The organism is Listeria sp. MAN/IMW/UF555 (genome assembly GCF_058684075.1).
Window position 1 is genome coordinate 114,649 of the sequence record NZ_JBZWZS010000004.1, and the last position, 57,671, is coordinate 172,319.

57 protein-coding genes (2 of these 57 only partly in view) are annotated in these 57,671 nt (G+C 37.0%); 3 read left to right on the top strand and 54 right to left on the bottom strand.

The genetic code is table 11. The features are described from left to right. From AC4PG8_RS12725 to degU, 29 genes are all read right to left on the bottom strand, one after another. A protein-coding gene (locus AC4PG8_RS12725) for a DUF4097 family beta strand repeat-containing protein (protein WP_033533637.1) crosses the window boundary here: on the bottom strand, nucleotides 1-1,170 show its 5' portion. The gene continues 84 nt to the left of window position 1, outside the view; only the first 1,170 of its 1,254 coding nucleotides appear in the window; its start codon is at nucleotides 1,168-1,170; its stop codon lies beyond the left edge, outside the window. Nucleotides 1,171-1,378: 208 nt separating this feature from the next. Beyond that, nucleotides 1,379-4,249, bottom strand: a complete 2,871-nt coding sequence (gene uvrA, locus AC4PG8_RS12730; RefSeq protein WP_070752449.1) for an excinuclease ABC subunit UvrA — start codon at nucleotides 4,247-4,249, stop codon at nucleotides 1,379-1,381. Nucleotides 4,250-4,256: 7 nt separating this feature from the next. Further along, nucleotides 4,257-6,233: an excinuclease ABC subunit UvrB gene (gene uvrB / locus AC4PG8_RS12735; RefSeq protein ID WP_031649589.1), complete on the bottom strand. Its 1,977-nt coding sequence runs from the start codon at nucleotides 6,231-6,233 to the stop codon at nucleotides 4,257-4,259. A 247-nt stretch (nucleotides 6,234-6,480) separates the two neighbouring features. Then, nucleotides 6,481-6,720: a CsbA family protein gene (locus AC4PG8_RS12740; protein WP_003763924.1), complete on the bottom strand. Its 240-nt coding sequence runs from the start codon at nucleotides 6,718-6,720 to the stop codon at nucleotides 6,481-6,483. 21 nt (nucleotides 6,721-6,741) lie between these two features. Further along, nucleotides 6,742-7,389 (bottom strand): HD domain-containing protein, encoded by a 648-nt coding sequence (locus AC4PG8_RS12745; protein WP_070752447.1) that lies wholly within the window; start codon nucleotides 7,387-7,389, stop codon nucleotides 6,742-6,744. A 21-nt stretch (nucleotides 7,390-7,410) separates the two neighbouring features. Further along, nucleotides 7,411-7,797: a hypothetical protein gene (locus AC4PG8_RS12750; RefSeq protein WP_003763927.1), complete on the bottom strand. Its 387-nt coding sequence runs from the start codon at nucleotides 7,795-7,797 to the stop codon at nucleotides 7,411-7,413. A gap of 106 nt (nucleotides 7,798-7,903) precedes the next feature. Further along, nucleotides 7,904-8,209 (bottom strand): ArsR/SmtB family transcription factor, encoded by a 306-nt coding sequence (locus AC4PG8_RS12755; protein WP_010991311.1) that lies wholly within the window; start codon nucleotides 8,207-8,209, stop codon nucleotides 7,904-7,906. Nucleotides 8,210-8,479: 270 nt separating this feature from the next. Continuing rightward, nucleotides 8,480-9,139 carry a phosphate signaling complex protein PhoU gene (phoU, locus tag AC4PG8_RS12760; RefSeq protein ID WP_003772348.1) on the bottom strand — a complete coding sequence of 220 codons (660 nt, stop codon included), beginning with the start codon at nucleotides 9,137-9,139 and terminating at the stop codon, nucleotides 8,480-8,482. 12 nt (nucleotides 9,140-9,151) lie between these two features. Beyond that, nucleotides 9,152-9,931, bottom strand: coding sequence for a phosphate ABC transporter ATP-binding protein PstB (gene pstB, locus AC4PG8_RS12765; protein ID WP_003722628.1), 780 nt, complete (start codon nucleotides 9,929-9,931; stop codon nucleotides 9,152-9,154). 14 nt (nucleotides 9,932-9,945) lie between these two features. Then, the gene (gene pstB / locus AC4PG8_RS12770; protein WP_003763935.1) at nucleotides 9,946-10,761 is read right to left on the bottom strand and encodes a phosphate ABC transporter ATP-binding protein PstB; all 816 of its coding nucleotides are present in this window, start codon (nucleotides 10,759-10,761) and stop codon (nucleotides 9,946-9,948) included. Nucleotides 10,762-10,788: 27 nt separating this feature from the next. Further along, a complete protein-coding gene (pstA, locus tag AC4PG8_RS12775; protein ID WP_003722630.1) occupies nucleotides 10,789-11,673 on the bottom strand; it encodes a phosphate ABC transporter permease PstA in 885 nt (294 codons plus the stop codon). After that, nucleotides 11,670-12,593: a phosphate ABC transporter permease subunit PstC gene (gene pstC, locus AC4PG8_RS12780; RefSeq protein ID WP_003741167.1), complete on the bottom strand. Its 924-nt coding sequence runs from the start codon at nucleotides 12,591-12,593 to the stop codon at nucleotides 11,670-11,672. The genes pstA and pstC overlap by 4 nt, the downstream gene beginning before the upstream one ends. Nucleotides 12,594-12,686: 93 nt before the next feature. Then, nucleotides 12,687-13,595 carry a phosphate ABC transporter substrate-binding protein gene (locus AC4PG8_RS12785; protein ID WP_003763937.1) on the bottom strand — a complete coding sequence of 303 codons (909 nt, stop codon included), beginning with the start codon at nucleotides 13,593-13,595 and terminating at the stop codon, nucleotides 12,687-12,689. 255 nt (nucleotides 13,596-13,850) lie between these two features. Then, nucleotides 13,851-15,626, bottom strand: a complete 1,776-nt coding sequence (gene pnpS / locus AC4PG8_RS12790; protein WP_160466567.1) for a two-component system histidine kinase PnpS — start codon at nucleotides 15,624-15,626, stop codon at nucleotides 13,851-13,853. Next, nucleotides 15,626-16,336, bottom strand: a complete 711-nt coding sequence (locus AC4PG8_RS12795; protein ID WP_185541151.1) for a response regulator transcription factor — start codon at nucleotides 16,334-16,336, stop codon at nucleotides 15,626-15,628. The genes pnpS and AC4PG8_RS12795 overlap by 1 nt, the downstream gene beginning before the upstream one ends. 140 nt (nucleotides 16,337-16,476) lie before the next feature. Next, entirely contained in the window at nucleotides 16,477-17,652 is a 1,176-nt protein-coding gene (locus tag AC4PG8_RS12800; RefSeq protein ID WP_045554280.1) for a PDZ domain-containing protein, read from the bottom strand. Between the two features lie 30 nt (nucleotides 17,653-17,682). Further along, a complete protein-coding gene (gene cls / locus AC4PG8_RS12805; RefSeq protein ID WP_003768327.1) occupies nucleotides 17,683-19,131 on the bottom strand; it encodes a cardiolipin synthase in 1,449 nt (482 codons plus the stop codon). A gap of 121 nt (nucleotides 19,132-19,252) precedes the next feature. Continuing rightward, nucleotides 19,253-20,566 carry a murein hydrolase activator EnvC family protein gene (locus AC4PG8_RS12810; RefSeq protein WP_160464800.1) on the bottom strand — a complete coding sequence of 438 codons (1,314 nt, stop codon included), beginning with the start codon at nucleotides 20,564-20,566 and terminating at the stop codon, nucleotides 19,253-19,255. A gap of 120 nt (nucleotides 20,567-20,686) precedes the next feature. After that, complete coding sequence (locus AC4PG8_RS12815; RefSeq protein ID WP_033533643.1) at nucleotides 20,687-21,883, bottom strand: NlpC/P60 family protein; 1,197 nt, start codon at nucleotides 21,881-21,883, stop codon at nucleotides 20,687-20,689. Nucleotides 21,884-21,958: 75 nt separating this feature from the next. Next, complete coding sequence (gene ftsX, locus AC4PG8_RS12820) at nucleotides 21,959-22,843, bottom strand: permease-like cell division protein FtsX (RefSeq protein WP_010991316.1); 885 nt, start codon at nucleotides 22,841-22,843, stop codon at nucleotides 21,959-21,961. Next, entirely contained in the window at nucleotides 22,833-23,519 is a 687-nt protein-coding gene (ftsE, locus tag AC4PG8_RS12825; protein WP_003772335.1) for a cell division ATP-binding protein FtsE, read from the bottom strand. Before ftsE ends, ftsX begins: the two co-directional genes overlap by 11 nt. A gap of 504 nt (nucleotides 23,520-24,023) precedes the next feature. Further along, a complete protein-coding gene (locus tag AC4PG8_RS12830; protein WP_070752443.1) occupies nucleotides 24,024-24,887 on the bottom strand; it encodes a YitT family protein in 864 nt (287 codons plus the stop codon). A gap of 5 nt (nucleotides 24,888-24,892) precedes the next feature. Then, nucleotides 24,893-25,994, bottom strand: a protein-coding gene (prfB, locus tag AC4PG8_RS12835; RefSeq protein ID WP_115848561.1) for a peptide chain release factor 2 whose coding sequence is annotated in 2 segments (ribosomal slippage) — nucleotides 24,893-25,921 and nucleotides 25,923-25,994 — 1,101 coding nt in all. Because the reading frame shifts where the segments join, the coding sequence is not laid out codon by codon here. A gap of 85 nt (nucleotides 25,995-26,079) precedes the next feature. After that, nucleotides 26,080-28,593: a preprotein translocase subunit SecA gene (gene secA, locus AC4PG8_RS12840; RefSeq protein ID WP_003772328.1), complete on the bottom strand. Its 2,514-nt coding sequence runs from the start codon at nucleotides 28,591-28,593 to the stop codon at nucleotides 26,080-26,082. Nucleotides 28,594-28,822: 229 nt separating this feature from the next. Continuing rightward, on the bottom strand, nucleotides 28,823-29,386 hold the full coding sequence (gene hpf / locus AC4PG8_RS12845) for a ribosome hibernation-promoting factor, HPF/YfiA family (protein ID WP_003722643.1): 564 nt from the start codon (nucleotides 29,384-29,386) through the stop codon (nucleotides 28,823-28,825). 193 nt (nucleotides 29,387-29,579) lie between these two features. Continuing rightward, nucleotides 29,580-30,236, bottom strand: coding sequence for a ComF family protein (locus tag AC4PG8_RS12850; protein ID WP_492170421.1), 657 nt, complete (start codon nucleotides 30,234-30,236; stop codon nucleotides 29,580-29,582). Beyond that, the gene (locus AC4PG8_RS12855) at nucleotides 30,229-31,548 is read right to left on the bottom strand and encodes an ATP-dependent helicase ComFA (RefSeq protein ID WP_492170438.1); all 1,320 of its coding nucleotides are present in this window, start codon (nucleotides 31,546-31,548) and stop codon (nucleotides 30,229-30,231) included. The genes AC4PG8_RS12850 and AC4PG8_RS12855 overlap by 8 nt, the downstream gene beginning before the upstream one ends. 196 nt (nucleotides 31,549-31,744) lie before the next feature. Then, nucleotides 31,745-32,596: a DegV family protein gene (locus tag AC4PG8_RS12860; protein ID WP_003763963.1), complete on the bottom strand. Its 852-nt coding sequence runs from the start codon at nucleotides 32,594-32,596 to the stop codon at nucleotides 31,745-31,747. Nucleotides 32,597-32,616: 20 nt separating this feature from the next. Beyond that, nucleotides 32,617-33,303, bottom strand: a complete 687-nt coding sequence (gene degU, locus AC4PG8_RS12865) for a two-component system response regulator DegU (protein ID WP_003722647.1) — start codon at nucleotides 33,301-33,303, stop codon at nucleotides 32,617-32,619. Nucleotides 33,304-33,686: 383 nt separating this feature from the next. Here degU and AC4PG8_RS12870 point away from each other — a divergent pair, with 383 nt between their 5' ends. From AC4PG8_RS12870 to AC4PG8_RS12880, 3 genes are all read left to right on the top strand, one after another. Then, nucleotides 33,687-34,322 carry a YigZ family protein gene (locus tag AC4PG8_RS12870; protein ID WP_003772318.1) on the top strand — a complete coding sequence of 212 codons (636 nt, stop codon included), beginning with the start codon at nucleotides 33,687-33,689 and terminating at the stop codon, nucleotides 34,320-34,322. A 1-nt stretch (nucleotide 34,323) separates the two neighbouring features. Further along, entirely contained in the window at nucleotides 34,324-34,869 is a 546-nt protein-coding gene (locus AC4PG8_RS12875; RefSeq protein WP_181469979.1) for a GNAT family N-acetyltransferase, read from the top strand. A 174-nt stretch (nucleotides 34,870-35,043) separates the two neighbouring features. Further along, entirely contained in the window at nucleotides 35,044-36,093 is a 1,050-nt protein-coding gene (locus AC4PG8_RS12880) for an LCP family protein (RefSeq protein WP_010991322.1), read from the top strand. Between the two features lie 37 nt (nucleotides 36,094-36,130). Here the strand turns inward: AC4PG8_RS12880 and AC4PG8_RS12885 are convergent, their stop codons facing one another. The 25 genes from AC4PG8_RS12885 to prmC form a co-directional block, all read right to left on the bottom strand. Beyond that, the gene (locus tag AC4PG8_RS12885; RefSeq protein ID WP_492170422.1) at nucleotides 36,131-37,183 is read right to left on the bottom strand and encodes a glycosyltransferase family 4 protein; all 1,053 of its coding nucleotides are present in this window, start codon (nucleotides 37,181-37,183) and stop codon (nucleotides 36,131-36,133) included. A 7-nt stretch (nucleotides 37,184-37,190) separates the two neighbouring features. After that, the gene (gene menC / locus AC4PG8_RS12890) at nucleotides 37,191-38,315 is read right to left on the bottom strand and encodes an o-succinylbenzoate synthase (protein ID WP_492170423.1); all 1,125 of its coding nucleotides are present in this window, start codon (nucleotides 38,313-38,315) and stop codon (nucleotides 37,191-37,193) included. Nucleotide 38,316: 1 nt separating this feature from the next. Next, nucleotides 38,317-39,051, bottom strand: coding sequence for a WecB/TagA/CpsF family glycosyltransferase (locus AC4PG8_RS12895; protein WP_003772308.1), 735 nt, complete (start codon nucleotides 39,049-39,051; stop codon nucleotides 38,317-38,319). Between the two features lie 122 nt (nucleotides 39,052-39,173). Further along, entirely contained in the window at nucleotides 39,174-40,004 is an 831-nt protein-coding gene (locus AC4PG8_RS12900) for a LysM peptidoglycan-binding and 3D domain-containing protein (RefSeq protein WP_045552591.1), read from the bottom strand. A gap of 389 nt (nucleotides 40,005-40,393) precedes the next feature. Beyond that, nucleotides 40,394-40,759 (bottom strand): single-stranded DNA-binding protein, encoded by a 366-nt coding sequence (locus AC4PG8_RS12905; RefSeq protein WP_003763975.1) that lies wholly within the window; start codon nucleotides 40,757-40,759, stop codon nucleotides 40,394-40,396. A 254-nt stretch (nucleotides 40,760-41,013) separates the two neighbouring features. After that, nucleotides 41,014-41,448 carry a 3-hydroxyacyl-ACP dehydratase FabZ gene (fabZ, locus tag AC4PG8_RS12910; RefSeq protein ID WP_003763977.1) on the bottom strand — a complete coding sequence of 145 codons (435 nt, stop codon included), beginning with the start codon at nucleotides 41,446-41,448 and terminating at the stop codon, nucleotides 41,014-41,016. A gap of 21 nt (nucleotides 41,449-41,469) precedes the next feature. Next, complete coding sequence (gene mreB, locus AC4PG8_RS12915; protein WP_185541142.1) at nucleotides 41,470-42,465, bottom strand: rod shape-determining protein MreB; 996 nt, start codon at nucleotides 42,463-42,465, stop codon at nucleotides 41,470-41,472. A gap of 162 nt (nucleotides 42,466-42,627) precedes the next feature. Then, complete coding sequence (gene murA / locus AC4PG8_RS12920; RefSeq protein WP_003772302.1) at nucleotides 42,628-43,920, bottom strand: UDP-N-acetylglucosamine 1-carboxyvinyltransferase; 1,293 nt, start codon at nucleotides 43,918-43,920, stop codon at nucleotides 42,628-42,630. 180 nt (nucleotides 43,921-44,100) lie between these two features. Beyond that, nucleotides 44,101-44,337: a DUF1146 family protein gene (locus AC4PG8_RS12925; RefSeq protein WP_185541140.1), complete on the bottom strand. Its 237-nt coding sequence runs from the start codon at nucleotides 44,335-44,337 to the stop codon at nucleotides 44,101-44,103. Nucleotides 44,338-44,459: 122 nt separating this feature from the next. Next, nucleotides 44,460-44,864: a F0F1 ATP synthase subunit epsilon gene (locus tag AC4PG8_RS12930; protein WP_003723461.1), complete on the bottom strand. Its 405-nt coding sequence runs from the start codon at nucleotides 44,862-44,864 to the stop codon at nucleotides 44,460-44,462. 21 nt (nucleotides 44,865-44,885) lie between these two features. Next, on the bottom strand, nucleotides 44,886-46,307 hold the full coding sequence (gene atpD, locus AC4PG8_RS12935) for a F0F1 ATP synthase subunit beta (RefSeq protein WP_003772293.1): 1,422 nt from the start codon (nucleotides 46,305-46,307) through the stop codon (nucleotides 44,886-44,888). Nucleotides 46,308-46,367: 60 nt separating this feature from the next. Then, nucleotides 46,368-47,240: a F0F1 ATP synthase subunit gamma gene (locus tag AC4PG8_RS12940; protein WP_003723463.1), complete on the bottom strand. Its 873-nt coding sequence runs from the start codon at nucleotides 47,238-47,240 to the stop codon at nucleotides 46,368-46,370. Nucleotides 47,241-47,277: 37 nt separating this feature from the next. After that, nucleotides 47,278-48,792 (bottom strand): F0F1 ATP synthase subunit alpha, encoded by a 1,515-nt coding sequence (gene atpA / locus AC4PG8_RS12945; protein ID WP_003739782.1) that lies wholly within the window; start codon nucleotides 48,790-48,792, stop codon nucleotides 47,278-47,280. Nucleotides 48,793-48,818: 26 nt separating this feature from the next. Further along, a complete protein-coding gene (locus tag AC4PG8_RS12950) occupies nucleotides 48,819-49,358 on the bottom strand; it encodes a F0F1 ATP synthase subunit delta (RefSeq protein WP_160464806.1) in 540 nt (179 codons plus the stop codon). Next, on the bottom strand, nucleotides 49,355-49,867 hold the full coding sequence (atpF, locus tag AC4PG8_RS12955; protein WP_003739784.1) for a F0F1 ATP synthase subunit B: 513 nt from the start codon (nucleotides 49,865-49,867) through the stop codon (nucleotides 49,355-49,357). Before atpF ends, AC4PG8_RS12950 begins: the two co-directional genes overlap by 4 nt. A gap of 87 nt (nucleotides 49,868-49,954) precedes the next feature. Beyond that, nucleotides 49,955-50,173, bottom strand: a complete 219-nt coding sequence (gene atpE, locus AC4PG8_RS12960) for a F0F1 ATP synthase subunit C (RefSeq protein ID WP_003723467.1) — start codon at nucleotides 50,171-50,173, stop codon at nucleotides 49,955-49,957. Between the two features lie 71 nt (nucleotides 50,174-50,244). After that, entirely contained in the window at nucleotides 50,245-50,961 is a 717-nt protein-coding gene (gene atpB, locus AC4PG8_RS12965) for a F0F1 ATP synthase subunit A (RefSeq protein ID WP_003723468.1), read from the bottom strand. Nucleotides 50,962-50,967: 6 nt separating this feature from the next. After that, on the bottom strand, nucleotides 50,968-51,366 hold the full coding sequence (locus AC4PG8_RS12970) for an ATP synthase subunit I (protein WP_003729250.1): 399 nt from the start codon (nucleotides 51,364-51,366) through the stop codon (nucleotides 50,968-50,970). 193 nt (nucleotides 51,367-51,559) lie between these two features. Continuing rightward, nucleotides 51,560-51,727, bottom strand: a complete 168-nt coding sequence (locus tag AC4PG8_RS12975) for a hypothetical protein (protein WP_077904850.1) — start codon at nucleotides 51,725-51,727, stop codon at nucleotides 51,560-51,562. A gap of 470 nt (nucleotides 51,728-52,197) precedes the next feature. Beyond that, nucleotides 52,198-53,337, bottom strand: coding sequence for a non-hydrolyzing UDP-N-acetylglucosamine 2-epimerase (gene wecB / locus AC4PG8_RS12980; protein WP_185501437.1), 1,140 nt, complete (start codon nucleotides 53,335-53,337; stop codon nucleotides 52,198-52,200). A 117-nt stretch (nucleotides 53,338-53,454) separates the two neighbouring features. Beyond that, nucleotides 53,455-54,084 carry a uracil phosphoribosyltransferase gene (upp, locus tag AC4PG8_RS12985; protein WP_003764001.1) on the bottom strand — a complete coding sequence of 210 codons (630 nt, stop codon included), beginning with the start codon at nucleotides 54,082-54,084 and terminating at the stop codon, nucleotides 53,455-53,457. Nucleotides 54,085-54,221: 137 nt separating this feature from the next. Further along, on the bottom strand, nucleotides 54,222-55,463 hold the full coding sequence (gene glyA / locus AC4PG8_RS12990; RefSeq protein ID WP_003772282.1) for a serine hydroxymethyltransferase: 1,242 nt from the start codon (nucleotides 55,461-55,463) through the stop codon (nucleotides 54,222-54,224). Between the two features lie 135 nt (nucleotides 55,464-55,598). Continuing rightward, nucleotides 55,599-56,006 carry a low molecular weight protein arginine phosphatase gene (locus tag AC4PG8_RS12995; RefSeq protein ID WP_045552592.1) on the bottom strand — a complete coding sequence of 136 codons (408 nt, stop codon included), beginning with the start codon at nucleotides 56,004-56,006 and terminating at the stop codon, nucleotides 55,599-55,601. Next, nucleotides 56,003-57,040 (bottom strand): L-threonylcarbamoyladenylate synthase, encoded by a 1,038-nt coding sequence (locus AC4PG8_RS13000; protein WP_492170424.1) that lies wholly within the window; start codon nucleotides 57,038-57,040, stop codon nucleotides 56,003-56,005. The genes AC4PG8_RS12995 and AC4PG8_RS13000 overlap by 4 nt, the downstream gene beginning before the upstream one ends. Before the next feature lie 299 nt (nucleotides 57,041-57,339). After that, a protein-coding gene (gene prmC / locus AC4PG8_RS13005) for a peptide chain release factor N(5)-glutamine methyltransferase (RefSeq protein WP_492170425.1) crosses the window boundary here: on the bottom strand, nucleotides 57,340-57,671 show its 3' end. The gene runs 520 nt beyond the window's last position; 332 of the gene's 852 nt are visible here — the last part of the coding sequence; its start codon lies beyond the right edge, outside the window; the stop codon is at nucleotides 57,340-57,342.

A 57,671-nucleotide genomic window follows, 5' to 3' on the forward strand; every position in this document is an offset into this window, starting at 1 on the left:
AGTAAATACAATTGATTTACTTACTGATTCAGTTTTTGATTGAAGTACTTCGGCATCTTTTAAGTCTAAATATAGTTTTCCAAGGTTTGTATGGAAGCGACCATCTACACCAATAGTTGTTGGTACGATTACTTCGATATTACCGGCACCCGTTTTAGCTTTTAAGAAAGTAGCTTCATTACCAGTTAGCTGATAATTAACGTTACCATTTTTAGTTTGCAAGTTTGTTGAGTAATAATTACCTTTTACTGCTACATTACCGTTAAATGTTTTAAGTGCTACATCACGGATTTCACCATTTTGGATACGAACATTCCCATTAATCGATTCAATTTCAGCTAAAGTAGCGTTTAGTGTACCAATGCTAACATTACCGTTTGTTGTTTTTACAAATAAATCACGGCCTGATAATTCATCCATATGGAAATTACCATTCAGCATTTTTACAGAAACATAATCATACTCACGACGAGGCAAGTACACAGTTAAATTCGTAACGATTTGTTTCGATGTTGATTCAAAACGCAATGTTTCTTCATCTACACGTAAAGTCGTTTTATCAAAAAAGATTTTAAGTGCTTCATCTTCTGGATATTCTTTGAAAAGTTTAATCATCGCGTGAACTTTAATATCATTTGAGTCGGATGGTTTAAATTCAACATTACCATTAGCAATTTCAAATTCTAAAATTGAAAGCGTTGTGTCGTGGTAAATGAAATCACGTTCAATCTTAGTAGATGTAAGAAATGGAAACGGCATATCTTTTACTTGTTTAAATGCGCTGTTTAGGAAAGAACCGATTTTCTCACCAGCTTGTGATAAGTCATTGACCATATTGCGCATGGAGTCTTCACGGTCTTTAGAAGAATTTTCATTTCCTTCTTCTTGGTGCTCATGGTTTTCTGGAGTTGGTTCTGGGCGTCTCTTACGGCTTTTCGGAGCAGTGTAAGGATTTCCTTCATTGTTCCAACCTTTACTATAATCATAAGTTGGTTCTTCTTCCGGTTCTTCAACACGTTCTTCTCTTGGTGCTGTAGAACGACGGATATTTTCTTTTGCTGCGGATTTACCTTCTTTTTTAGAAATATTTTCAAGTAGGGTAAGGGCCTCTTCAGTAGAAATGATACCTTGTTTCACTAATTCGAGAATACGTTTACGTTCATTTTCCATTTTCATTTCCTCCTAATTTTTCGGTTTAGCTATTTTAGGCTTGCTTCATGTGCAAGTAATCTATCTGTTTTATCTATGACTCTATTATGAAGGAAAAAATAATTTCTGTCATACAACCAGAGGATGATTATTTGTTTAGACTTTGGGTGGTTTGGTCTTCGGCACAAGAAAAAAATCCCGCTTATTAAAATATAAGCGGGATTTAGATTTATTTTTTCTTAGCTGTTGCAATACGTTCTTCTGTGCGTTCTTTGTCACGTTCTAAAATTGGTTTTAAGTATTTGCCTGTGTATGATTTTTTAGAACGAGCAATTTTTTCTGGTGTGCCAGTTGCGATAATTTGACCGCCGCCATCGCCACCTTCTGGACCTAAGTCAATCAAGTAGTCAGCTTGTTTAATAACATCTAAATTATGTTCAATAACAAGAACTGTATCGCCGTTTTCTTCTACAAGTCTTTGTAATACTTTTAGTAAACGGCCGATGTCATCTGCATGGAGTCCAGTGGTTGGTTCATCAAGGATATAGAATGATTTACCGTTGCTGCGTTTATGAAGTTCGGACGCTAGTTTCACACGTTGCGCCTCACCGCCAGAAAGAGTTGTTGCAGGTTGACCGAGACGAATATAGCCAAGTCCCACATCGACAATAGTTTGCAGTTTGCGAGCAATTCGCGGTTGGTTAGTGAAATATTCTAACCCTTCTTCCACAGTCATTTCTAGCACTTCGGCAATGTTTTTCCCTTTGTAGCGAATATCCAAAGTTTCGCCATTATAGCGTTTACCATGACAAACTTCACAAGGTACATAAACATCTGGTAAAAAGTGCATTTCGATTTTTATGATACCATCGCCCTTACATGCCTCACAACGACCGCCTTTTACGTTGAAGCTGAAACGGCCTTTTTTGTAACCACGGACTTTGGCTTCATTGGTACTCGCAAATAAATCACGAATATCATCAAACGCTCCAGTATAAGTTGCTGGATTAGACCTTGGTGTTCTACCGATTGGAGATTGATCGATATTGATGATTTTTTCTAGGTTTTCGATTCCTTTTATTTCTTTATGTTCACCTGGTTTGGCGTGATTTCGATTAAGTTTTCTCGCTAGCGCTTTTCTTAGTACTTCATTGACTAGTGAGCTTTTTCCGGAACCGGATACCCCAGTCACACATGAAAAAGTAGCTAGTGGTATTTTGGCATTTACATTTTTTAAGTTGTTTGCTTTAGCTCCGACGATTTCTAATTCAAGTCCGTTTCCTTTTCTTCTTTTGGCAGGAACAGGAATGAATTTTTTGCCGGAAAGATAATCCCCGGTGATAGAGTTTTTGTTCTTCGCCACTTCTTCTGGCGTTCCGGCTGCAACAATTCGCCCGCCATGTTCTCCAGCACCTGGACCAATATCAATCAGATAATCTGCCGCCATCATTGTGTCTTCATCATGTTCCACGACAATAAGCGTATTTCCAATATCTCGCATACTTTGAAGTGTGTTGATCAATCGATCGTTATCACGCTGATGAAGTCCAATGGAAGGCTCATCAAGAATGTAAAGTACGCCAGTCAATCTCGAACCAATTTGGGTTGCTAGTCGAATTCGCTGTGCCTCTCCTCCTGATAAAGTTCCAGCAGCACGGCTCATTGTTAAATAATCAAGCCCAACATTTTTTAAGAACCCTAGTCTAGCTCGCACTTCTTTGAAAATTGGCGCCGCGATTTGCGTTTCTTTTTCTGAAAGCTCTAGGCTATCAAAGAAATCAAGAGCTTCATTGATGGAAAACTCGCTAATTTGCCCTATGTGATGATTGTTCACTTTGACAGAAAGTGTTTCTTCTTTAAGACGATATCCTTTACAAGATGGGCAAGGCAAATCTGTCATATACTGCGCCATTTGATCGCGAGTGAAATCTGAATTAGTTTCACGGTAACGACGTTCGATGTTTGGCAGAATTCCTTCAAACGGAATCCAAGTTTCTCGTGTCATACCAAAATCATTTTTGTATTCAAAGTAAAATTCTTTATCTTTTGAACCATTTAGAATAATATCTAATGCTTCTTTTGATAGTTTTTCTATTGGCGTATCCATATCAATTCCAAATTCTTTACAAGCAGAAGCTAACATTTGTGGATAATACTGGGAACTAATTGGTCTCCACGGAACAATCGCGCCTTCATTTAATGTTAAACTTCTGTCTGGAATAACCGTGTCCACATCTACTTCTAATTTTGTTCCAAGACCATCACAAGTAGGGCAAGCGCCAAATGGACTATTAAAAGAAAACATTCTTGGCTCTAATTCACCAACTGAAAAACCACAATAAGGACATGCATAATGTTCGCTAAATAGTAATTCTTTATCGCCCATAATGTCCACTACTGCGTATCCATCAGCCAGGCGAAGAGCAGCTTCAATAGAATCATATAGTCGGGTATTTATGCCTTCTTTAATGACAATACGATCGATGATAATTTCGATGGAATGTTTTTTGTTTTTTTCGATTTCGATTTCGTCGTTAATATCGTATATTTCTCCATCAACACGAATACGTACGTAGCCTTCTTTTTTTATTTCTTCAATCGTTTTCTTATGTGTTCCTTTTTTACCAGAAACAATAGGCGCCATAATTTGAATACGTGTTTTTTCTGGATATTCGAGCACACGGTCTACCATTTGTTCAATTGTTTGGGAAGTGATTTCAATGCCGTGATTTGGACACACTGGATGCCCCACTCGCGCATAAAGTAAGCGCAGGTAATCATGTATTTCTGTAACTGTCCCAACGGTAGATCGCGGATTACGGCTAGTAGTTTTCTGATCTATGGAAATAGCCGGGCTTAACCCTTCAATTAAATCCACATCCGGTTTATCCATTTGACCTAAAAATTGGCGAGCATAAGCAGACAAAGACTCTACATAACGTCTTTGTCCTTCTGCATAAATTGTATCAAAAGCTAGCGAAGATTTTCCTGAACCAGAAAGTCCGGTCATCACTACTAATTTATCTCTTGGAATCTCTACATCAATGTTTTTTAAATTATGGGCTCTTGCACCTTGAATGACTATTTTTTCTTTATCCAATTCCGCTTCATCCTTCCGCTTTTATTTCCAGTAAAGCATCACGAAGTTCAGCTGCACGTTCGAAATCGAGTGCTTTGGCTGCTTCTTTCATCTCGTGTTCCATACCTTCAATGAAAATATCTCGTTCTTTCTTAGACATTTTACTTAAATCATGTTGTTTTACTGCTTCTCGTTCATCTGCGGCAGAAGTTGCTGCGATAATGCCACGAATTTCTTTTCTAATTGTTTTTGGTGTGATGCCATGTTTTTCGTTATATTCAATTTGGATTTTACGACGACGTTCAGTTTCACTAATCGAATTGCGCATGGAATCTGTCATTTTATCTGCGTACATAATTACTCGTCCATTTTCGTTACGGGCAGCTCGTCCCATCGTTTGGATTAAGGAACGTTCTGAACGTAAGAAACCTTCTTTGTCGGCATCTAAAATTGCTACCAAGGACACCTCTGGTAAATCGATTCCTTCACGAAGTAAGTTAATCCCAACAATAACATCGTATACCCCTAATCGAAGGTCACGAATAATTTCAATTCGCTCTAATGTTTTTACCTCAGAGTGTAAATATTGAACTTTTACGCCGGCTTCTTTTAGGTAATTCGTCAAATCCTCCGACATTTTTTTCGTTAAGGTAGTGATTAGAACTCGTTCGTTCTTCTCAACTCGATCATTGATTTCATCCATTAAATCATCTATCTGACCTTGGATAGGACGTATTTCGACAATTGGATCTAGTAGTCCGGTAGGTCGAATAATTTGTTCAATTACATCTGGATTCTTTTCTAATTCGTATGGGCCTGGGGTTGCAGAGATAAACATAATTTGATTAATATGCTTTTCAAATTCTTCTAATCGAAGTGGGCGGTTATCAAGTGCGCTTGGCAACCTAAAACCATGATCGACTAGCATTTGCTTTCTGGCTTGGTCCCCGTTGAACATGCCACGGATTTGAGGCATCGTTACATGTGATTCATCAATAACTATTTGGAAATCATCTGGGAAATAATCTAGCAATGTATATGGAGTTACTCCCGCTGGACGTAGTGATAAATGTCTTGAATAGTTTTCAATGCCTGAACAATAACCCATTTCTTCCATCATTTCTAAATCGTAATTGGTTCTCTGTTCAAGACGCTGTGCTTCCAGTAGTTTATTTTCTGCTCTTAAGACTTTAAGGCGGTCTTCAAGTTCTGCTTTTATATTAACAATTGCTTTTTTCATAATATCTGGTCTAGTAACAAAGTGAGATGCTGGGAAAATAGAAACGTGCTCTCTGTCGCCTATGATTTCTCCAGTAAGGGCATCTACTTCTCTAATACGTTCAATTTCGTCGCCAAAAAATTCAATTCTCATACAGTGTTCATCTCTAGATGCCGGGAAAATTTCGACCACATCTCCGCGGACACGAAAACGACCGCGCTGGAAATCAATATCATTTCGGTCATATTGAATATCAACCAGCTTGCGTAACAATTGGTCTCGGCTAATCTCCATGCCTACCCGAAGCGAAACTAGCATTTCTCCGTATTCGACCGGCGAACCTAAACCATAAATACAAGATACACTGGCGATAATAATTACATCTCTACGTTCAAAAAGTGCTGCTGTAGCGGAGTGACGAAGCTTATCTATTTCGTCATTGATACTAGCGTCTTTTTCAATGTAGGTATCACTCTGCGGTACATAAGCTTCTGGCTGGTAATAATCATAGTAACTAACAAAGTATTCCACTGCATTATTCGGGAAAAACTCTTTGAATTCACTATATAATTGTCCCGCTAGCGTCTTATTATGTGCCATAACAAGAGTTGGTTTATTTACTTCTTGAATTACATTAGATACAGTAAAAGTTTTCCCTGTACCGGTTGCCCCAAGTAAGGTTTGGTGTTTTAAGCCTTTTTTTAATCCCGCAACTAATTGTTCTATTGCTCTAGGTTGGTCTCCTTGTGGGCTATACTTAGAAACTAACTCAAATTTATCCTTCAACTCGGATTCCCCCATTCCTTATCGGTCCGATTCTGGCATCTAAAAGCTTTAACTGTAAAATATCCAGCAAAGCAAAAAGCGGATTTTTCAGATCCGTTAATGTTTCTATTTTATCATAAATATTTTAATTAGCCTAGCAAAAACCGAACATATTTTCGTATTCATTTGAAAATAAAAAACGCAACCTGTTGATTACGCTTTTCTTTATTTTATCACTTTTAGAGTATTCTACCTATCTATTTGCTCTTTAAAAGTCACTGCCGCTTTTCTTTAAACGTCGTAACATGTATGTGGCTACGACAAAACCAATTGTCATCGAAAAGGCGTCTATCGTGATTAGCCAAAACGAACTTGTGTAACCCAATTTAGCAGAAGCGGCTATCAAAACCACCATAAGCACTAAGGCGACATAACGGTTATACGTGATGCGCGCAAATAGAATGACAAGCAGACAAGGGAAAATAAGTGCAGATATAATTTGATCCATCTTACTTCCCTCCCCAATTTTTTACTCTTCACGCAATGCTTTTGTTGTTATTTCTGTAGTAAGTTGTGGTAATTCCGTCTTTTCAATACCTTTTTCAGCAAGCATATCTGGTAAAATTTCTTTTAAAAAGTATTTTACACTGGCCATTTCTCGGTATTCATAAATAGTCGCAAGTGCTTCACTATAAATTTCAACAAAAATGTTTTCTGGATTACCTTTTTGAATCTCGCCAAAGGACTCATATAACAAGTCTACTTTATCAGATATAGCGAGAATTTTCCCTTCTAACGTACTGTCTTTCCCTTCTTTTAACAAGTGTCGATAAATCGGTTGGAAAGTTGCTGGTATCTCGCGGCTAATAAAATTTTTAGTCATGCTTTCTTCCACTTCAGAGAGCATTTCTCTTAGTTCTGTCGTTGCGTATTTTACAGGTGTTTTAATGTCACCAATAAAAAGCTCTGAATAGTCATGATTTAATGCTTTTTCATATAAAGCACGCCAATTAACCTCATTGCCCGCATCTTCTTCTACAGCTCCAAAAAATTGTGCAATAGAAGTAACCTTGTAAGAGTGTTCTGCAACTGAATGCTCCTGATACTTAAATTTTCCCGGGCAACGATAAATGTTCTCTAAATCCGATAAACTTTGGAAATATTGATGAATTCCCATACTATCACTCCATTCTTCGTTTTATTCCTCTCTTTTTTGTTTTTTATTGGCAGGATTAGTATTTTCGATTTCGCGCATCATCAAGGCTGCACAGTAACCAATTAGAGCGATCATTGCTGCGGAATAAGTTCTAAAATTATCTGTAGCAAAAATAAAAATAATTGCTGAAAACAGAAGTGTCGTTAATATTCCCCAACTAAAAAGTTTCGTACCTCGTGCTGTTCCTACTTTCATATGCGAATATATTCCTACATAACATACCAACTGAATAATAATAAATTGTGCAACCGACAAACCAATAACTGCCGCAAGATTGCTATTCCAAATAACTGCTAAAATGGAAATAATAACCATGACAACTATTCCCGCAATGACGATAAATTTTTGCACTGGCGATAATTTGCTCAAAATGTTTCCTCCAAATTTTTATTTGTTAACTACTTTATCATAATCTCTCATTATTTGGCATAAAAAACACCCATCATTCCTAAAAAGGTTTTCTGAGCGCTTGTTGTTAGTGATGGTGCACGTGGCGAATTGCTTGGGTCAGTAATTCTAATACGTGATTATCATCTTGCATATAATAAATTGTAGTGCCTTCACGTCTTGATTTCACAAGCCTTAAGTTTTTTAAAAAACGGAGCTGGTGTGAAACCGTTGTTTGATTAAAAGTCAGCGTTCGCGCAATTTCGTTCACAGAGTATTCTCGCTCTTGAAGCAGATTTAAAATTTGAACACGTGTCGGATCAGAAAGCGCCTTGAAAATTTGCGTTACACTAAAAAGCGTCTCTTCATCTAAAGTTTGTTTTGCGTTTTCCATCAGAATCACCCCATTCTTCATATATGGTCATATATTCATATGATACTTAAATAGGAATGATTCCGCAAGTTTAACTACCTCTTCATTCAAAAATGATTAAATATGAGCAAAAAAGTAATATTCTCTCTTAAAATGATACAATTTCTTTATAACAACGAAAGGAGTATTGGAGGATAGCTAAGGTTTTAAATATTTGAGAAGTTATTTAAACCGCCTAACACACACCAAAAAGAGCCCGATTAACCTGTGGAAAGGAAAATCGGGCTTTTTTTATCTATTTAAATCTTCAATTTCGCCGCTCTTCAAGTAAACAATCCATTCACAAACATTCGTCACATAATCACCAATTCGTTCAATGTATTGAGAAACTAAAAGTAATTGCGATACGTCTTCAATATGCTCTGGTTCTTCTTGCATAAAATTAATACATTTTTGATAAACGATTTTATGCAGTTTATCTACTTCATTATCGCGTGCTGCTATTTCACGAGCAGCCTCATCATCTTCCGAAAGATATGCTTTTAAGACATCTTGCAGCATTGATTTTACAATTTCACCCATTTCTGGAATTTCAGGAATCGGCTTTAAAACTTTACTTTCGCCAATTAAAATAGCTGTTTTGGCAATACTTACTGCGTGATCACCAATACGTTCTAAATCTGAACTTGTTTTGAGCACGGTAACAATTTTCCGTAAATCCATACCAACTGGTTGTTGCAAAGCGATTAACTCAAAAGAGCGTTGTTCCAGTGAGAGCTCCATATTATTAATTGCCTTATCTTCTGCGACTACTTGTTTAGCAAGCTCCGTGTCACGATGTACGAGTGATTTTACTGCTTTAAAAATCGCTTCATTCGCAAGCATTCCCATTTCCATTAGATGTTGATGCAAGTCGTTTAACTGTTCTGTGAAAATTTTTCTGACTACCATAATAACACTCCTTTATCCAAATCTTCCTGAAATATAGTCTTCAGTTTCTTTTTCTGCTGGGTTGGTAAAAATACTTGTCGTATCCGCGAATTCCACGATGCGGCCATTAAGGAAAAAGGCTGTTTCATCCGAAATCCGGGATGCCTGTTGCATATTGTGCGTCACAATTACAATCGTATAGTCTTTCTTTAATTCTAAAATCAAATCTTCTACTTTCGCTGTCGAAATCGGATCTAGTGCAGAAGTCGGCTCATCCATCAAGATAACATCCGGTTTAACTGCAAGCACACGTGCGATACAAAGTCGTTGCTGCTGCCCACCTGACATGCCAATTGCCGAACGATCTAATCTATCATGAACTTCTTCCCAAAGAGCCGCCTGACGCAAACTTCTCTCAACAATCTCATCTAACACTTTTTTATCTTTTATACCGTGCATCCGTGGACCATAAGCTACATTATCATAAATTGAAAATGGAAATGGATTGGCTTGTTGAAAGACCATACCCACTTTTTTTCGTAAATTAACCATATCAATTTTCGGATCTTGGACATTTTCTCCGCCAATATGGATTTCGCCAGTTGTTTTTACATTTGGAATTAAATCATTCATCCGATTAAGCGTCCTTAGAAAAGTAGATTTTCCGCATCCCGACGGCCCAATTAATGCGGTAACTTGATTCTTTTTAATATTTAAAGCGATTTTTTGTAGTGCTTGTTTGGAACCATAAAATAAATCTACGTCTTTTGTTTCAATAATGTACTCTACTTTTTCAGCAGTTTCGGTTGTCATAAAAAAGCTCCTTTCTAGCCAAAGTTACCAGAAATATAGTCTTCGGTTTGTTTTTCTTGTGGATTCGTAAATAGTTCGGATGTTCCTGAGAATTCCACGACTTCTCCTAGATAAAAGAAAGAAGTGTAGTCTGAAACCCGTGCTGCCTGTTGCATATTGTGCGTTACGATAATAATGGTATATTTATTTTTCAATTCATTGATTAAATCTTCAATTTTACTTGTGGAAATTGGGTCTAGGGCTGAAGCAGGTTCATCAAGTAGCAATACTTTAGGCTGCATTGCTACAGCTCTAGCGATACAAAGGCGTTGTTGCTGTCCACCGGAAAGTGATAGTGCACTTTTTCCTAAATCGTCTTTTACTTCGTCCCAAAGAGCGGCACGGCGCAAGCTTTTTTCAACACGCTCCATAATTTCTTTTTTGTTCTTCATACCATGGCGTTTAAGGCCAAAAGCAACATTTTCATAGATGGATTTCGTGAATGGATTTGGTTTTTGGAATACCATGCCTATTTCTTTACGAACATTGTATAAATCGACTTCTTTGCGGTTAATATTAATGCCGTCGTATAAAATTTGTCCTTCCATACGGCAACCGTCAATTTCATCATTCATTCGGTTTAATGCTCTTAAATAAGTTGATTTCCCGCAACCAGATGGTCCGATTAAAGCTGTAACTTTATTTTCGGGGAACGTTAAATCGACGCCTTTAATTGCGTGATTATCTCCATAATATACGTGTAAATCCTCTGTCGCCATCGCAGCAGGAAGTGAGTGAGGATCTGGTGTAGTTTGTAAAATAGTATTAATTTCAGGTTTCTTCGTTAACATCATTTAAAATCTCCTTTTCCTGGCTTTTTACGACGAGGTCATGCGTTTATAAACAAATTTTCCAAGCAAACGAGCTAGGACATTGAAAAGTAATACGGAAAGAATTAATACAGCAGAAGCTCCGTCAGAAACAGCTTGCGCATCTGGCATAATTCCCTCACCATTAATTTTCCAAATATGAACAGCTAACGTTTCTGCTGGGCGGAAAATATTTAGTGGTGAAGCTGGATTGACCGGGTTCCAGTCAGTGAAATCAAGAATTGGTGTACTTTGTCCTGCTGTGAAAATTAACGCTGCTGCTTCACCAAATACCCGTCCTGCTGCTAAAATAACCCCGGTAATAATTGCTGGTAATGCCGCTGGAACAAGCACCCGAGTAATTGTTTCCCATCTGGATAAACCGAGAGCAAGTCCTGCCTCACGTTGCGTGTTTGGAATAGCATTAAGCGCCTCTTCGACAACACGAATTAATAGTGGTAAATTGAAAATCGTTAGTGTAAGCGCCCCGGAAATAACGGAGAAGCTCCACCCCATTTGAATAACAAAAACAAGGAAACCGAATAGCCCTACGACAATAGATGGAAGTGAGGAAAGCACTTCAATCGTTGTACGAATTAAATCTGTAATCCAATTTTTACGCGCATATTCTGCCATATAAATTCCCGCACCGAGCGAGATAGGAACAGAAATAATCATCGTTATAACGAGCATATAAAATGAGTTCCAGATTTCAGGACCGATTCCGCCGCCAGCTTGGAACGACTGTGGTGGGGTCGTCAAAAACTTCCAGCTAAGTTGCGGAACACCTTTTACTAAAATATAGCCTAGTAAGCCAGCTAAAATAATGACAATTAATACAGCAATGGCATAGAAAACGCCTGTCGCGATTTTATCTTTTGTTTTTACATTCATTTGACTTTCCTCCTACGTCCGATGAAGCGGATCACAATGATGAAGAATAGTGACATTGCGAGTAGCACCATTGCAAGTGACCAAAGGATATTATTATCAAGCGTACCCATAACCGTATTTCCCATTCCCATTGTTAAAATACTAGTTAACGTGGAAGCTGGTTCAAATAAGGATGTTGGAATAACAGCAGAGTTCCCAATAACCATTTGTACAGCAAGGGCTTCACCGAATGCACGAGCCATCCCAAATACAATCGCCGTCAAAATCCCTGAACGCGAACTACGAAGCACTACTTTCCAAATCGTTTGGAAGCGTGTTGCTCCAAGCGCCAAAGAAGCTTCTCGGTAATGACGCGGAACTGATTTAATCGCATCTACGCTGAGTGAAGTAACAGTAGGCAAAATCATAACTGTTAAAACAACGGTCGCAGCTGCGATACCAAACCCACTTCCCGAAATATGGTCGCGAATAAATGGAACGACAACGCTTAGTCCAATGAATCCATAAACAACAGATGGAATACCAACTAAAAGTTCCATAACTGGTTGCAAAATCTTCTTCCCAAACTTAGGTGAAATTTCTACCATAAAAATGGCTGCACCGATTGCAAGTGGTCCTGCAATACAAGCGGCAAAAAGCGTTACTGCAAAAGAGCCAATAATCATTGGCAAAGCGCCAACTAATGGATTTCCATTTGCATCTTTTTGCGAAGGGTTCCAGTCTGTTCCAGTTATAAAATCAACAAAAGACACTTTATTGACAGTAAATGTTGCTAAACCTTTCGATATAACAAAAAACAAAATAGACGCTGCGGCAATAACCATGATAGAAATACAGATGAATGTAATAATTTTGCCTCTAGTTTCTAGATGCGCCTTTTTAGAAGTTTGTGTAAGCTTCTTTTCTTTTATCGCTTCCAAGTCACGTAAGCTCCTTTCTCCTCCCATGTTTACTCCTAACATGGGTATACGTCTATCCTGATTTTACTAGGATAGACGCCCATTTCATTCTTTTTATTTTACGTCAGTTAGTTTACCAGATGCATCGCGTTCCACTTTCATGGATTTGATTGATTGGTAACCAAGTTGTGGTACGATATTGTTTTGTACTTCATCAGAAGTCATATATTTTAAGAAAGTTTTTGTTAGGCCTTTTGGTTCGCCATTTGTATACATATGTTCATAAGACCAGATTTTCCAATCGTTAGTTGCAACTTTTTCTTCTGTTGGTTCAACGCCGTCTAATGAAAGACCAACTACGGAAGCGTCAATGTAAGAGAATGCTAGGTAGCTGATTGCTCCTGGAGTTTCACTTACGATTTTACGAACTGTACCGGATGAATCTTGTTCTTGTGCTTTAACTGGTGTTTTACCATCAAGTCCCCATTTTTCGAAAGTAGCACGTGTTCCGCTTCCTTCCGCACGGTTGATGATTGTAATTTTTTCGTCTTTACCGCCAACGTCTTTCCAGTTAGTTGTTTTACCAGTGAAAATGTCGATTAATTGTTGTTTAGTAATATTTTTAACGCCTACATCTTTGTTTACTACAGGTGCCATTCCAACAACTGCTACACGATGATCAACAAGTTTTGAAGCATCTACGCCGTCTTTTTCTTCAGCGAATACGTCCGAGTTACCAATTTCAACTGCACCTTGTTGTACTTGTGTTAAACCAGTTCCAGAACCGCCGCCTTGAACATTGATTTGAGCTTTAGGGTTAGTGTTTGTAAATTCTTTGGAAGCTGCTTCAACGAGTGGTTGAAGTGCAGTGGATCCGACTGCTGTTAATGAGCCAGAAACTTCTTTATCCCCTTTTGTTGATCCGTTTGCTTTATCTTTTGAACTGCTGTCACTTCCACATGCTGCGAAGACAAGCATTACTGCTGCTAACATTGCTACTATTCCCAAATACTTCTTTTTCATTATCTTATTCCCACCTTGTTTTTTTAATAGTTATTCCTTACAAGTATTACTATAACGTCTGAGATTTAAGGTGGTGTGTAGCTAATGTTAAGTAATTGTAAATTACCTCATTTTTTGTCGAAAATGTAAACTTTTTTATGAATATCTTTCAAATAAAAGGCAAACTGGTAAATTATTACACCAAATTTGTGTCTTTCGTAAATAAAATAAAAATATCCTGTCCGAAAGATTACATTCTTTCAAACAGGATATTTATTAGGCTTTTTTTGGTAAAGTGACGCGGAAGGTCGAGCCAACTTCTTCTTGGCTTTCTACTTCGATTCGTCCACCACAGTTTTCAACTAAATGTTTGACGATAGAAAGTCCAAGTCCAGTGCCTCCTGAGTGTCTGCTACGTGCTTTGTCCACTCGGTAGAATCGTTCAAACACGCGGTCAATATCTTTAGCAGGTATTCCAATTCCGTTATCGGTTACTTCTATTATAACCTCTGCTTCTTGATTAATTAATTTAACTTCAACTTTCCCATCTACTGGGGTGTAGTTTATCGCGTTAGAAAGTAAATTAATTAAAATCTGTTGCAATTTATCACGATCAGTTTCAATAATGATTGGCGGAATTGTTTTTTCTGGAACAGATACTTGGATATTTTTTTCGGTCGCCATTTCAAAAATAGTCCGGGAAGATTGTTCGATCACTTCATCTACATCTACTGGCTCAATATTTTCTGTCACAGGATTTTGTTCGATTCTAGAAAGTGCGAGAATATCCATTATCAACCGATGAAGTCGATCACTTTCTTCTTTAATAATCGTTAAGAATTTTTTGAGTAGTATTTCATCATACATTGCGCCGTCTAGTAGTGTTTCCGCGAATCCTTTTAGTGCAGTTACTGGTGTTTTTAGTTCATGGGATACGTTTGTTACAAATTCAGAACGGACATTTTCCAGATGGCGGATTTGAGTAATATCATGTAGTAGTAAGATAATCCCGGTAATTTCACCGTTTTCTGCTAAAATTGGCGAAACACTTGCATCTAAAATCATCTCCCGCGGGAAATAAAGAATGATTTCTTTTTGTTGCATCGTTTTTGTTTCAAAAGTTGCATCGATTAATTGACTAAGTGCGAAACTTTTAATTACTTCATAAAATGGTTTTCCAGTAATTTCAGTTTCTCCTAAAATTTGGTACATTGTTCGGTTAGTCATGATTACTTGTTTATCGACATTGATAAGCATTACGCCGCTCACTAAGTTTTGAACAATAGCATTCAGTCGTTGTTCATTTTGCTTAATTTCGAACATCTGTGTTTCTAAACTTTCTGCTAACATATTAACGCTGACAGAAAGGTCTTGAAGTTCGCCGCTTACTTTACCGTGAATGCGACTATCGTATTTATGATTAGCCAAATCGGTCGAAACTTCAATAATTTCATTCACTGGTCTAGTAATTTTTCTGGCGATGAAAACACTGATGGCTGCGATAATGACTAGAGCAATACCGAAAATCAGAGCTAAATTGCCCCAAAGTTTAGCAACTGCTGCATCCACCGACTCAAGGGAAATTGAAATCCTTAAAACGCCGTCTGTCTTCCCTTGATGTTTAACGGGAACCGCAACATAAAGCATACTATAACCAAGTGAATCACTTTCCCGAATTGAAATGCCCACATTCTTTCCTTTTTCAAGAATATCAGCTACTTCTGGGCGGTTCATATGATTGTTTAAGTTATCAGGATCTTTTTTGGTGTCAGCTACAACATCACCATCATTATCAATCACCGTAATACGAGCATCAATTTCATCACCAAGCGGATCAAGTGTTTTTTGAATCGTTCCTGCATCTTCATCCAAATTTAAATTCTCAATGTTAGTTGTTTGCAGTAAGATTTTCGCGTCATCTTCTAGCTGGTTTTCTTTCATCGTTAAATAAGTGGATTTCATTAATTCCCCAGAGAAAATACCTACAATAACCATCACAACGAAAAATAAGATAAAAAAAGATAACCCGATTTTCAGCCATAATTTTTTCATTATTTTACATTCTCCATTTTATAACCGAATCCACGTATTGTTTTAATGTATTTCGGTTGTTTAGTATCTAGTTCAATTTTATCGCGTAAATGGCTAACGTGAACATCTACAATCCGCGTTTCACCTACATAATCATAATTCCAAACCGTATCAAGCAATTGATCTCTCGAAAAAACTTTGCCGCGATGGTTGGCTAGGAATAAGAGCAGCTCAAATTCTTTCGGCGTTAAATCTAATAAATCATCTTGCAAATATACTTCATAACTATCCGGTAAAATTTTCAAATCACCAATTAAAATAGTCGCTTCTGTATCTTCCGTTTTTTCTTCGATAACTTCGGCCTTGCCTTCTGTCCGTCTTAAAATAGCTTTAATCCTTGCGACAACTTCTCTAGGGCTAAACGGCTTTGTCATATAATCGTCTGCACCTAACTCTAAACCAATGATCTTATCTAGTTCTTCATCTTTGGCAGTTAACATTAGTATTGGAACTCCAACTTTATCTTGGCGGAGTTTTTTCGTTACTTCAATTCCGTCCATTTCAGGAAGCATTAAATCAAGTACAATTAAATCTGGTTTTTCCGATAGAGCAAGTTCGTACCCAGTTCTACCATCTTCAGCTGTGACTACATCAAATCCAGCTTTTTCAATATTAAATTGCAACAAGGTAACAATAGAAGCCTCATCATCAACTACAAGAATTTTTACCAACTTACTTCCCATCCCTTCTTTATGTAACCCTTTTATCTAAAATATAGCATGAATTAACTATTTTCGGGTAGAAATGCATTTATATTAATCTTATCTTTACAAAAACTTAAAACACCAATGCTGCCACTGGTGTTTTAAAATCATCTCGGTTCAACTAATAATAAACCCAGTTCAAAAGATTCATTTTCATAAAGTGCTGTTTGTTCAAAACGTGGCTCACCAGCGTTATCAATTACTTTTAACTTACAAAATGCGCGGTTTAAGTTAAGCGCCTCGTATAGTTCTTCGCGATTGTGCACTTTTTGTCCGTTAACTTCTGTAATTTTTTCGCCTGCTTTTAAATTCAAACGGGTTGAAGGAGTGCTTTCACGGGCACCAAGAACTACAAGCCCGTCAGGTTGCGGACCAAATTTTTTCGGTAGTAATTGTTCGGAGCGGTAATGACGATAGGAAATCCAAAATCGACCGATCACAGCGAACATAAACGCAAAAAGTGTTAGTACTGGCATTACTATTCCAATCAAACCAGCTACAGCAATAATCGTTGCTAATGTAGTTACTTGAACGGCAATTTTTTTACTAGCTTCTTCTGGCAATTGCGCTTGTACTTGCTGCTGGAAACCAATGAATAATGGCAAAATAATTAACGAATATGACTCGGACCCAATTGTAAACACAGGCCACCACTCAAAAATCTTCGTAAACACATCTCCAGGAATAAAAACAACAAGTGGTACAAACCATAATTTTCTTAACTGAAATGAACCGACTAACTTACCGCGTTTACTTTTACGAAGGGATGGTGACGGATTTTTCGCGCTTGTGTATTGGATCAAGAAAGCTTCTACAAACAACAAAATCGCCAGTAAAAATGTCATCGAAATCATAAAATTATCTATAAATATTGCATCATATGTAAACTCTAAATTGGTAAATGGTGACAAGTTAACATCGAAATAATAGCAAAAATAAAAGATTAAGCTTGTAATTCCAATAGTAAAAGCAGTAGAGCTAAGTCGGAACATCCCGACAATTAATAAGAAACAAGCAACGGCATTAAAAATCGCAATCCATTCAATCATTACACTAAATCCAATAAGTGTAGTAATAATGGATAGCACTAGACCAAACAACAAACTCACGCCAAAGAAATTCTTCAGCTCTAACCACGGCGAATAAATGCTAATACTAAACGATTTCCGCTCCCACTTCACTCGATTAAAACCAGCAATTATCACTAAAATAATTCCTACATACAATGCTGGTTGTAGAAGTAGTCTCCCTATTCCATTAAGTATTTCACTAAAAATATCCATTTTCTACACCAGCTCTCCCTTAAGTTACTTCTATAATATAGGCGATAAAAGTCGACTTACCGCTTCTTTAAATTTAATCCATAAAGATCGTTTTGCATATAATTCAGGTGTTAATTGGTACGATTTTAAAATATCTTCTAAAAATGCATCTTCTAATTTTTGAACCATTTTCTTTTCATAAATAAAAGCATTGACTTCAAAATTTAAGCGGAAACTCCTAAAGTCCATATTGGCAGTTCCTACAGAAGCAATTTCACCATCAACAACTAAGGTCTTTGCATGAATAAAACCATTATCGTAAATAAAGATTTTAGCTCCTGTTTCCATAAGTTCACCGGCGTAATTAGTTGTTGCTCGGTAAACAAAAGCATGGTCAGGTTTATTCGGAATCATGACACGAACATCGACTCCTGAAAGTGCTGCAATTTTTATCGCTTCAAGCAAACTCGCATCTGGAATGAAATATGGAGACTGCAAGTAAATCGTTTTTTTAGCAGCATTTATCATTTTAATGTAACCATTCTTGATTTGTTGCCATTCGGAATCAGGACCACTAGACACAATTTGCATGCTTGTATGGCCTTTACCGTGAAATGTTGGAAAATATCTCGCTTTATAGTCAATTTTATGAGTAGATGATGCCGAATTCCAGTCCATGATAAACCGGGTTTGCATAGCATATACCGCTTTACCATGCACGCGTAAATGTGTATCGCGCCAATAACCAAATTTTTTCGAACGTCCAAGATATTCGTCACCAATATTAAAGCCACCAATATAACCAACATCTCCGTCAATAATCGCCAATTTTCGGTGATTACGATAATTCAAGCGGAAATTAATTAATGGTAATTTAGATGGGAAAAATGGTCTTACTAAACCGCCATTTTTTTCGAAAGTACGGAAAAATGATTTTTTCGTCGTCCGTGAACCCATTGCATCATAAATAATTTTTACATTTAAACCTTCTGCTGCTTTTCTTTCAAGCACTCGCATCAAACGGTTTCCAAGCTCATCCGAATGGAAAATATAGTAGATGAGATGAATATGATCTTTTGCTTTTTCAATATCTGCTATTAAAGCATCAAATTTTTCGTGACCGTCAATAAAAAGCTCTACTTCATTATCTTGCGTCAAAATAGCTCCATCATTAACAAGCAATAAGTAAATTAAATCGCGATGTTTTTTTACATTTGGATCGCTAAATGGAAATTCTTTTTGACGTATCATTTCTATTTGATTTGCTGTTGACTCTTGTATCCCGATTTTTTCTTGTCCCTTCCAATCAAAAATCTTCTTCCCTGAAAGCTTTCTCCCAAAAATTAAATAGATAATGAATCCAAATATTGGAACAAAAGTTAAGACTAGTAACCAAGCCCAAGTGGCGGATGTATCGCGTCTTTCTAAGAAGACCGTCACTGCCGCAAAGAATACGTTTAAAATCAGCAAAATGACTAATAAATAAGCTAATAGTCCCATTGTGTTCCCCCTTTTCTTACACAAACTGATAGTAGTATCATATCATAAAAACCGTATTTAGCCTATTCCAGTTCGTTTTTAGCTAAGAAAAACCATTGATTTATCATCAATGGTTTTCAAATTAAATATAAGGTGCTGGATCAACTGGAATACCATTTTTGTGAATCTCAAAATGAAGATGTTGTCCGGTTGATTGACCGGTGGATCCCATAATACCAATTGGTTGTCCTTGTGATACTTGTTGACCAGTTACTACTTTCAAGCTACCGGCACGCATATGAGCATATAATGTTTGGAAGCCATTACCATGATCAATTTTCACGACGTAACCATAACCTCCAAAGCCACTACCTGTTGCGCCAAATCCTGAAAATACGACTCTACCAGATGCCGCAGCGGATACTGTAATCGTACCTCCGCCCGCAATATCTTGACCTTTATGAGATTCATATTTTCCAGTAACTGGGTTAGTACGCTCACTAAATCCAGATGTTAACATTCCTGATGCTGGCTTGATAAACTGCCCGCCACCAGAACTTACTGTATCTGTTGCGCCAGTTCCTGCTGAAGATGTTACAGAGTTTGGTTGCTGCGCTGCGACAGTGGCATTTTTAGCCGCTGCTTCTTGCATGCGTTTTTCTTCAGCCGCTTTAATTGCAGCTTCTTGTTTTGCTTTTTCACCAGCAATATTAGAAGCAAGTTTCTTTTGTTCGTCTGAAAGAGCACCTTGTTCATTAGTTAAAAGTGTTTGTTCACTTTTCGTTAAGTCTTTTTTATTTGCAAGAGCCATCACTAAGTCATTCTTTTCTTGTTTTTGGCTTTCCATGTTGTTTCTTGATACTTCTAGCTCAACTGCTAGCACTTTTAAGTTTTCTAATTTTTTTTCTGAACTATTTTCTGCTACTTTTAGTTTATTTTGATCGTCTTTTTGATCTTGCATTATATTTTGGTCCGCCTTAACAATTGCGGATACAACTGTCACGCGGTCGATAAGTTCTTTAAAATCATCAGCTTCAAAAATCATGTCTAAGTATGATGTGGCAGTTCCTGTTGTTTGAATAGCTCTCGCTCGACTATCAAGCACTTTTTGACGGTCGCGAATATCATTGCGTAGCTTTTCAATTTCTTTCTTTAGTTTTTTCAGTTTTTCATTTTCAGAATCAACTTTATCTTCTTGTTCTTTCAACTTTTTATTTGTTTCATCAATGCTATTTAAAAGTGATTCTAATTCTTTAGCAGCGTCTTTTTCAGCGTTTTCTAAATGGTTTAATTCTGAGTTTTTTGTGTCTAGATTCTTATTTAGCTCTGATTTTTTTTGCTCTATTTCGCTTTGGCGTTTTTGCATGTCATTAATACTTTCCGCCTTAACACTTGTTAATGGTGCAGAAATAATCAAAAGGCTAAGTGCTGTTACTACCCCATATTTTTTAAGCATAATAAGCTCCTTTTCTATTATCTATTTGACTAGGAACTTCTTCATTCCCTTAACGTTCCATATAAAAAAGCACCTTTGTTTTTAAAACGACAAAGGTGCTTCTTAACTTTTCAATACTTATTAGAAGTTAGCTACGCGGCCATATCCTACAAGATATTTAGCCCAGTAACCGCTAGTGATGTTGTCATATTTAACACCATTGTTTTGAGCGTTAATCATTTGACCACCACCAACATAAATTCCAACGTGAGCAATTCCGCCACCGTAGTTGAAGAACACTAAGTCACCTGGTTTTGCTTGGCTAGCACTAATTTTGGAAGCTGCTGCATATTGTCCGCCAGAAGTTCTTGGTAGAGAAACTCCTGCAGCGCGGAAAGCATAAGATGTAAATCCAGAACAGTCAAATGCGCTCGGTCCAGTTGCTCCAAGGCTATAAGGTTTTCCAAGTTGAGCTCTTGCTGCTGCGATCATTGCAGAATATCCACCACCTGATGGAGTTGCAGCGCTTGGTGCTTCACTATTGTTAGTTGATTCTACTTTGTTTGAAGTTTTGCTGTTAGATGAAGCATTAGTGTTTGTTGTTTGTTGTCCAACATTTGCATCAGTAGCTTCACGTAAAGCAGTTGCGCGAGCAGTTGCTTCTTTCGCTGCTTTATCACGTTCACTTACAAGACCAGCTTTTTCGTTTTCAGCACTTGCTTGATCAGCTGCTAATTGAGCAACGATTGCTTCTTTTTCAGCTTTTTGTGCTTCAATTTTATTTTGTTGTGCTTCGAATTCATGAATTGCAGTTGCTTGTTGTTCTTGTTTTTTCTTCACTGCAGTTTGTTTAGTTTTTAAAGCTTTTTCATCTTTTTGTTGATCTTCTAAAATAGATTTGTCAGAATCAACTAATTGGTTTACTGCAGAAACACGACCTACTAAGTCAGACAGGTTTTCTGCATCTAAGATTACTTCAAGATAGGCATTAGAATTAGAAGTTTTTTGCATTGCACGAGCGCGTTCTTTTAAAACAGTTTCGCGTTCTTTAATACGTTCATTGATATCTTTAATATCTTGATTAAGTTGTTTAAGTTCTTTGCCTGTTTGGTCAAATTCTCCTTGTAAAGATTTCGCTTTTTCTTGAGCTTTCTCAAGATCTGCTACTAAACTAGAAAGATCTGATTGTAACCCTGTTTTTTTAGACTTAATGTCATTGATTTTTTTATCTTGATTTTGAATGTCTGTATTTACGTCTGCAAAAACATTTGTTGTAAAGGCTGGCGTCAAACTGATAACTGCTGCGAGTGAAATCGCAATAAACGTATTCTTTTTCAAAAAGTTTACCTCCTAAAAAGCTCCCTAAGCTTTTTCTTTTAAATTATTTTTATTTCAAGTTAAGTAATTTCTTAGTTAGACTTTCAAGAATCTACGGATAGAGATAACACTACCCCAAATTCCTATTAGAACTCCGATTGCAATAATCAAAGCACTGATTTGATAGGCGAACGGTGTTGGAGGCAGAAGTGATAGTGAACTTGTCACCAACTTCGGATTTACCAAGTTGTAAATATTAACATAGCCTATAAATGTTAATACAACCGGGACAATCGAACCAATTAACCCAAGCCATGCACCTTCTAAAACGAAAGGCCAGCGTATGAACCAGTTGGTCGCTCCTACTAATTTCATAATTTCTATTTCTCTACGACGGGAGAAAATCGCAATCTTAATTGTGTTTGATATTAAGAACATCGCTGTTAGTAATAATCCAATGCTTAGGATAATACCAGCATATCGTCCCCATTTTAAGGTATCAAACAATTTGTCGACTGTTTTCTCACCATATTCTACATTATCTACGTACTGTAATTTTTCTACTTTTTGAGCAATCGCCTTCGTTTGTGTTGGCTCTTTAGCCTCTACAACGAACACATCGTATAGTGGATTATCTTGTTTAAACAATTCGAAGTTTTTGCCGTACGCGCCAACTAATTTCTTCAACTCATCATCCTTGGAAGAAAAACTGACACTATCAACTCCATTAATCTTCTCAATGTTTTTCTCAAGTTCTTGCTGCTGTTTCTTGTCTGCGCTTAGAGAAATATGTACGTTAATTTGTACATTGTTTTCTACATCTGTTGCAAGCTTGTTCATGTTGATCAATATTGCAAAAAACACGCTGACTAAGATAAGTGTTACTGTTACTGCACTTGCTGCTGCAAAGGTCATCCAACCATTCCGGTAAAGGCTCTTAAAACTTTCTCTTATATGTCTTCCTACAGTCCTAAATTTCATAGCCATATTCTCCTTGCTGCTCATCTCGAACAATTCTTCCATTCTCGATAGCTACTACCCGGTGTTTCAACGTGTTAACAATTTCTTTGTTGTGGGTTGCCATTACAATGGTTGTTCCGCGATTGCTTATTTCTTCAAGGATATTCATGATTTCCCATGAAGTATCAGGATCTAGGTTACCGGTCGGCTCATCTGCTATTAATACTTTAGGCATATTGGCAATCGAGCGGGCAATGGATATCCGCTGCTGCTCACCACCGGAAAGTTCATCCGGCAACATTCTTACTTTATGCTTGAGGTTGACTAAATCTAGCACTTCCATAACACGTTCTTTAATTACGGTTGGCTCAGTTTCAACCACTTCCATCGCATAAGCAATGTTTTCATAAACAGTTTTGCTTTGAAGTAATTTGTAATCTTGGAATACCACGCCTACGTTTCGACGTAAATATGGGATTTCACGATTTTTCATATTAATCAAATCAAATTTGTCTACGATGATTTTGCCTTTCGTCGCTCGTTCTTCTCTGTAAATCATTTTAATAAAAGTTGATTTACCAGCACCACTCGGGCCTACTACATAAACAAATTCCCCTTCGCCAATGTTAATATTGAGTCCATTAGCGGCAGTTATGCCATTGGGGTATTTCTTATAAACATCTTCCATTAATATCATTTTATCACCTTACTATGCCTTTCTACTGAGTTACATTTTAGGTAATGCATGGTAACCATGAAGATGAACTGTTTGTTGGCTCGAATTTAAACTCACAACATAAGCTTAATTATACCATGACAGTTTTTCATCTATAGGTTAATTGCATTACAATTATATTTCAGGGTATGACAATATCTCGATTATTGTAATAGGAAACACAATTTTTGATTTTAAGTTCTTTTGAAAAGTTATCCGTGGTTCTTATTTTCTTAGACAAAATAAAAAAGCACCTGTGTTGGTCTTTTCTACTGCTAACATTGTAACTTGTTTTTACCCTAAATAACATTACAGGTAGATTAAAAAACATTACAGTTATCGCTACCGGAATAGACCAATTAGAACAAAACTGCTTCAAGTCTACTATTACGCTAAAGGTTCCTGTCATCAAATTGTTAAATAGGGAGGTAAAAAACTTGAAAAAGGCAACATTTCTCCCCTAAAAAGAGGAGAAAATGTTGCCTTTTATGACGTGAAACCTTCCCCCATTACTTCACTTGCGCTCATTACAACGACAAAAGCTTCTGGGTCAATTTCTTTTATTACTTCTTTTAGTCTAGAAAACTCACTTTGAGCAATAACACAAAGTAAGATTTGCTTGTCATCTTCTGTATAGCCGCCCTTTGCTGAAAGGCGAGTAATACCACGATCAATTTTAAAGAGGATTGCTTGTCTGATAGCTTCTTGATTCTCTGAAATAATAAACACTGTTTTGGATTGATTAAGCCCCACTTGCACTAAATCAATTGTTTTACTAGTTGCAAAAAGACCAATAAGTGCATAAAGTCCAGATTCAATATCAAAAACAAACATTGCCGAGATAACTACAAAGCCATCAATTAAAGCTACACATATCCCCAATGTTAAATGAGAATATTTATGCAAAATTTGGGCAGCCACATCCGTGCCACCAGTTGAGGCCTTGCCACGAAAAACAATTCCAAGTCCCATTCCTACTAGCACACCCCCAAATAGAGCAGCGACTAGCGGTTCATGTGTCCACGGGGTTAATCCTTGTGTTAAATACACAAAGAAAGGTAAAAGCATTGTACCAACAAAAGTTTTCAAACCAAATTGATACCCTAAGAAGAATAATCCAGCAAGAAATAAAGGGATATTAAAAGCCCACTGGATAAATGCTGGATTCCAACCAGTTAAATAGTTAATAATCGTACTTATCCCACTCACACCGCCAGAAGCAACATGATTAGGCAAGAGTAAAACATTGAAGGCTAGTGCAATTAAAGCAGCACCAATAATAACATATAAATACTCAATTAATTTAGAAACCATTGGGGATAAAGGTTGCTTTTTCCTTTTATTTGTCATCGTTCTTATCCAATCCTAGAACGCAAATATGCATTGATAAAGTCGTCTAAATCTCCATCCATTACCGCTTGAATATTACCGGTTTCGTAATTTGTACGATGGTCTTTCACCATGGAGTAAGGGTGGAAAACATACGAACGAATTTGGCTTCCCCAACCAATTTCTTTTTGCTCACCACGAATTTCTGCTAGCTCGCGTTCTTTTTCTTCTTGTTCTTTTTGATATAGTTTTGTTTTCAACATTTTCATTGCTTGTTCACGGTTTTTAAGCTGCGAACGTTCTGATTGGCACGTTACTACAATCCCGGATGGAATATGTGTCATCCGAACTGCTGAATCGGTTGTATTAATATGCTGTCCACCAGCACCAGTTGCACGATACGTATCAATTTTCAAATCTTCTGTACGTACTTCGATTTCAATATCATCATCTAATTCTGGCATAACATCCACTGAAACAAAAGATGTATGACGTCTACCTGATGAATCGAACGGAGAGATACGAACTAAACGATGCACACCTTTTTCTGCTTTCAAATAGCCGTATGCATTGTGTCCTTTGATGAGTAATGTAACGCTTTTAATACCCGCTTCATCACCCGCTTGATAATCGAGCATTTCGACTTTAAAACCTTTTTTCTCAGACCAACGTTGATACATGCGTAATAACATTGAGCCCCAGTCTTGTGATTCTGTTCCACCAGCACCTGGATGCAATTCTAAAATAGCATTATTTTTATCATATGGATCACTTAACATTAACTTAAGTTCAAATTCACTTATCGTCGCCATATATGCTTTAATATCTTTTTCTAATTCTGCTTGTAAATCTTCATCCGCTTCTTCTTTTAGTAGTTCTAAACTGATTTCCATGCTTTCTTGTTCTTCTTCAAGCGCATGAAAAGCTTGATACGTTTCTTTGTATCCATTTGACTCATTAATTACTTTTTGAGCCGCTTGTTGGTCGTTCCAAAAATTCGGATCCAACATCTGGTCTTCTAACTCAGCAATTCGAACTTCCATGCTGTCTAAGTCAAAGAGACCCCCTAAAGTCTTTGATTTGCTGTGCTGTTTTTTCTAGTTCATTACGAATTTCTGCTAATTCCATTCTTAATTCCACCTTTTTTGAATTTACTTACAAACTTTCATAGCAAAAAGCGCCGTCTTGCAGGCGCTTTTTTAGTTGTTTCAATCTATGCTTCTTTACCATGACAATTTTTATATTTTTTGCCGCTACCACAAGGACAAGGATCATTACGTCCAATATGTTGGTCTTTACGAACGGGTTGGCGTTTCGCTTCTGGTTTTCCTTCAGCAGGATTGATTGCTTCACCTTTAGCTACTTGTTCGCGCTCAAGGTTTTGGCGAATTTCTGCTTTCATGATATAACGAGCCACGTCTTCATCAATGGATGATACCATTGCTTCAAACATCTCGAAACCTTCTGATTGATACTCACGAAGCGGATCAATTTGACCATAAGCACGTAGATGAATACCATCACGTAAATGATCCATTGCATCAATATGATCAACCCATTTCGTATCAACAACACGAAGCAATACTACTTTTTCAAACTCATTAAATTCTTCAGGAGGCAACAATGTTTCTTTTTCATCATATGCCGCTTTTATCTTGTCCAAAATAAGGTTTTGAATATCTTCGCTTGTTCTGTTTTGTAAATCTTCTAGCGTAATTGTACCTTCTGGAAGTAAGTTAGCATCGACATAATCGATAATACCTTGTAAATTCCACGCTTCTTCTGGTTCATGGCTTGATGCATTACTAGAAACAATGAAATTCACTGTACGCTGAATCATTTGTTCAATGATTTCGCGAAGACTGTTTTCTGCATTAATTACTTCATAGCGTTGTTTATAAATAACTTCCCGTTGTTGGCGAAGTACATCATCATATTGTAAAACTTGTTTCCGTGAATCAAAGTTATTTCCTTCCACTCGTCTTTGAGCAGATTCAACGGCACGACTCACCATTTTACTTTGGATTGCATCTTCAGCCATACCAAAACGTTCCATCATGCTCTTCATGTTATCAGAGCCAAAACGGCGCATCAGTTCATCTTCCATAGAAAGATAGAATTGTGTTACACCTGGATCCCCTTGACGACCAGAACGACCACGTAATTGGTTATCAATACGACGTGATTCATGGCGCTCTGTACCAATTACAGCTAGACCACCAGCATCAATAGTACCTTCACCAAGTTTAATATCCGTACCACGACCAGCCATATTGGTTGCGATTGTTACTGCACCACGTTCACCAGCGTTTTTAATAATATCCGCTTCACGTTCATGTTGTTTGGCATTTAAGACATCGTGCTTAATTCCTTTGCGTTTTAATTTGCTCGAAATAAGCTCTGATGTTTCAATCGCAACAGTACCAACGAGAACAGGTTGTCCTTTTGCATGACGGTCAGCAATATCTTCTACTACTGCATTAAATTTCGCTTCAATCGTTGTAAAAATTAAATCTGGACGATCATCACGAATAATTACTTTGTTTGTTGGAATTTCAATAACACGCATATTATAAATATCGCGGAATTCTTCTTCTTCCGTTTTCGCAGTACCGGTCATACCAGCAAGTTTTTTGTACATACGGAAATAGTTTTGGAATGTAATAGTTGCCATTGTTTTAGATTCGTTTTGAATAGTAACGCCTTCTTTGGCTTCAAGTGCTTGGTGTAAGCCCTCACTGAAACGACGTCCTTTCATAATACGACCTGTAAATTGGTCAACAATGAGAACTTCATCATCTTGAACTACGTAATCTACATCTAAACTCATCGTGTAGTTTGCTTTAAGCGCTTGAGCAATATGATGTAAAATCACCGTATTTTCTAAATCAAAAAGGTTTTCTACATCAAAGTAGTTTTCCCCTTTTGTCATACCATCTTCGGTTAATTGGACAGATTTAGTTTTAATATCAACTGTATAATCTTCCTCTTCTGTCAAAGTTCGTACGAATGTATTAGCACGAACGTATAAGATAGTGGATTTTTCAGCTTCACCAGAAATGATTAAAGGTGTTCTAGCTTCATCGACCAAAATAGAATCGACTTCATCAATAACGGCAAACGCTAATGGACGTTGTACCATTTCTTCTTTGTAAACCACCATGTTGTCACGTAAGTAGTCAAATCCTAATTCATTATTTGTACTATACGTAATATCACATGCATAAGCTTCTCGTTTTTCTGTGCTAGATAAAGCATTTAAGTTAAGCCCTACAGAAAGACCTAGGAAATTATATAAAACACCCATTTCTTCTGCGTCACGGTGAGCCAAGTATTCATTGACCGTAACTACATGTACACCTTCACCAGAAAGCGCATTTAAATAAACTGGTAATGTCGCTGTTAATGTTTTACCTTCACCAGTTTTCATTTCTGCAATATTACCTTCGTGAAGAACGATACCACCCATTAATTGAACTTTAAATGGATACAGTCCTAGGGCACGCTTAGCACCTTCTCTGGCAACAGCAAAAGCTTCTACCAATAAGTCGTCTAGCGTTTCACCTTTTTGAACTCGTTCTTTAAACTCTACTGTTTTCTCGCGTAGAGCTTCATCTGAAAGAGCTGCAGTTTCGTCTGCTAAAGCAATAATTTCATCTGCTTTTCTCTCCAAATATTTAACATCTTTTTTTCCTGATTCAAAAATCTTCTTCAATAGTCCAGCCATTTAAATTCTCCTCTACTGTTTTCGCTGTCGTCGCGCAGTTTCATCTATGATAACTTTCAGGAATTATCTTCTCTTAAAATATACACACTAATTCTATCACTTATTAGATAAAATATACAACTGGTTATCTCTTTTTAACAAATAAAAATGCAAAAACGTCATAGATTCTTCATTCCTAATAAAAATGGGAGCCAAAATTTTGGCCCCCATGCTCATTATCTTTGTACTATTAATTAGTTTCAATTAATCCATATTTACCGTCTTTACGTGAATACACAATGTTAGTTCCATTCGTTTCAGCATCAGTATATACGTAGAAACTATGTCCTAGCAAGTTCATTTGTAAAACAGCTTCTTCACTGTCCATAGGTTTTAAAGAAAATTGTTTTGTTCTTACAATTTCAAGATCAAAATCTCCTTCATTTTCTTCTGGTGGTGTGCTGCCGTTAACATCCGAATATGCAAAATAATCTCTTTCTGCACCTTTATCACGGAATTTACGATTTACTTTTGTTTTATGTTTACGGATTTGACGCTCTAATTTATCCACAATCAAGTCGATGCTAGCATATAAATCTCCACTAGTTTCTTCTGCACGTAGCACAAGATTTGGGAGAGGAATGGTCACTTCAACCTTCGCATTTTTATCGGAATATACTTTTAAATTAACATGAACGTTAGCGTCTGGAGTTTCTGTAAAATATCGTTCTAGTTTATCGATTTTCTTTTCTACGTAATCTCGAATCGGTTCCGTTACTTCAATATTTTCACCACGAATGTTGTACTTAAGCATAGCAATTCCTCCTTTGAAATAAAACAAAATAACGATAAAGAAGAGTATTCTTCTTACCCTTAGTCTACGTGAAAACGATAGCTTTTGCAAACATTTGCACAAAGAGTAAAGAAGCGTTTATCTACTTATCTTTATTTAGTATTTTATTCCACTAAAAAGCCTTTCGCAAACCTCTTTTGGCGATAAATCTCAACTATCTAAATATGGTTAAAGAGGTTACCTTTTTCATGCCTGATTCTTTTAACGCTTGCGCCGCTAAGTTAAGAGTACTACCTGTAGTGTATATATCATCAAATAAAATTATTTCCTTTTCACTGCTTCCAATCTCTTCATCTACATAAAATATTTGCTCTGTTTCTAATCGTTCTCGCTTTGTTTTCTTAGATTGTTTTTCAGAGTGTTTTTTTGCTAAAATTTCCTCATAGTGAAGATTAGATTGTTTCAATATTGCTGTTGTTTGATTAAATCCTCGCTCTAATTTGCGGACTTCACTTACCGGGATTGGGACAATAGTCGTTTTGTTCGCGGCGAAGTATTTTTTTAGTTCCTTTTGAAAAATAGCTCCGATGATATAATCACCTTGAAACTTAAATTTTTTCATATATTCTTTGGCAAAATCATTATATTGGTACAAAGATCGATTACTATCTAGAAAAAACTCTCTACCTTGACAATCTTTACAAAATTCATCAGATGATTCCCTGCTACACATATTACAAAGCGGTCCAGTTAATTTTTCAAAGCCCGCTACACAATCGGAACAACATAAAACTTCCTCACTAAGAAACCAACTAAGTTCCCAACTAGCTGATTGTTTAACAGGTTGTAAACAAAGTAAACAGTTAATCATCTAATAATCCTTCTTTAAAACCTAATTGATTCATTTTTTTAATATGCGTAATAGCCCGATTCATTTCTGTAGTCTTTCCATAATGAAAAAAACAAACATCTCCAGTTGGATGAGTTAATTTCCTTCCCGCACGTCCAGCTATTTGCACTAATGCAGCTTCTGTAAAAATCCTCCCCTCACTTCCAAAAACAGCTACTTGAACATCTTTAAAAGTGACCCCTCTTTCTAATATAGTTGTCGTAAGTAGTAGCTTGATTTTGCCTTCACGTAGCCACTCAACTTTTTCTTTGCGTAACTGATCTGCCGAATGAACGGTCACTGGGCGAGTAAAATCATAATTTACGAGCGCTTCAGCAAATTGATTCATTGCTTCAATTTCTGGAAAGAAGATTAATGCTGGTTGATTTTTAAGTTCTGCTTTTTTTATCCAATTAATCAACTTAAGGGTTATTTTTCCTTGAGCTAAATTTTTCTTCCACGGACCAATCCAGCAAGTTCTAGGAACAGGTAGCTGCTTTCTATGGTAGCGGGCAGGGATTTTTACAAAGTTCCGTTTACCGGTCGCGCATTCTTGTTGCCACTTTTTCTCTGGAGTTGCTGTGATTATAATAGTTGAACCTACTTTAGTTCTAGCCTTTCTAACAGCGTATTCTAAAAAAGGATCTTTTGCATATGGAAAAGCATCTACTTCATCTATAAAAATAACTTGAAATGTATCATAAAAACGGATTAATTGATGTGTTGTGGCAACCACAAATTGCTCACCTTGGTATTTGTCTTTGGAATCTCCATACAAGCAAACTATATCTATCTCTTTGAAAACAGCTTGCAAACGCGGATATAATTCTAAACATACATCAACTCTAGGAGAAGCTATACAAATTCTAAAACCTTGCTTTAATGCTAAATCCATTCCTTCAAACATCATTTCTGTTTTACCAGACCCAGCGACTGCCCATAAAAGCATATCAACTCTCTGCTTAATACTTGAAACAACTGCACTTGAAGCCTTTTTTTGTCCTGGTGATAAAGTTCCTTCCCAGCCCAAACAAGATTCTATTCTTTCCGGCAGAATGTCTGCTTTTTGATAGTATAACTTCTGACAACTATTTACCCGCCCCATAACTATACAGTTTCTGCAGTACAAACAATCCTCCCTATCACAAGAAGCACATGTCATTTTGCCGAATAAAAATGGATTTGTATTTCCACAACGAAAACAACGATTAGCTGAAATAGCAAGAATTTCCTGTAGTCCCTCAACTGTTTCGACTTCCTTCTTTAGATATAACCTTCCAGGAAAAATATCCATCACTTTTCACCTCTCCTAAGTTATACACTTTTTTAGATTTCTTTGCAGAAGTTAATTTCTTATTTTCCAGCCTCAATTTGACCATAAAATACTATTTTCGCTAAAGGCAAAACAACCATTTTCAATAGGTGAAATTGGCGAAAATACAACTTTAGCCTAAATAAAAAAATCTCTAGCTAAAAAGCTAGAGATTCTATTATTTTATTGACCAGGTTAATCCCAGTGCGCCTTCACCTAAATGTGTGCCGATAACTGGGCCAAAATAGCTCAACTCGAACTCCACTTCTGGAAACTTGGATTCTAAATGTTTGCGCCATGTTTCTCCTTTTTCCGGATCATTTCCATGGATAACATAGGCTTTTTCTGCATTTTTATTTTTGATAGCTACTTCAAGAATATCTTCAATCCGTTTTAATGCCTTTTTTTGAGTTCTAACTTTTTCAAAAAGAACAATTTGCTTATCATTAAAATGAAGGATTGGTTTAATTTGAAGCAAACTGCCGACAAGCGCTTGTGCCCCGTTTAAGCGACCACCGCGTTGCAGGTTATTTAAATCATCTACCATAAAATATGCATCTTGCGCCTTTTTAATCTTATCTAATTCGGAAATAATTCGTTCTAAAGGTTCATTTGCTAAAGCCATTTCAGCCGCTTTAACAGCAAACATTCCTTGCGCCATACATGAGAGCTCAGAATCATAAGCAACTACATTCAAGCCATCAATTAGTTCACCTGCAGAAGCTGCGTTTTGGAAAGTCCCGCTGATGCCGCTGGATAGATGAATACTAATTACTGTATCAAAACCTTGTTCTTTTAGTTTCTCAAACAATTGAATAAATTCACCAGGGGCAGGTTGCGAAGAAGTTGGAAAATTTTCTGCTTCTTTTACTTTTTTGTAAAAATCAGCCGTAGAAAGTTCTTCTCCTTCACGATAAGATTTTCCATCAATTATTACGGAAAGTGGTACGACATTAATTCGTAGCTGCTCTTTCACTTCATCTGGCAAATAAGTGGTGCTGTCAGTAACCACTGCTATTTTTTCGTTCATATAGTCCCCCTGAAATTTCTTTAGCGAATATAAACCCAGCCGTGCTTAATTGCCGTTACCACCGCTTGAGTTCTATCATTCACTTTCATTTTTTGTAAAATACTGCTGACATGATTTTTCACTGTTTTTTCACTAATGAAAAGCGTTTCCCCAATTCCGCGGTTACTTTTTCCATCGGTAAGAAGCTGTAATACTTCACACTCTCTATGCGTTAAAATATGCAAAGGCATTTTCACTTCGGGTTGCTGGTAACCATAAACCCCTTGCGAAGTATTCGTGCTTGCTAAATGTCGATATTCGCGAATTAATTTAATCGCTACACGCGGATGAATATACGCGCCCCCATTATCTACTATTTTAACAGCTTCTACGAGTTCATGTGCATCCATTTCTTTTAATAAATAACCTACTGCTCCTGCTCTAAGTGCCTCTGTTACGTACTCATCTGTATCGTGAATAGTCAATACGATAACTTTGATACTAGGGAATTGACGTACTAACATTTCTGTTGCGTCTAACCCATTAACAGTTGGCATATTAATATCCATTAAAACGATGTCTGGTTTATATTCGCGAACTTTTGCTACGATATTCTTACCATTTTCAGCTTCCGCTACGACTTCAAAAGAATCTTCCAACTCTAAAATTCGCTTGATACCTTCGCGAAACAACTGATGATCATCTACAATCATGATTTTGAGTGCCATAATGACTACTCCTCCTTCACTTATCTAATTTCACCAAGCCACTTTGCAATCGAAAACATCATCCTTTTTAAGTAGCAAAACGCTTAACCTTATAATCCCTGCCATAAAATTGGCAAATAAACTTTTCTCTTTTAAGTACTATTTACTCAAACTAACCTATTTTCATTACAAACTGTAGCTCAATTATACAGCAAAGTTTTAGAAAATTACTTCTATATGCCTATAAAATGCAATCGAAAACCAGTCTAAAGTAATAGTAGTTTTTATTATAACACGAATTTGCCACCACTTCACCCGCTGCACTTAGAAAAATATCTATACAATCGCTTTGCTTTCGGATAAAATAAAAGCAGACTGAATGTATCAACTTATGGAGGTTCCTTATGTTGGATCATTATTTAACCATTCGTAGCGATGGAAAACATGAAATAATAATTGAAAAATCTCGCTTTATTTGCCATATTAAGCGAATAAAAACAGAATCCGAAGCACAGACATTCATACAAACAATCAAAAAAGAGCACCGTGATGCTACTCATAATTGCTCTGCCTATATTATAGGAGAAAATGACCAATTTCAAAAAGCACATGACGATGGTGAACCAAGTGGAACAGCAGGGGTTCCTATGTTAGAAGTTTTAAAAAAGAAAGCTTTAAAAAATGTTGTTGTGGTTGTTACTCGCTATTTCGGAGGAACTAAGCTCGGCGCAGGGGGCCTTGTCCGTGCATATGGTGGTGCTGTCAGTGAAGCAATCCAAACTATCGGTATAGTCGAATGCAAATTAGCTACTATTATTGAGTGCTCTTTTGCCTATCCACTTTTAGGCAAAATAGAGAATGCACTTGAGCAAAAAAATTATCAAATCGTTCATAAAGAATTCACAGAAAAAGTCGTACTTCAAGTATTTGTTGATAATGAGGATCTTTCAACTTTTTCCACTTGGATAACAGAGGTTTCAAATGGCCAAGTTACTTACAAAGAAGGCCCACAAAAATATAGAGAAAAGGATGTTACTTAGAATGTCCACAAACATATTTTTACATTTACCCACCACTATTTCTACGGAACGAACTATTTTGAGAAAAACTTCTTTTGCAGATGCAACTACCTTATTTGATATTTGGTCTGACAATGACGTTGCTCAGTTTATGAATATCGAAAAATTTTCTACCATCCTTCAAGCGGAGGAAATGATTCAAGCCATCGAAAACGAACCAAATGCTTGTAGGTATACAATTTTTACTATGGATAATTCTTTAAAAGCAATCGGCTCACTGGGCATAAACGATATTAACAAAAACAACCAAACAATTGAAATCGGTTATGAATTAGCCAAAAGTCATTGGCGGCAAGGGCTTATGTTCGAGATTTTAACAACCTTTTTAAATACAACTAAAACTCACCTCCCATACAAAACAATTACCGCCAAAGTACTCCCGGAAAATATTGCTTCCATAAAACTACTTACTAAGCTTGGTTTTGAGCTCGTTTCAACGGGGCAAGAACTAGATTTACACTCCGGCAAAATTTGTGAAATTAGTAATTACCAATTAATACTCGAGTAGACAAATATTACATTTTTGAAAGATATCATCTTTTTTGTATTTTTTTTCAATGAAATTCTGTATAATAACATCAAAGTTGAAAAATTAAAGAAACCGTAAATAACACGTAACATTCTTTAGTTCAACAAATGATACAATAAAACTTAGAAAAGTGACTATAAGGAGAATTAATATATGAGTAAAGGCACTGATGATAGCCGAAGAAGCAGCAAGAAATACAAGCGTAGAAGAAAAATTTTATTCTGGATTCTAATTCCTGTGATGTGTTTAGTACTTGCAGGTGTCGGATATGGCACTTACCTTTTTAGCAAGACGAAACTCGCAGCAGACAACTCTTTCGATAACGTGAGGAACGGGAAAGCTTCCACACTTCGAACAAATGATGTTGAACCTATAAAAGATAGTTTTTCTATTTTAATTATTGGCGTTGATACAAGTACTACAAGAGCATCTAACGGAAACCCTCGTAGTGACTCGCTTATCCTAGCTACATTTAATGTAAAGGATGCACGCGTAGAAATGACAAGTATTCCCCGCGACTCTTATGTACACATTGAAGATTCTGCAAAAGAGATTAATAAATACACGAAAATCAATGCAGCTCATGCATATGGTGGTCCAGAACTTACCATGAAAACAGTAGAAGAAGAATTCAAAATCCCAATCGACTACTATGTTCGATTTGACTTTGATGCTTTCCTCAAAATCATTGATGCATTAGATGGTATTGATGTAGACGTTCCAGTAAACTTTACTGAACAAGATTCAAAAGATAACCAAAACGCAATTACGCTTAAAAAAGGGCCGCAACATCTTAATGCTGAACAAGCCCTAGCCCTTGCACGTACAAGACATATTGATAGTGATATTGAACGTGGTAAACGACAACAACTTATTATTAAATCTATTGTTAGTGAAGCGACTTCTGTTTCTTCCGTTAGCAAATACTCTGATATTATTGAAGTAGTTGGCGACAACATGAAAACCAACCTAACTTTCAACCAAATGCTTTCAATCGCAAAATTTGGAATGTCTAATAAAATTGATATTAAATCACTCAACCTTAAAGGTGATAGCAATCCAATGAACGGCATTTATTATTACAAACTGAATGAATCCTCCGTTCAAAGTATCTCGAATGAATTTGCTAGTGAGTTAGGAATTAAACAACCATTCCCTGGCGCAGCAGCTTATTCAGATGAAAGTTCCACTGCATCAAACTAACAAAAAACCAACAACTAATAATTAGTTGTTGGTTTTTTTATTTGCGTTTTCGATGTATTTTTTGAAGTAAATTTAAGATTGGTCGATAATCTTCACCAATTAAACCGATAAATTCAACAATAATTTCAATACAAAAAATTAGTAATAAGAGTAATAGTAATGCTCCCCAAGTTGTAGAAAAAGAAAATACAAAACCAGTTATAGAGAATAGTAGTGCCATGCAGTAAATTAACAACACTGTTTGTTTTTCTGTAAAACCAAGAGCCATTAATCTATGATGGATGTGCGAGCGATCCGCAGACGATATAGGCATGCGCTCTTTCAACCTCCGTACGATAGCAAAAAATGTATCTGATAAAGGAACACCTAAAATAATAAGTGGCACTAACAAAGAAATAAAAGTTACGTTCTTAAAGCCCATAAGCGATAAAACAGCTATCATATAGCCTAAAAATAAAGCTCCGGTGTCTCCCATAAAAATACTTGCAGGCGGAAAGTTGTAAATTAAAAATGCAGCAACTGATGCGGCAAGAATAAGTGCGACTGGAGCAACAAATGCATCTTTAAGAAGTAGAGCCATACCTGCAATTGTCATTAAAGCAATAATAGAGATTCCACCAGCAAGACCATCTAACCCATCTATCAAATTAAGTGCATTGACTATGGCCACAATCCAAACAATAGATAATGGTATCGCAAAATATCCAAAGTTCAATTCCCCGTAGAAAGGAATATTAATAAAATTAATTGTTATTTCGCCCCAAACAGTGACACAAAGAGCAGCTAAAATCTGCCCTACCATTTTCCATTTAGGAGATAAATCAAATATATCATCAATAAACCCTGTTACAATAATAATTAGAGCTCCAAAATAAATTGGAACAAATCCTGATTTATCAATTGGTACTAACAACATCCCCACTGAAAAACTTATAAAAATAGCTAATCCACCTAGTGTGGCTGTTGTTTTTGTATGTTTATGTCTTTCACGCGGCGTGTCAACCGCATTGATTCTGAATGCAAACTTTCTAATTATTGGCACCATGATAATACCAACAGCAAAGCTAATCAATATACTCCATATTAGCAATATTTTTTCAGCTCCATCCTTTATTTAGCAAAATTTCTTCTGTTGATTTAGTGTATTTTTTTAATACTTTTAAATCTAGCGTTACACCAATGCCTTCGTTCGTTGGCACTTTGAGTCTACCTTGATTTAATTCAAAAGCAGGTGTTACAATATCCTCCGCAAAGAAACGATTCGAGGCAGATATATCCCCTGGAAAAACAAACTCGTCTCTCGCTGCTAGTGCAATGTTATGAGCTCTGCCGACACCAGCTTCAAGCATTCCCCCACACCAAACTAGTATTTCATTTAGCGCGCAGTACTCTGCTATTTTAAGGGCAGATGACATACCTCCAACACGTGCCAGCTTCAAATTAATAGCCCGACAACTACCAAGGCTATGCGCTTGCTCTACATCTTTTACGGATCTAATATTCTCATCCAAACAAATTCGCGTTTTTAATTGTTTTTGCAACAAAGCATGATCCACAAAATCTTTCGTTCCAAATGGCTGCTCAATCATTTCTAAATCATATTGATCTAGTTCTTTTAATAACAAGAAATCTTCTCTATTATACGCTGAATTCGCGTCTGCCATCAAGCTTAGTTTTGGAAAATTTTTACGAACAGCTTCAACAAATTGAATATCTTTGTTTGGTGCGATTTTTAGTTTCACTCGTTCATAGCCCTGATCGACGTATTGATTAACTAATTGAAGTAAAGTTTCCACATTCTGTTGTAAACCAATACTGACTCCAACTTTGATAGATTCTTTAGTAGCCCCAATCATTTTAGCTAACGATCTTTTTTCCATTTTAGCAAAAGTATCCCAAACAGCGAGTTCAACGGCCGCCTTTGCCATCTCATTACCTTGAATCCAACTGAATAACTCCTGAACTTCTTCAGGCTTACGAATCTTTCTTTGAGCGAGTAGAGGTAATAGCTGCTCCTTAATAATTAAAATAGCAGTACTAAGAGTCTCTTCAGTGTAATCTGGTAACGGAAATGCTTCTAATTCACCATATCCGCGGATTCCTTCTTCATTTATTAATTCAATAATATAAAAATCTTTGCTTTTCAATTCGCCATAACTTGTGTTAAATGGTGCCAAAAGCGGTAGTTCAGCATGAATTAATCTTGCTTTTTGAAAATACATTTTACTCACCCTTTTTCAAACGTTTACGCTCTTTTCGAATAACAAGCATAAACTGAGGTATTGCAAAAAAACGTCTCCATCTAGAAGGATTCGCTAGCAATCTGTACACCCATTCAAGTCTCAGCTTTATCCAAATTTTAGGCGCTCGCTTTACATTATCAGTTAATACATCAAAACTCCCACCAACACCAATAAAAATACCTTTGGAAAAATTAGCCATCTGAGATAAAATCCATTTTTCTTGAGCAGGTGAACCTAGAGCAACAAAAATAACATCCGGTTCAGCAGCGATTATTTCTTTAGCAATCGCCTCACTCTCAAGCGCATCAAAATAACCATGATGAACACCACAAACAATTGCTTGCGGGTATTTTTCGTTCACTTTACTCTCCACGCCTTGACTAACTTCTGGTTTCGCCCCTAAAAAATAACAACGTAGCGGCTTTTCTAATAAACCAATCATTGTATCATAACCAGTAACTCGTTCTTTTAGCGGATTCCCAAGTTTTTCAGAAGCCATGATAATACCAATACCATCCGGAACAATATAATCAGCTTGACGTAAAATTCCCTCAAACTCTTTATCAGTCCGAGCATGCATTACAATTTCAGGATTGGCAGTTACAACAAAACGTCTTTCCCCATTTTGAGCAACATTATGTAATTCCTCAATAAATTCAGCTTGGGTTGTATTATAAAAAGGTATATTTAAAATTGAAATTTCCTGCTTTTTCATTTGAATCTCCTAAAAAACTTTATTATGTATAAGTTTATCATAAAAAAGAGCCTCTTCCTATTTTTAATCAAAAAAAGCTGCAAATAGCATATGCCATTTGCAGCTTTTCGATATGGAGTAGATTAATCTAAAATTTGTACTTTAACTTGTTTTACACCCCAGTTATTAACTTCTTGTACTGAGTTTAAATGTACATCAATTTTATTACCTTTAATTGCGCCACCAGTATCGGCTGCAATTGCTTCTCCGTATCCTTCAACATACACTTTTGAACCTAGAGGAATAACAGACGGATCAACTGCAATAACACGTGAATTATCGTTTAAATCAATTCCTGTTGCTGTCATATGACTCATTCCAGGTTCAGCTTTACTATAAGCAGTTGCTGTAACTGTTAGCTCTTTTGAAACATTACCTTGAGCTGACGAAGAGTTATTTGACGATTCATTAGATGTTGTTGATTTTTGAGTTGTTTGTGTTGATTTTTCTTCTTTTGGTTGCTGTGCTGGTTGTTCTGTAGCATTACTTTCTGATTTGTTGCTTTCAGAAGGAGTGCTTTCACTAGCTTTAGCATTTTCACCTACAGACAATTTTTGACCAACTATGATTAAATCAGATGAAAGATTATTCCATTCCTTTAATTGGTTAACTGTCACACCGTTATCTAATGCAATATGTCCTAGTGTGTCACCAGCTACAACTGTATATTTCGTACCGTTACTAGTAGCAGCTTTTTTCTCGCCACTATTTACTTGTAACGTTTGGTTTGGAAAAATTAAGTTTGAGCTTAAGTTGTTATCTTCTTTCAATTGTTTTATAGAGATATTATTTTCATTTGAGATTTTCCAAAGTGAGTCACCGTCTTGAACTTTATACTCAGCCGCAAAAGCTTGAGTTGAACCAGATCCTGCAATAATTAAACCAGCCGCAATGGCTACTACTGTTTTCTTCATGTAATTAATTCCCTCCTTGATTACTTTCGAGAACAATCGTACCACATGAAACTTTAGACTTGGTTACTAAAAAATTAAGCATGTATGACAGGCGCCTGAATAGCCCCGAGAATCCTGCAATATTTGTAAATTACCATTATTGTCTGATTTTTATTGTTTACACCTTCAATTGGTTCTCAAATTCTTTCAACATAACTCGCCGTTATAGTTCACGCCTCTTTTATATCCCAATTAAATACTTCATAAAATAAACTATTTATATTTAAAAGATAGAATTGGAAAATTTTTCCATTACAAATAACTCCTAAAATCAACGCTTTTAATCGCTATTTCAACCAAATTTTTATAAATTATAAGTTAAATCTAGCTTTTTATAACAAAGTATTACATCATTCATCTTCTTCATGAGAGATATTAACTACATTTTCGCCTTTACCTCTACTTGATAGATACCTAATTTGGTGAACTAACACCTCAGTAATATAGACTTTCTGTTCCTCTTTATTCAAATATTGTCTAGATTGTAGTTCTCCGATTACACCTACTAATTGTCCTTTACTACAAAATTCAGCAGTTGCTTCTGCTCGCTTTCCCCAAATAACGCATTGAATAAAATCTGCATCATTGTCGACTCTCTTATTCTTTCCAAAACGATTTAAAGCTATTGTCAAATTCAAAACAGCCCTATCTTCTGTGGTCCATTTCAGTTCTGGCTCTTTTGTTAAACGTCCTACTAAAGTTACTTGATTAATCATATAATCGCCTCTTTCTTTTGGTGTAAAGCGATTATATTTGATAAAAATTTCTTTGTAAAATAGGTAAAGTTCCATTTTCATGGGGGTTAAAGAAACAAAAAAACCGTTTTCTGTTAGAAGAAAATAATACTTTTCTAGAGGAGGAATGCATGCAAAACACTATTTTACTAAATTGCAACTTTTTTTAGCACATGCTATTCTGAGAACATCAAAAAAGCACCAAAATCCATTTTGGACTTCAGTGCTCATTATTTCTATTGTGGTAAATCTGATAAAGCGAACATAATTTCCGCTTCACAAACCAAATCGCCTTCTACTGTAGCCTTAACTTTGGCCTTGGCAATAGCGCCTCTCATTCGAGTGATTTCTGCTTCAAGTAAGAGTTGATCACCTGGCACAACTTGACGTTTAAAGCGACATCCATCAATTCCCGCAAACAAACCAATTTTGCCTTTATTAGCTTCACTTTGCATCATTGCAATCCCACTTGTTTGAGCAAGTGCTTCTACAATTAGGACACCCGGCATTACCGGATACTCCGGAAAATGGCCATTAAAGAATTCTTCATTAGCTGTTACATTCTTTATAGCAGTTACTTTTTTTCCTTCTTCAACAGAAATAACTCTATCCACTAATAAAAATGGATAACGATGAGGTAAAATTTCTTTGATTTTCTTAATATCTAACATATAAATCCCCCAAATTCAAATTTAGATACGACCACGTCTTTTATTTGTTAGTGATTCAAGCAAAATGCCAGTACCGAGAGCTACAACATCTAAAGGATTTTCAGTAATTAGAACCGGAACTTTTAATTGTTCAGACATTAATTCGTCTAAACCATGTAATAATGAACCGCCACCAGTCATAATAATTCCTCTATCAATAATATCTGCTGAAAGTTCTGGAGGTGTTTGCTCTAAAACTTGTCGAGCTGCTAAAACCATTAAGTTCAATGAATCATGAATAGCTTCTTCTACTTCAGAACTAGTAATGGAGATAGTCTTAGGTAAGCCACTTACTAAGTCTCTACCGCGAATCTCCATAGTTTCTTCTTTAGTACCTCGGGAAGCAGTTCCAATAGTTACTTTAATATTTTCAGCAGTTCTTTCACCAATAAGTACGTTATACTTTCTTTTAACATAATTTAAGATATCAGCGTCCCATTTATTGCCGGCCACTTTTACGGATTGGCTTGTTACGATGTCGCCCATAGATAATACGGCTACATCCGCAGTTCCACCACCGATGTCAATAATCATATTACCAGAAGGCTCAAAGATTTCCATGCCAGCACCAATAGCTGCAACTTTAGGTTCTTCTTCTAGGAACACTTGTTTCCCACCACTTTTTTCAGCAACTTCTCTAATTGCTTTTTGCTCAACAGAAGTAATATTCGTTGGGCAACAAATTAAAATGCGAGGACGCGAAAAAAAGGTTTTCAGGTTCAACTTTTGTATAAAGAAACGTAGCATTTCTTGAACAATATCAAAATCAGCAATAACCCCATCTTTCATAGGTTTGATTGCTGTAATATCCCCTGGAGTTCTACCAACCATATCTCTAGCTTCTGTTCCAACTGCTAGAACTTGTCCAGTCTTATTGTTTATAGCGACAACTGAAGGTTCATTAACAACGATTCCTCTTCCTTTAACATGAATTAATACATTAGCTGTACCTAAATCGATACCAACATCTTTTGCCATTTACATTTTAACTCCTTTCGTGGTGTACACCTAATTTTACATCTCATTCTGAATTATAGCATAATTTACGTTATGCTGAAATGTATATTTCATGACAACGTGGTTTTTTTCACGATAATAAAAAAAACCGTACCAAAAGATACGGTTTTAACAAATTTAATTTTAGAATAGAGAAGCTAAATTCGTTACATCGATTTTAGAATCATCTACACGTTCTACATCTGCACCAAGCGCTTGAAGTTTTCCGTGGAAATTATTATAGCCACGGTCTAAGTATTTAAGTTCCGTTACTTGTGTATAACCATCCGCAACAAGACCTGCAAGAATAAGTGCTGCTGCTGCACGTAAATCAGTCGCCGCAACTTCAGCTCCTTGTAGTTTTGCTGGACCGGAAATAATAACAGAATGTCCTTCAATTTTCATATCTGCATTCATTCGACGCATTTCTTCAACGTGCATGAAGCGATTTTCAAAAACAGTTTCTGTCATAATGCTTGTGCCTTCACTTAGCATTTGAATAACCATCATTTGTGATTGCATATCAGTTGGGAAACCAGGATGTGGCATTGTTTTAACATCCACTGCTTTCAATTTATCTGGTCCAATGACACGAATGCCATTTTCTTCTTCAATAATTTGAACGCCCATTTCCTCTAATTTAGCGATTAATGAACTAATATGTTCAGGAACTGCATCTTCAATTAAAACATTTCCTCCTGTAATCGCTGCAGCAATCATAAACGTACCAGCTTCAATACGGTCAGGAATAATAGAATGTTCAGTAGCAGTTAATTCTTTAACTCCTTCAATTCTAATTACTTCAGTTCCTGCTCCAATAACTCTGGCACCCATTTGGTTAAGGAAATTCGCTAAATCTACAATTTCAGGTTCGCGAGCAACATTCTCAATCACTGTTGTTCCTTCAGCTAATGTAGCAGCCATCATAATATTTTGAGTTGCTCCAACACTTGGGAAATCTAAGTATACTTTAGCTCCTACTAATTTTTCAGCAGTAGCTTCAATATAACCATTTTCGATTTTTACAATTGCGCCCATTGCTTCAAAGCCTTTTAAATGTAAATCAACTGGTCTTGAGCCGATTGCACATCCACCTGGCAAAGCTACACGAGCTGAACCAGTACGAGCTAATAGTGGCCCCATGACAACAATAGAAGCACGCATTTTTCGAACATACTCAAAAGGTGCATCAGAAGTGATTTCTCCTGTTGCATCAACTGTTACTTCATCATTTACAAAAGAAACATCAGCATTTAAATATTTAAGTACCTCATTAATTGTGAATACATCAGACAAATTTGGGACATTTTTTAATACGCTAGTACCTTTACTCGCAAGTAATGTAGCAGCTATTACCGGTAATACAGCATTTTTGGCACCTTCCATTTTTACAGAACCATTTAACTGTTTTCCACCGCGTACAATAATTTTTTCCAAAAAGAACCCCTCCGCGTTACTAATAACTAAATCATTTATCGAATTTTATTAATCAAAATTTAAAATTAAAACATATCTTAGTAATTCTACCACTTATCACCCTAAAATATCAACTGATTTTAACCTAATATTAAACTTGTTATAAGCTTATATTAAATTTTTACTACAATAGTACTTTTTCTAACCAAAAAAATTAATTAACTGCTTAGATGCCACTAAGTAGTCTAAGAAAAAGTTACTTAATGTATAACCGAGCACAATCGAAATAATCACAAATAGTAGTCTAGCTTGCGTTACATGATTTTTCTTAATGAATTTTTCGTAGTTGATTGCTTGCAAGGACCAAAAAGTAATAACGATAAATAGTAAATGTGAAATGATGATGACATATGGTGATTCCATAATAATATTATACATGTGTTCGCTCCTCATTTTTTGCTACTACTCATTTTAACAAATACAGGGAGGAAAAAACAGTTAATGCACTTATGGTTATATAAAAAAACTTCCTGGCTAAAAACCAGGAAGCTAAATTATTATTAATTGTGTTCTTTCGCGTGAATTCGGTTGATAGCTCTTTGTAGTGCTAGTTGAGCCATTACTTCATCCACTTTTTGTTCTTTTGCTCGGCTAAGTTCTTCTTCTGCACGTTGTTTTGCTTTTTCAGCGCGATCAATATCAATATCTTGTTCGCGTTCAGCAGTATCCGCGAGAATGTTAACTTCTTCACCGTTTACTTCCATAAAGCCACCATTTACAGCGACCCATTCCTCACCAGACTCAACTTTTAAACGAACGATGTCGATTTTAAGTGGAGCAACTAGTGGAACATGGCCAGGTAAAATACCGAGTTCACCTGCTTTTGTTCTAGCAATAACCATTTGAGCAACGCCTTCATAAACAGGGCCGTCTGGAGTAACAATACTAACATTTAATGAACCCATACGTATTTCCTCCTGTTTTTATCAGACTTCAACGCCCATATCTTTTGCTTTTTCAAGAACATCCTCAATGCGTCCAACTGAACGGAATGCATCTTCAGGAATATGGTCGTATTTTCCGGCTAATAAGTCTTTGAATCCTTTAACTGTTTCTTTAACAGGGACATAAGAACCTTTTTGGCCTGTAAATTGTTCTGCAACGTGGAAATTTTGAGATAAGAAGAATTGTACACGACGCGCACGAGAAACAGATTGTTTATCTTCATCAGATAACTCATCCATACCAAGGATAGCGATAATGTCTTGAAGTTCTTTATATCTTTGTAGTAAACGTTGTACTTCCGTTGCTACTTCATAGTGTTCTTCACCTACGATATCAGGAGAAAGAGCACGGGATGTAGAAGCAAGTGGATCTACCGCTGGATAAATACCTTGTTCCGTTAATTTACGTTCCAAGTTAGTTGTTGCATCTAAATGGGCGAAAGTTGTAGCCGGAGCCGGGTCAGTATAGTCATCGGCTGGCACATAAATCGCTTGGATAGAAGTAACGGATCCAACGTTAGTAGAAGTAATACGTTCTTGTAATTGACCCATTTCAGTAGCTAGGGTTGGTTGGTAACCTACCGCAGATGGCATACGACCTAGTAAAGCCGAAACCTCTGAACCAGCTTGTGTGAAACGGAAAATGTTATCAATGAATAAAAGTACGTCTTGATGTTCTTCATCACGGAAATACTCAGCAATTGTTAAACCAGTTAAGGCTACACGCATACGCGCACCTGGTGGCTCGTTCATTTGACCGAATACCATCGCTGTTTTTTCAATAACGCCAGAATCTTTCATTTCAAAGTAAAGGTCGTTCCCTTCACGAGTACGTTCTCCAACGCCTGCGAACACTGAAATACCACCGTGTTCTTGTGCGATATTATGGATAAGCTCTTGAATTAGAACGGTTTTACCTACACCGGCACCACCGAACAGTCCGATTTTACCACCTTTTAAGTATGGAGCAAGCAAGTCAACAACTTTAATTCCTGTTTCAAGAATTTCTGTTGTTGTTGCTAATTGATCGAAAGTTGGAGCTTCACGGTGAATTTTATTACGTTTAATATCGCTTGGAAGTGGTTCGTCCAAATCGATGGTGTTTCCTAATACATTAAATACACGACCAAGAGTTACTGTACCAACTGGAACGGTAATTGGGCTCCCAGTATCAATAACTTCCATACCTCTTTGAACACCATCTGTTGATGCCATTGCGATTGTACGCACAACGTCATCACCTAATTGGATGGCTACTTCTAAAGTAAGTTGGCTAGTTGGTGCTTCTTCTGCATCAGATTTATATTCAATAACTAGGGCGTTGTAGATTTCAGGTAAGTTTCCACCTTCAAATTTAACGTCTACAACTGGACCCATAACTTGGATTACTTGTCCTTTAGACATGCAATTATTCCTCCTCACTTACCTTCCCATTTATTGGGACGTTACAAGAAACGCCGACTTCTATTCTAGTGCGGCTGCTCCTCCGACGATTTCGGTAATTTCTTGCGTGATCGCAGCTTGGCGAGCACGGTTATATTGTAGTGATAAGTCACTGATTAAATCGGATGCATTATCTGTCGCGCTTCTCATGGCAGTCATACGAGCAGCATGTTCAGCGGCTTTGGCATCCAGAAGTGCTCCGAAAATTAGGCTTTCCACATATTGCGGTAATAATACTTCCAGGATTTCTTGTTCGGAAGGCTCAAATTCGTAAGTAGTTAAATCTACATCCGTTTCTTTACCTTTTTCGTGAAATTCCGTCAGTGGTAGTAGTTGCTCTTTTCTCAGTTCACTAGAAATAGAATTGATATGGTGATTATAATAAATGAAAACCTCGTCATAAACACCATCTTCAAACATTTGAACTGTGTTACTAGCAATATCTTTAATTTCCGCAAATATCGGGTGATCTGTAATACCTTGTACTTCTAAAACCACGTTCATTTGGCGCGCTTTGAAGAAGTCACGAGCAGATCTACCTACAGTGATTATTGCATATTCATCACTTGACGTATGCTTTTTATTAATTTCTTGAAATACTTCTTTAATTACAGAACTGTTGTAAGAACCTGCAAGTCCAGTATCAGAAGTAAGTACGATATAACCAGTACGGTGAACAGGTCTAGATACAAGCATTGGATGGTCGCTGCTGTTACCAGTGCTAGCAACATGTGTTACTACGTCTTTAATTTTAGAAACGTAAGGCTCATATGAACGAGCATTTGATTCTGCACGACCTAGTTTTGCTGCTGATACCATTTGCATCGCTTTTGTAATTTGACTTGTTTTACGCGTAGAAGTTATTCGTTGTTTAATATCGATTAAAGATGCCAAAGATTTTCACCACCTTTGAATTTATTCCGAGTCTAAATTATTTTTCTTCAGAAGGAACAAATGTATTTTTAAATTCTTTTAATGCTGCTTCAAGTTTCGCTTCGTCAGGAAGTTTTTTCGTTGTACGAATTTCTTCCAAAAGCTCTGGGTGATTATGATCAAACCATGTATTCATTTCGGACTCAAAACGCAGAACATCATGAACTGGTACATCATCCAGATATTTATGAACAAGTGCATAAAGAATCAATACTTGTTTTTCAACTTTCAAAGGTTTGTGCAAATCTTGTTTTAGAACTTCTACTGTACGTTTACCACGTTCTAGTTTCGCACGAGTAGCTGCGTCTAAGTCAGAACCGAATTGTGAGAAGGATTCTAGCTCACGGTAAGCGGCAAGATCTAGACGAAGTGTTCCGGCAACAGTTTTCATTGCTTTAATTTGCGCTGATCCACCTACACGGGATACAGAAAGTCCGGCGTTGATCGCTGGACGTACTCCGGAGAAGAATAAATCAGATTGCAAGAAGATTTGTCCGTCAGTAATTGAGATAACGTTTGTAGGAATATAAGCGGAAATGTCTCCGGCTTGTGTTTCTACGAATGGAAGAGCCGTGATGGATCCGCCACCTAAGCTATCATTTAATTTTGCAGCACGTTCAAGTAAACGGGAGTGCAAGTAGAAAACATCCCCTGGATAAGCTTCACGACCTGGAGGACGACGAAGTAATAGAGACAGCTCACGATAAGCAGCTGCTTGTTTGGATAAGTCATCATATACAACTAAAACGTGTTTACCGCTGTACATGAATTCTTCAGCCATAGCAACACCAGCATAAGGTGCCAAATAAAGAAGTGGCGCTGGTTGAGATGCTGCTGCAGTTACGACGATTGTATAATCTAACGCACCGTGATGACGTAAAGTTTCTACGGCATTACGAACAGTAGATTCTTTTTGACCGATAGCGACATAAATACAAATCATGTCTTGGTCAGCTTGGTTTAGAATAGTATCAATTGCTACAGATGTTTTACCAGTTTGGCGGTCACCAATAATTAACTCACGTTGACCACGACCAATAGGAACAAGTGCATCGATCGCTTTAATACCTGTTTGTAATGGTTCGTTTACCGATTGACGTTGCATAACACCAGGTGCTACTGCTTCAATAGGACGAGTTCCAGTTGTTTCAATAGGTCCTAAACCATCAACTGGTTGACCTAATGAGTTAACTACACGCCCAATAAGCGCTTCGCCAACAGGAACTTCCATGATTTTACCGGTACGACGAACTTCATCGCCTTCACGGATTTCAGTGTAAGGACCTAGAATAATGATACCAACATCATTTGTTTCTAAGTTTTGGGCCATACCCATTACACCATTTGAGAACTCTAACAATTCACCAGCCATTGCATTATCGAGTCCATGAGCACGCGCAATACCGTCACCAATGTAGGTAACCGTACCAACATCACTCACTTTTAGTTCAGATTGATAATTTTCAATCTGCTGTTTTATGATTGAGCTGATCTCTTCAGCCTTAATGCTCATTGATTTCACCCCTCGTTAAACGGAAACTAGGCTTTAATTTGCCGTTCCATGTCCTTTAATTTCGTTTTTAGACTGTCATCATATATACGGGTTCCAATAACCACTTTGACTCCCCCAAGAAGGGATTTATCAATGTGATTTTGAATGTTTAATTTTGTTTTGTTCATTTTCGCAGCAAATACTCTCGAGAGCGCCGTAAGTTCTTGTTCAGAAAGCGGGACAACAGAATAAACATCTGCATCCGCAACTCCGCGCAAGTCGTTTACGCGTTTTTGGTAAACGTCCGCAATAACAGAAAGATAATCTTCTCTGCTACGGTCAATTAAAAGATAAATAAAATCTCTTAATGTCGGATTGATTTTTTCAAAAACAGCGCTGGCAAGATTTTTCTTTTGCTCGGTCGTGAAAGTAGGATTTTCAAGTAGTTTTACAAAATCTTTATTTGCATTTAATGCCGCTTTTAATTCAGTTAGTTCGTCTGAAAAAACGTCGACTAAATCTTTATCTTGAGCTACTTGAAAAAGCGCATTGGCATAGCGACCTGCAACTTCCAAATCTTTACTCATTTGTCATCCCCTAGCCTTTCGATATAATCTTGGATAAGGTTAGATTGTTCTTTTTCATCCAGATTTTTTTCGATGACTTTCGATGCAATAAGAACAGATAAGGAACCGACTTGTTCACGAAGAGCAGAAATAGCATCTTCTTTTTCACGTGCAATATCGGCTTTTGCTTCTTCTTTTATACGTTCTGATTCACGTCTAGCAGTTTTGACAATTTCTTCGCGTTCTTTTTCACCAAGCTGTTTTGCATTCTCAATCATTGTTTGAGATTCAACACGAGCTTGTTGTAAAACACTTTTTTGTTCGGCAAGTAGTTGTTCTGCTTGAGCACGGCTTTCTTCAGCCGCATCAATTTCAGAACCAATATGCTCTTCACGCTCTTTCATAACTCCCATAAGAGGTTTCCAAGCATAAATTCGGATTAAAACTAGCAAAATCGCGAAAGCAAAAAGTGTGAAGAATGCATCACCAAACGTAAATGCGGAACCAATTACTAAATGTGGTTGTAACACGCCAGTTTCACTCCTTTCTATACATTCGCTTGAATTATTCGTTCAAAACGAAAGAGATGAGGTTTTATTTCCTCAACTTCCTTCAAATTATTTATTAAGAACCATGAACGCAATAACTACAGCGATGATAGGAAGGGCCTCAACAAGACCGATACCAATGAACATGATTGTTTGTAGCATAGAACGCGCTTCTGGTTGACGCGCAACACCCTCGACAGTTTTTGATACGATAAGACCGTTACCAATACCCGCACCTAATGCACCTAATCCAACAGCGATAGCAGCTGCAATAACACCTAAAGACATATAATTATCCTCCTAATTTTTCTAAATATTATTTTTTATTACTTTTATAAATGACTTATTTGAAAGTTAGTTTAATGTTCGTCACTTACCTTATGCGACATGTAAACCATGGTCAGCATAGTGAAAATGTACGCTTGAATTGCCCCAATGAAAATTGAGAATCCTTGCCATAGTAACGCAGGAATTATTGCTAGCACACCTACAAATATGTTCATATGAGCAAGTTGTGTTGCAATGATGGTTAACAAAACTTCGCCGGCGAAAATATTACCGTAAAGACGTAAACCAAGCGTTAAAGTATTAGCAAATTCTTCTACTAATTTAAGTGGGAATAAAAATTTCATTGGACTAAAGTAAGTACCAACAAAATAGTGCTTGAAACCACGCATTTTAATACCATAGTAATGCGTTAAGCCAAGAACCATTATCGCAAGTGTTAATGTGACAATTGGATCCGCTGTAGGTGAACGCCACCATACTTCATCGTTAATCGCGATTTGAAATGGCAGTCCTAGCATATTAGCTACGAAAATAAACATTAGTAGCGTAATACCAAGCACATGGAATCTCCCACCGGTTTTCCAATCCATATTACTATTAATAATACCTCTGACAAAATCCATAACCCATTCAATGAAGTTCTGCTTTCCGGTAGGTCGGCGTTGCAGATTTCTGGTACAGATAATGGCTATTAGAAGAACGATGACACAAGTCACAGTAATCATCAAAATATTAGATAGATTAAAGTCGATCCCTAATAGGCTTATCGTTGGAAATTCCTCTTCCAATTAGGTTCACCCCTCTCTTTTTAAAAACTTTTTTCTGCGGTACATGGAATACACAAAAAAATCTAGAAAAATAATTGCATATGCAAGCCCAAGTCCGATTACCATGCTATAAACATGAAAATATTCCGGCAGTTGCGTCGCTATAATAGTAGCAAATAACACGCTCCCCATTCTAAATGGCATTCCCATACCATAAAAAGAACGATTTTCAGCCAAAGCTCTAGTCATTGATTGTGTACGCCTCATTAATAACCAGTAGTTAAACCAGCCGACGATTAAACCCAATTTAAGTCCCAAGAAAATATGTATGTAAGGGGTTAAAAACCATCCACAAAGGCAAACAGCAATAAAAAGAACCATATACTTTTGATGACGATGATACATGCCAATTAGCGATTCTAACATTCGGGGCGCAATCCTTTCTTTTTCAAAAGATTTTTCTTTCCAGATGACCATTTTGAAATCTCAGGGAGTAAGTTTGGTTTGTGAAAACAAGCACATTTTCCCCAATTCATCCCAATCCCAAACACACATGAAAGCCTTATCAGCGTGTCAGTTCTTAGCATACAACAGCCAAAAGAGAAAAGTCAATACACTTTCACAAATTGTGCGTACATCTATTACTAATAGTACCACAATTGACCCTATCCATAAAAGAATAGCCCATTATTTCTGAGATTTTTTTGATTTCAAAATCTAGTCGTTTCTTAGATTGCTCCGCCAGAATTATCTTTGTCCATTTAACAGCAATCAACACCTCCGTAATCGATGGAAAACTTGCCTCCTGTTCGTGTGATATTTCACAAAAAAGGCGACAAAAACTCTCTTTCGTACAAATAAAAAAACTTCTACCATTATTGGTAAAAGAATTCGATACGATTATTCGCAAATTTCGCGACCGAAAGTTCTTTTCCCAAGAAAAAGAACGGAAAAAACAGCCGGACTCACTTATCATGAGTTGCATTTTGATATAGAGTGCCCGTATAAATTCCAATTCAGTCAACGCGAAAACTAGCGTCGGCGGGATTGTAGTGAATACTGAGCGCAGTCTTCTATCCCTATGCTAAAAACAAGCTATTTTTTGGGCTCTTATATTAATAACATTGACCATCTTATCACATGTAACATAAAAGAACTAGTGAAAATCGAGCGTGTAACATATCTGTAACAATAAGGCGCTTTCATTCTAAAAAAAGAGGAAAACTAGACTTTTAACGCCTAGTTTTCCACTGTGTTTTACACGATAAAATCTTCTGGTCGCTTCGTTCCATTAAACTGACTTTTGATTGCTTCTAAAATTCTATTTGCAGCAAGTCCATCACCATATGGATTGGCCGCTTTCGCCATTTTATCATGGCTTTCTTTATTATCAAGTAATTCTAATGCTTCTTTTATGAGATTTTCTTTACTCGTCCCAATTAGTTTTAACGTGCCTGCTTCGATGCCTTCTGGGCGTTCTGTTGTGTCTCGTAAAACTAAAACAGGTACTCCCATGCCAGGCGCTTCTTCTTGTACACCGCCTGAATCAGTAAAAACAAGATAAGATTTGCGTAAGAAATTATGAAAGTCAATAGCATCCAGTGGTTCAATCAAATGGATACGTTCGTGACCGCCTAAAATATTCGTCGCTTTCTCTCTGACAGCTGGATTTAAATGCATCGGGTAAACAAGTTCCACATCCTCACGACTCTCGACGATTTCGCGAACCGCTTCAAACATACCTTGCATAGGTTCTCCCAGATTTTCTCTCCGATGAGCAGTCATGAGTATTAAGCGATTATCACCAAGATTCTCTAAAATAGGATGATGATAATCCTCTTGAACAGTTGTTTTAAGTGCATCAATGGCAGTATTTCCTGTTACAAAAATAGTGGCTGGATTTTTCCCTTCCGCAAGCAGGTTTTCTTTAGCTTGCTTCGTCGGAGAAAAATGCATATCCGCCATTACTCCAGTTAATTGACGATTCATTTCTTCTGGGAACGGCGAATATTTATTCCAAGTTCTAAGTCCCGCTTCGACATGTCCAAGCTTTTTTTGTTGATAAAAAGTAGCTAGTCCGGCGGCAAAACTTGTAGTCGTATCACCGTGAACTAGGACAATATCAGGATTTTCCTTAGCAATAACATCATTAATTCCGTTCATTACGCGTGAAGTTATATCCGCGAGGGTTTGTCCTTTTTTCATTATATCTAAGTCAATATCAGGTTTTATATCAAAAATTTCTAGGACTTGATCCAACATTTCACGGTGTTGCGCGGTAATAACTACCGTTGACTCAAACGTTTCTGATTCTTTTTCTAATGCCAAAACGAGCGGCGCCATCTTGATTGCCTCTGGTCTTGTTCCAAAGATGCTCATTACTTTGATTTTAGCCACTTGCGAACCTCCTTATAAAAAAACTCCTCAGAAATAGCTCGACAAAAAATTTTCCAGTCTGCCAAAAAGCAGCACTGTTTATAATTCCTTATCTCACTAAACCGAGGAGATTGTTAATTATTTAGTTCCGAATAATCTATCGCCAGCATCTCCTAAGCCTGGACGGATATAACCATTTTCGTCTAGCTTCTCGTCTAAGCCAGCCACATAGATTTCTACATCAGGATGTGCTTCTTGAAGAGCTTTAACGCCTTCAGGAGCTGCTACTAGACACATGAATTTCATGTTGCGAGCGCCGCGTTTTTTCAAGCAATCGATAGCCATAATTGCTGATCCACCAGTTGCAAGCATTGGATCTACAACGATGAAAAGACGTTCTTCCACATCAGAAGGTAGTTTTACAAAATATTCTACTGGTTCAAGTGTATCATGATCACGGTAAAGACCTACATGACCTACTTTAGCAGCAGGGATAAGTTTTAAAATACCATCTTGCATACCAAGACCAGCTCTTAAAATAGGCACTACACCTAATTTTTTACCTGTAAGTGTTTTTGCAGTTGTTGTTTGTAGTGGTGTTTCAACTTGGATGTCTTCAAGTTCCATATCACGTGTAATTTCGTACGCCATTAATGTAGCGACTTCATCTACAAGTTCGCGGAATGCTTTTGTTCCCGTATTTTTATCTCGAATAATTGTTAATTTGTGTTGTACTAAAGGGTGATTAATTACGTGTACGTTTGCCATCGATTAGTTCGCTCCTTTGATATTGAAAATTTCCTTCTCTTATTGTATCAGAACAAGACACAAGTGCAAGGATTAATTTGCTATACATGAAAAAAACCGGATTTCTCTAAAATTCAGAAAAAACCGGCTCACTTATTTTATAAACTTGGATAAAGCGGATATTCATTTGTTAAAGTAGCTACACGAGCTTTTACATCTGCTAAAACTTCTTCATTTTCTAAGTTGTGTAGCACTTCAGAAATAAGCACTCCCACTTTTTCGATAGCTACTTCATCGAAACCACGTGTTGTAACTGCCGCAACTCCTACACGGATACCACTTGTGACAAAGGGGCTTTCCGTTTCGAATGGAATGGTATTTTTATTCACGGTAATACCAACCTCATCTAATACTTTTTCAGCAGCTTTTCCTGTTAAGCCAAGTGGTTTTAAATCAATTAATAGTAAATGATTATCCGAACCGCCTGTTAAAACAGCAACATCATTAGCTTGAAGTGTTTCTGCTAATTTTTTAGAGTTGCGAATGATTTGTTCACAGTACGCAGTGAATTCAGGTTGTAACGCTTCACCAAATGCCACGGCTTTCGCTGCGATTACGTGCATTAATGGTCCTCCTTGAATTCCTGGGAAAATCGATTTATTTAATTTTTGTTCCCATTCAGCTTTTGCTAAAATCATTCCGCCACGAGGTCCACGAAGGGTTTTATGAGTGGTTGTAGTTGTAAAATCAGCATAAGGAACTGGATTTTGATGTAAACCTGCTGCAACAAGACCAGCAATATGCGCCATATCAACCATTAAGTATGCGCCAACTTCATCAGCAATTTCACGGAATTTAGCAAAATCAATTTTACGTGGGTAAGCACTTGCTCCAGCTACAATCATTTTTGGTTTATGTTTTAATGCTGCTTCACGAACGATTTCATAGTCAATTTCTTTCGTATCTTCACGAACGCCGTATTCAACAAAATTGTATAAAACGCCACTGAAGTTCACTGGACTACCATGTGTTAAATGGCCACCATGTGAAAGGTTCATACCAAGCACTGTGTCGCCTGGTTCAAGCACAGTATGATAAACTGCCATGTTCGCTTGAGCGCCTGAGTGTGGTTGAACATTCGCATATTCAGCGCCAAATAATTTCTTCGCCCGGTCGCGTGCTAAATCTTCCACAATATCCACGAATTCACATCCGCCGTAGTAACGTTTTCCAGGGTAACCTTCTGCATATTTATTCGTTAATACAGAACCCATTGCTTCCATTACTTGCTCACTAACAAAATTCTCAGATGCGATTAATTCGATATTCGCGCGTTGTCTACCAAGTTCTAACTTAATTGCATCAAAAACTTCCTTATCTTGCTTTTGTAAATAGACCATCTGTGGACCCCATCCTTTTCTGATAAATTTTTCAAGTGAACTGTTATGTATTATCTTTAATAATTACTTAAATTGGGTAGAAAAGCAAGTATTTTGGAGTAAAAAAACGCAATTTCCGATAGTGAAGCGCTTCACTTATTGAAAACGTTCGGAAATTGCACTTTTTAGTTCGTAATAGGTAATTTCATATTGTTCAATTGGTCCTCCGAATGGGTCTGTAATGTCTGTTTCATCTTCAGAAATCAACTGGATTTTGTTGCTCGCGGCCGGAAAAATACTTTTTAGCTCAGCTTGGTGATTTTTTGTCATTACATAAATCTCGTCAGCCCAGTCAATATCGGTTTCTGTAATTTTCTTCGCGGCATGTTCCCCTGGTAAATTCATTTGCAGAAGTATCTCGCGAGCGTTTTCCGATATAGTGTCCCCGTCTAATGCGCGAGTCCCTGCTGAACGAACTTCTAAATCAGGTCGCATATTTTGTAAAATTTTTTCGGCTAATGGACTTCGGCAAGTATTTCCCGTACAGACAAATAAAATATTCATTCGCTAATCCTCCTATTCCCAGCAGCTTTTTCTAATCGGTTCATAATCGCTGCTCCGAGTTCTGTTTCTGGATAGACTTCGGCAAAAATAATATCAACATCGGCATGGTCAAAAGCCCGTAAGCCTTTGTAAAGACTAGTAGCTATCTCACCCATTGCTTTAATGCTGCCGGTTGATTGAATGACCGCACTTGTAGCCACTTTGCTCGTCAATTCTTTTGTAGCTAAAATACCCAGTTTTTTCCCCGCGATTTCCACTTTATTAATCTCACTTTGCCAAAATTGGCTAGAACCTTCTACAAGATAAACTGGTGCTTTTGGCGCGTAATGAGTATATTTCATGCCTGGCGCTTTTGGTTTTTCTGTTTCTGTCGTGCTATTGGTCGATAAATCAACTGCGCCGATGACTTGCTCGATTTGTTCTTTAGTAATGCCACCCGGACGCAAAATAATGGGTACATCAAGTGAGCAATCTATCACAGTTGATTCTAAACCAACACCCGTAGGACCGCCGTCAATAATACCGGCAATTTCTCCGTCTAAATCTTCTATTACATGTTCGGCTGTGGTTGGGCTTGGTTTTCCGGAACGATTGGCGCTCGGGGCTGCTATAGGAATATTCGCTGTTGCTATTAATTCTAGGCTTACTGGATGTTCCGGCATGCGGACGCCCACTGTGGATAAGCCAGCAGAAACGTTAGCTGCTAGACTGTCTTTTTTTAAAGGGAGAATAACCGTTAGAGGACCTGGCCAAAATGCTTCCATTAGTTGGAGCGCTTTTGGGGGATAACTCGCGATAAATTGATCCATTTGTTCACGCTTAGCAATATGGACGATTAACGGGTTATCTGACGGACGCCCTTTTGCTGCGTATATTTTTTGAATGGCAGCTTGATTTGTCGCGTCTGCTCCCAGCCCATAAACAGTTTCGGTCGGAAAAGCCACACATTCTCCATTTTGAAGTAGTTCTGCTGCTTTTTGATAGATTAAATTATTTGATTGTTGCTTATTTATTTTCCAATGGATAGTTTGCATGATTTCCAGTCCCCTTTACATAACTTCTATTATATTTTAACGTTTTCTAAGCTATTTTTACAGTATTGTTTTTTATTTTGGAAAATGCTAAGTTTTGAACACGAGTTATCCCCAAACTGTGGATAATAACTTTGTCAATGGGGATAACTTCTTGTGAAATGTGGATAATTCTTAAAACTAAGTAAAAAAGCCATTTTCTTTATTAAGATTTGATTAAAATATTTTTTTGCACAACATTTTATCCACAGTTTTGTGGATAACTTTCATTAAAAAAAGACGTCCCTTTTACAGAAACGTCTTCATACCAGTATATTAGAGCATGTTACGTAACGATCTTTTGAATTAATATCTTTGTGGATAAGGACCGTTGCGTGTGGATAACTTTTTTCAAATAGTTGTTTTACTCGTTCACCTTGTGTATAACCTATCTCCACACCCACCCAAAAGGACGGATTCAGCACATATTTTAAGTTATCCACAAAACGTTCATAAATTGCTAGCCCATCATTTTCGGCAAATAAAGCAATCGATGGCTCATTTTTTAAGACATAATCCGACATTTCTGCTTTTTCGGCTTCAGAAATATATGGAGGATTAGCAACAATCATATCAAATCGCTCGTTATTTTGTT

Excerpts from the sequence above, each read along its gene's own strand:
- AC4PG8_RS12740 (WP_003763924.1), bottom strand. The coding sequence starts at position 6,720 with ATGGATCAAATTATATCTGCACTTATTTTCCCTTGTCTGCTTGTCATT.
- AC4PG8_RS12745 (WP_070752447.1), bottom strand. The coding sequence starts at position 7,389 with ATGGGAATTCATCAATATTTCCAAAGTTTATCGGATTTAGAGAACATT.
- AC4PG8_RS12755 (WP_010991311.1), bottom strand. The coding sequence starts at position 8,209 with ATGGAAAACGCAAAACAAACTTTAGATGAAGAGACGCTTTTTAGTGTA.
- phoU (WP_003772348.1), bottom strand. The coding sequence starts at position 9,139 with ATGGTAGTCAGAAAAATTTTCACAGAACAGTTAAACGACTTGCATCAA.
- pstB (WP_003722628.1), bottom strand. The coding sequence starts at position 9,931 with ATGACAACCGAAACTGCTGAAAAAGTAGAGTACATTATTGAAACAAAA.
- pstB (WP_003763935.1), bottom strand. The coding sequence starts at position 10,761 with ATGTTAACGAAGAAACCTGAAATTAATACTATTTTACAAACTACACCA.
- pstA (WP_003722630.1), bottom strand. The coding sequence starts at position 11,673 with ATGAATGTAAAAACAAAAGATAAAATCGCGACAGGCGTTTTCTATGCC.
- AC4PG8_RS12785 (WP_003763937.1), bottom strand. The coding sequence starts at position 13,595 with ATGAAAAAGAAGTATTTGGGAATAGTAGCAATGTTAGCAGCAGTAATG.
- pnpS (WP_160466567.1), bottom strand. The coding sequence starts at position 15,626 with ATGAAAAAATTATGGCTGAAAATCGGGTTATCTTTTTTTATCTTATTT.
- AC4PG8_RS12800 (WP_045554280.1), bottom strand. The coding sequence starts at position 17,652 with ATGGATATTTTTAGTGAAATACTTAATGGAATAGGGAGACTACTTCTA.
- cls (WP_003768327.1), bottom strand. The coding sequence starts at position 19,131 with ATGGGACTATTAGCTTATTTATTAGTCATTTTGCTGATTTTAAACGTA.
- AC4PG8_RS12810 (WP_160464800.1), bottom strand. The coding sequence starts at position 20,566 with ATGCTTAAAAAATATGGGGTAGTAACAGCACTTAGCCTTTTGATTATT.
- ftsX (WP_010991316.1), bottom strand. The coding sequence starts at position 22,843 with ATGAAATTTAGGACTGTAGGAAGACATATAAGAGAAAGTTTTAAGAGC.
- ftsE (WP_003772335.1), bottom strand. The coding sequence starts at position 23,519 with ATGATATTAATGGAAGATGTTTATAAGAAATACCCCAATGGCATAACT.
- AC4PG8_RS12830 (WP_070752443.1), bottom strand. The coding sequence starts at position 24,887 with ATGACAAATAAAAGGAAAAAGCAACCTTTATCCCCAATGGTTTCTAAA.
- secA (WP_003772328.1), bottom strand. The coding sequence starts at position 28,593 with ATGGCTGGACTATTGAAGAAGATTTTTGAATCAGGAAAAAAAGATGTT.
- hpf (WP_003722643.1), bottom strand. The coding sequence starts at position 29,386 with ATGCTTAAGTACAACATTCGTGGTGAAAATATTGAAGTAACGGAACCG.
- AC4PG8_RS12850 (WP_492170421.1), bottom strand. The coding sequence starts at position 30,236 with ATGATTAACTGTTTACTTTGTTTACAACCTGTTAAACAATCAGCTAGT.
- AC4PG8_RS12855 (WP_492170438.1), bottom strand. The coding sequence starts at position 31,548 with ATGGATATTTTTCCTGGAAGGTTATATCTAAAGAAGGAAGTCGAAACA.
- AC4PG8_RS12860 (WP_003763963.1), bottom strand. The coding sequence starts at position 32,596 with ATGAACGAAAAAATAGCAGTGGTTACTGACAGCACCACTTATTTGCCA.
- degU (WP_003722647.1), bottom strand. The coding sequence starts at position 33,303 with ATGGCACTCAAAATCATGATTGTAGATGATCATCAGTTGTTTCGCGAA.
- AC4PG8_RS12870 (WP_003772318.1), top strand. The coding sequence starts at position 33,687 with ATGTTGGATCATTATTTAACCATTCGTAGCGATGGAAAACATGAAATA.
- AC4PG8_RS12875 (WP_181469979.1), top strand. The coding sequence starts at position 34,324 with ATGTCCACAAACATATTTTTACATTTACCCACCACTATTTCTACGGAA.
- AC4PG8_RS12880 (WP_010991322.1), top strand. The coding sequence starts at position 35,044 with ATGAGTAAAGGCACTGATGATAGCCGAAGAAGCAGCAAGAAATACAAG.
- menC (WP_492170423.1), bottom strand. The coding sequence starts at position 38,315 with ATGTATTTTCAAAAAGCAAGATTAATTCATGCTGAACTACCGCTTTTG.
- AC4PG8_RS12895 (WP_003772308.1), bottom strand. The coding sequence starts at position 39,051 with ATGAAAAAGCAGGAAATTTCAATTTTAAATATACCTTTTTATAATACA.
- AC4PG8_RS12900 (WP_045552591.1), bottom strand. The coding sequence starts at position 40,004 with ATGAAGAAAACAGTAGTAGCCATTGCGGCTGGTTTAATTATTGCAGGA.
- AC4PG8_RS12905 (WP_003763975.1), bottom strand. The coding sequence starts at position 40,759 with ATGATTAATCAAGTAACTTTAGTAGGACGTTTAACAAAAGAGCCAGAA.
- fabZ (WP_003763977.1), bottom strand. The coding sequence starts at position 41,448 with ATGTTAGATATTAAGAAAATCAAAGAAATTTTACCTCATCGTTATCCA.
- mreB (WP_185541142.1), bottom strand. The coding sequence starts at position 42,465 with ATGGCAAAAGATGTTGGTATCGATTTAGGTACAGCTAATGTATTAATT.
- AC4PG8_RS12925 (WP_185541140.1), bottom strand. The coding sequence starts at position 44,337 with ATGTATAATATTATTATGGAATCACCATATGTCATCATCATTTCACAT.
- AC4PG8_RS12930 (WP_003723461.1), bottom strand. The coding sequence starts at position 44,864 with ATGGGTTCATTAAATGTTAGTATTGTTACTCCAGACGGCCCTGTTTAT.
- atpD (WP_003772293.1), bottom strand. The coding sequence starts at position 46,307 with ATGTCTAAAGGACAAGTAATCCAAGTTATGGGTCCAGTTGTAGACGTT.
- atpA (WP_003739782.1), bottom strand. The coding sequence starts at position 48,792 with ATGAGCATTAAGGCTGAAGAGATCAGCTCAATCATAAAACAGCAGATT.
- AC4PG8_RS12950 (WP_160464806.1), bottom strand. The coding sequence starts at position 49,358 with ATGAGTAAAGATTTGGAAGTTGCAGGTCGCTATGCCAATGCGCTTTTT.
- atpE (WP_003723467.1), bottom strand. The coding sequence starts at position 50,173 with ATGTCTTTAGGTGTTATTGCAGCTGCTATCGCTGTTGGATTAGGTGCA.
- AC4PG8_RS12970 (WP_003729250.1), bottom strand. The coding sequence starts at position 51,366 with ATGTTAGAATCGCTAATTGGCATGTATCATCGTCATCAAAAGTATATG.
- upp (WP_003764001.1), bottom strand. The coding sequence starts at position 54,084 with ATGGCAAACGTACACGTAATTAATCACCCTTTAGTACAACACAAATTA.
- glyA (WP_003772282.1), bottom strand. The coding sequence starts at position 55,463 with ATGGTCTATTTACAAAAGCAAGATAAGGAAGTTTTTGATGCAATTAAG.
- AC4PG8_RS12995 (WP_045552592.1), bottom strand. The coding sequence starts at position 56,006 with ATGAATATTTTATTTGTCTGTACGGGAAATACTTGCCGAAGTCCATTA.
- AC4PG8_RS13000 (WP_492170424.1), bottom strand. The coding sequence starts at position 57,040 with ATGCAAACTATCCATTGGAAAATAAATAAGCAACAATCAAATAATTTA.